Genomic DNA, 56362 nt, shown 5'->3' on the forward strand with positions numbered 1-56362 from the left:
GGTTCGGCGCGGCCGGCCTGGCGCTCGGCGCGGTGGCCGCCGGCGCGGTGGCGGTGCTGGTGCTGCGGCGCCAGCGCCGGCGCAGGCAGCCCTGACGGCCCGGGCCCGTTCCTCAGGCGCGGGCCCGCTCCTCGCGTTCGGCCCGCTCCTCCTCGTCGGCCGCCGCGACCGCCTCCCGGGCCCGCTCCCGGGCCCGGTCGCGGGCGGCCGGGCCGTCGGCGGTGGCCGTCCAGGAGACGCAGTACATCAGCAGCCGGCAGACGAAGTTGATCCACAGCAGCAGGGCGACCGGCACGCCGAACGCCCCGTACAGGCTCTTGCCCGCCACCGAGCCGAGGTAGGAGGCCAGCAGGATCTTCAGCAGCTCGAAGCCGACCGCGCCGATCAGCGCGCCCTGCACCAGGACCCGCCGCCGCTGGTGCCCGATCCGAGGGAACGGCGCCAGCAGGTAGCCGAAGAGCAGCATGTCGGAGGCGACCGCGACGGCCAGCCCGACCAGCGTCAGCAGGTAGCCGCCGGGCCCGTCGGAGGCGAGGCCGATCCACTCGGCGAGCTGCCCGGCCAGGGTGGTCCCGGCCGCGGAGGCGCCCAGGGAGAGCAGCGCGACCAGGCCGAGCCCGAGCAGCACCACGCAGTCCCAGGCCTTGCGGACCACCGGGTTGCCCTCCTCCTCGGGCAGCTGCCAGACGTCCCGGATCGAGCCGCGCATGGTGTCCACCCAGCCGAGGCCGGAGAGCAGCAGCAGGACGCCGCTGATCAGCCCGACGGTGCCGGCGTTGGCGACCAGGGACGGCAGGTTCAGCGAGTCGGACAGGCCCGGCAGCTGGTCGGAGATGCGTTCCTGCAGGTCGTCGATCCGGCTGTCGCTCAGGGCCGCGACGGCGATCGCCAGGGCCACGGTGAGCAGCGGGAACAGCGCCAGGAAGCCGAAGAAGGTGACGGCGCCGGCCAGCCTGTTGCCCCGGGCCGCGGTGAAGTGCAGGTAGACGCGGTACGGGCGGCTGCGCAGCACCCTCGCCGCGAGCGGGCCGATCACCGGGAGGCGGGTCAGGAAGTCCACCGTCCGGTTATACCGGCGGGCCCGGCGAAAGCCGGTGAGGCGTACCGGGTCCGCGGGCGGCGGGGACCGTACTCGGCGGCCCCCGGGGGCCCCGGGAGCCGCCGGGTAGGATCGAGGCGCACGTACGCACCGGTTTCACAGTGCGGCCTGACCCCTGCGGGCGGCCACGCTCCCCTCCCGAGAAAGGCCGCGTAGCCGATGGCTCCCCGCCTCTCCATCGTCGTCCCGATCTACAACGTCGAGCGCTACCTGATCGAGTGCCTAGACTCGATCGCCGCCCAGACCTTCGCGGACTTCGAGTGCGTCATGGTCGACGACGGGTCCAAGGACAGCAGCGCCGCGCTGGCCGAGGAGTACGCGGCCAAGGACTCCCGCTTCCGGCTGGTGCGCCAGGTGAACAAGGGCCTGGGGGCGGCCCGCAACACCGGCATCCGGCACATCGACCCGGACGGCGAGTTCCTCTGCTTCGTCGACAGTGACGACTCGATGCCGCCCAGCGCGTACGAGCTCATGATCAACACGCTGGACGAGACCGGCTCGGACTTCGCCACCGGCAACGTGCTGCGCTTCCGGGCGGTCGGGTACTACCAGTCCGGCGGGCACGTGAAGCCGTTCAAGGAGACCCGCCTCAAGACCCACATCACCGAGATCCCGGCGCTGGTCACCGACCGCACCGCGTGGAACAAGGTGTACCGCCGCTCGTTCTTCGACGCGGCCGGGCTGCTGTACCCCGAGGGCATCCTGTACGAGGACGCCCCGGTCAGCGTGCCGCACCACTACCTCGCCACCAGCGTGGACGTGCTCGCCGAGCCGATCTACCACTGGCGCGAGCGCGAGGTCGGCGAGATGTCGATCACCCAGATGCGCACCAACCCGAAGGGCCTGGTCGACCGGGTCGCCTCGGTGGAGCTGGTCCGCGGCTGGCTGCGGAAGCAGACCGAGCCGCGCTTCGCGGAGTACCTGCGCTCCTACGACGAGAACACCCTCGTCGAGGAGATCCCGATGTTCTTCTGGTCCGTCGTGGACGGCGACCAGGAATACCGGGCCGCCTACCAGCAGCACGTCAGCCGGCTTCTCCGGTCGATCGGCCCGGAGCAGGTCCGCAAGCTGCGCGCGCCGCTGCGGCTGAAGTACCACCTGACCCTCTCGGGCCGGATCGACGAGCTGGTCGAGCAGATCAAGTTCGAGGGCGAGAGCAACGGCGGCGCCCCGGCCCGCGGTCTGCTGCGCCCGTACGCGGACTACCCGTTCCTGCGCGGCGGCCGCAAGAGCGTGCCCAGCAGCGTGCTGCGCCTGGAGAACTCGCTGGTCATGCGGAGCCGGCTGTACGAGACCGGCTGGGTGGGCGGCCGCCTGCAGCTGACCGGGCACGCGTACCCGGAGCAGCTGGGCGCCGAGAACCGGCACGACATGGTCAAGGTGCTGGTGCTGCGCGAGGCCAAGGGCCGCCGGGTGCTGGCCGTCCAGACCAAGGCGCAGTACAGCCCCGAGGCCACCGCGAGCTGCAACCACGACCTGTACAACTGCGACTGGGCCGGGTTCACCGCCTCCATCGACCCCAAGCGCCTCAAGCACCGCGGGCAGTGGAAGGACGGCCACTGGCGGGTGCTGGTGGCCGGCGTCGGCAAGGGCGGCGTCTACAAGGGGCGCATCTCGGCCGGCTGGAGCGACACCGCCGCGCACATCCCGCCGCACTGGGTGGACCAGGACGTCCGGATCGTGCCGTGGGTGCGCGACGGGCACGTCTACCTGAAGGTCGAGACCGTGCGCGCCCGGGTGACCGGGCTGGCCGCGGCGGCCGGCCGGGTGGAGATCACCGGCGCCGTCCGCTCCGGCCCGGACCTCGCCGGGGCCCGGCTGCAGCTGACCCACCTGGAGTCCGACCGCGAGCTGCTGCTGCCGCTGGAGCTGGGCACCCCGGCCGGCCTGAGCCAGCCGTTCGCCGCCTCCGTCGGGGTCGCCGAGCTGACCGCCGTCCGGGAGGCGTGGGCCGAGCTCGACCCGGTCGCCGAGGAGCGCACCCGGGACAGCTGGGAGGCCGCGCTGCTGCTGGCCGACGGCACCCTGGTGCCGGTGGCCTTCGACGAGCGCCGGCCGCCGGAGCGGCTGCACGTCGCGCTGAACCCGCAGGCCCCCGCCGCCGAGCGGCGGGCGCTGTACTCCAAGGCGTCCTCGGACGGCTACCTGGAGCTGTGCGACCAGCTGCTCCAGCCGGTGGTCGAGGGGCTCACCGCGCGCGGCGCCGACGGCTTCCTGCTCGACGGCTCCTTCCCGCTGCCGGGCACCCACCGCTACGAGCTGGTGGTCCGCCACCAGTGGCGCGAGGAGGAGCACGTCTACCCGGTGGAGATCGCCGACGGCCGCTTCCGGGCCTCGCTGCCCACCGTGCCGACCGCCTCCTTCGCGGGCTCGGTGCCGCTCACCAAGGGCACCTGGGAGGTCGTGTTCCGCCCGGTCGGCGGGGCGGCCGACGCGCCGTGGCCGCACGCGCTGATCGCGCCCTCCTGCCACCCGGCGCTGCCGCTGGAGGTGGAGTCCCGGGGCAAGCGGATCGCGCTGGAGCGCCGCTACGACGACGGGCTCTCCCTGGAGTCGCACTCGGCTCTGCTGCCCGAGGAGCGCAGCGGCTTCCGCCAGCGCCAGCTGCGCTCGGTGGACTACCCGGCCGCCCGGCGCCACCCGGTGCGCGACGCCGTGCTCTACAACGGCGCGCTCGGCGGCCACTACGCGGACTCGGCGCGGGCGATCCACGAGGAGCTGGTGCGCCGCGGCCTGCCGCTGGAGCACCTGTGGGGCAGCGACGACCTGCAGGCCGACCTGCCGCAGACCGCGACCGGGATCCGGCTCTGGAGCCCGGAGTGGTTCGAGGCGCTGGCCACCGCCAAGTACATCGTCACCGGCACCCACCTGCCCGACTTCTTCGTCCGCCGGCCGGGCCAGGTGGTCGTGCAGACCTGGCACGGCACCCCGCTGAAGCAGGTCGGGTACGACTTCGAGAAGGTCTGGTTCACCGACTCGAACTACCTGAAGGGCCTCGCCGTCGAGGTCCCGAACTGGAGCCTGCTGGTCTCCGGCAACCGCTTCTCCACCCCGGTGCTGCGCCGCGCGTTCGACTTCAAGGGCGAGATCGTGGAGTCCGGCGCGCCGCGCAACGACCTGCTGTTCGCGGCCGACCGGGAGAAGACCGCCGAGCAGGTCCGGGAGCGGCTCGGCCTGCCCGAGGGCAAGAAGGTCGTCCTGTACGCGCCGACCTTCCGCGAGGACCGCCGGCGCCCGCAGGGCGGCTACCAGATGGACCTGCGGCTCGACCTGGCGGCCATGCGGGCCTCGCTGGGCGACGACCAGGTGCTGCTGGTACGCCGGCACGCGGTGATGTGCGGCCAGGTGCCCGGGGCCGGCAACGGCTACGTGTGGGACGTCGGCAGCTACCCCGACATCGCGGAGCTGCTGCTGGTCGCGGACGTGCTGGTGACGGACTACTCGTCGACCGTGTTCGACTTCGCGGCCACCGGCAAGCCGGTGCTGTTTTACACGTACGACCTGGAGCACTACCGCGACAACCTGCGCGGCTTCAGCCTCGACTTCGAGGCCGAGGTGCCCGGCCCGCTGCTGGCCACCTCGGAGGAGCTGATCGGCGCGCTCGGCCGGGTGGACGAGGTGGCGGCCGAGTACGCCGACCGGTACTCCGCCTTCCGCCAGGCGTACTGCGACCTGGACGACGGCGGGGCGGCCGGCCGCGTGGTCGACGCGATGCTGCGCCAGTAGCGGCACCCGGCATTCCGGCGATCGAACGGAATTCATTTCGGAGAACTCCCGATCGAATTCGCCGGAATATCGAGAATTGACGGCGGGTCGCCCTTCCCGGTGGAATTGAAATTCCCCCTGGGAAAGGCGACCCGCCATGCACGTCCGTACCCGGCCCGTCCCTGCGCGCACCACGGCCGGTACCGCCCCCCGCCCCGCCGACGACACCGCGTTCGGCCTGCTGCGCAGCCGCTGGACCCCCCGCGGCCTGGAACTCACCGGCTACGCCCGCCCCGACCGCGAGGACACCGGCAGCCCCGGCTCCGCCTGGACCCGGCTCACCCTGTACCGCCACGACGGCGAGCCGCCGGTCCGGCTGCGCTCCCGCCCCCGCCGCCTGCCCGAGATCACCGACGACAGCGCCCAGGCCCGGTACGCCCACGACTGGTCCGGCTTCACCGCCCTGCTCGAACCGCACCGGCTGCACCGCGCCGGGCGGTGGCTGCTCGGCGACTGGCGGATCGAGGCCGCGCTGCTCACCCGCCCCCGCCCCACCCGGCTGCGCCGCCGGTACGGCGCCCTCGCCCCGCACTGGTGCGGCTCCGGCGAGTACCCGCTCGCCCGCTGGGTCGACCGCGCCGTCCGGCTCCAGCCGTACTTCGCCGACGACGGGCTGCGGCTGCGGCTGGAGCGCCCCGCCGTACGGATCACCGCCGCCGTGCCCGGCCCCGACGGCCTCGTCCTGCACGGCGCCGCCGACCACTGCCCGCCCGGCAGCCTGCTGCGGCTGCACCACCGCGAGAGCGGTGCCGCCCTGCTGCGGCCGGTCGGCGTGCGCGGCGACGGCCTCACCGCCGCGCTGCCGTACCCGCCGTTCACCGCGGACGGGCGCGGGGCGGGCGACCTGGAGCACTGGGACGTCGAACTGCTGCGCCCCGACGGCTCCACCGAACCGCTCACCCTCGACGAGCGCGCCCGCCCGGTCGCCGGCCAGCACCCGCTGCCCGACGCACCCGACCGCGTCCTGCACCTCAAGCACCTCGCCGACGGCCGGCTCCAGCTCTGCGTGCGGCCCGCCGCGGCCTGGATCGAGCGGATCGCCGTCCGCGCCGACGGCTTCGAGCTGACCGGCAGCTGCCCCCGACCGGGTACCGGACCGCTCGACCTGGTGCTGCGCCACGGCGGCAGCGCCGGGGAGCTGCGCCGGCCGGTCGCCCTCGGCGCCGGCGGCCGGTTCCGGGTCACCCTGCCGATCACCAGGACCGGCTCCGACGGCACCGCGCTGCCGCTGCGCAAGGGCATCTGGGAGGCCGCCCTGCACCCGGCCGGCGGCGGGGCGGGCCCGGCCCGCCCGCTGCTCGCCGGATCGGCCGTGCTCCCCGCCGTGCCCGCCGCCGCCGAGGCCGGCGGCAAGCGGGTGCTGCTGCAGCGCCGCTGGTACGACACGCTGCTGGTGGACTCCACCCCGGTGCTCGGCCCCGCCGAGCGCAGCGCGTACGCCCAGCGGCGGCTGCGCACCGCCGGGTACCCGGCCGCCCGGCGCCGGCCGCTGCGCCCGGCGGTGCTGTACGACGTCTTCGGCGGGCGCGGCTACGCCGACTCACCGCGCGCGGTGCACGCCGAACTCGCCCGGCGCGGCGAGCCGTTGGAGCACCTGTGGACGGTCGACGACGCCCAGGCGGCGCTGCCGGCCGGGGTGCGGGCGGTACGGGTCTGGAGCCCCGAGTGGTACGAGGCACTGGCCACCTGCCGCTACCTGGTCGGCAACACGCACTTCCCGGAGTTCCTGTGCCGGCGCCCCGGGCAGGTGGTGCTGCAGACCTGGCACGGCGCGCTGCTCAAGCGGATCGCGTTCGACGTCGAGAACCCCTGGCTCGCCGACCACGGCTACCTGGACCTACTGGCCCGCGAGGTGCCGCACTGGAGCGTGCTGCTCTCCCCCAGTCCGTTCGCCACCCCGATCCTGCGCCGCGCCTTCCGCTACGGCGGCGAGGTCCTGGAGTCCGGCTACCCGCGCAACGACGTGCTCGCCCGGCAGGACCCGGCCCGGGCCGCCGCGGTGCGGAGCCGGCTGGGCGTGCCCGCGGACCGGCGGGTGGTGCTGTACGCGCCGACCTGGCGCGAGGACCGCCGGCGCGGCGACGGCGAGGGCTTCCGGCTGGACCTGCGGATCGACCCCGCGGCGGCCCGGCGGGCGCTCGGCGCCGACCACGTCCTGCTGGTCCGCCCGCACGCGCACGTCCGCGAGCCGCTGCCGGGCGCCGGGGACGGCTTCCTGTACGACGTCGCCGACTACCCCGACGTCCAGGACCTGCTGCTGGCGGCCGACGTGCTGGTGACCGACTACTCCTCGATCATGTTCGACTTCGCCATCACCGGCCGGCCGGTGCTCTTCTTCACCTACGACCTGGAGCACTACCGGGACACCCTGCGCGGCTTCTGCTTCGACTTCGAGGCGCAGGCCCCCGGCCCGCTGGTGCCGACCCAGGCGGCGCTGCTGGCGGCGCTGCGCGCACTGGCCGACACCGGCCGGCTGCCCGGTGCCGACGCCGAGCGCTACCGGCGGTTCCGCGCGACGCATTGCGCGCTGGACGACGGCGGCGCCGCGGCCCGGGTGGTGGACCGGCTGCTCGCGCTCGGCCGCGGCTGACCGGCGGTCAGCCGAAGTCGTACGCCCGCCAGGGCCGCCAGACCTCGTCGGCGTCGAACCGGGACAGGCTGAACCCCGGCACGGTGAACGAGCCCTGGAAGGTGCGCGCCTTCTCGTACGCCTCGTCGAGGACGTCCTCCGGCAGGCCGTGCGCGACCGTCACGTGCGGGTGGTACGGGAAGGCCAGCTCCCGGGCCAGCGGGCCGGAGCGGACGTCCGCCTCCAGCAGCCGGCACTCGTGCGCGCCCTCCTCGACCCGGACGTAGACCACCGGGGAGACCGGCCGGAAGGTGCCGCCGCCCTGCAGCAGCATCCGGAACGGCCGGTGGGCGCGCGCCACTTCGGCCAGGTGCCGCTCCACCAGCGGCAACTGCTCCGAGGGCAGCCCGGTGGGCGGCAGCAGCGTCACGTGGGTGGGTATCGACCGGGCCAGCGGGTCGCCGTGCCCCGCCCGCGCGTCCTGGATCTCCGTGGCGTACGGCTCCGGGACGCTCACCGACACGCCGATGGTGACGACCTCGGGGAGGTCGCCACCACCGGGCAGGCTCGTCAGTGGGGTCACCGCTTGGCGGCCGGGAGGAAGCCGATCCGGTCGTACACGGTGGCGAGCGTCTCGGAGGCCACCGCGCGGGCCTTCTCGGCGCCGATCGCCAGCACCCGGTCCAGCTCGGCCGGGTCGTCCAGGAAGCCGCGGGTGCGCTCCTGGAAGGGCGTCACCCACTCGCTGAACAGCTCGGCCAGCTCGGTCTTCAGGGCGCCGTACATCCGGCCCTCGAAGTGGGCGACCAGCTCGTCGACCGACCGGCCGCTCAGCGCGGAGTGGATGCGCAGCAGGTTGGAGACGCCTGCCTTCTCCTCCTCGTCGTAGGAGACGACGGTGCCGGTGTCGGTGACGGCGCTCTTGAACTTCTTGGCGCTCGCCTTGGGCTCGTCGAGCAGGTTCACCAGGCCCTTGGCGGAGGACGCGGACTTGCTCATCTTGGCGCCCGGGTCCTGGAGGTCCAGGATCTTGGCCGTCTCCTTGAGGATGTACGGCTTGGGCACGGTGAAGGTCGGGCTGTAGCGGGTGTTGAAGCGCTCCGCGAGGTCGCGGGTGAGCTCCAGGTGCTGGCGCTGGTCCTCGCCGACCGGCACGGCGTCCGCCTGGTAGAGCAGGATGTCGGCGATCTGCAGGATCGGGTACGTGAACAGGCCGACCGAGGTGCCCGCGGAGCCCTGCTTGGCGGACTTGTCCTTGAACTGGGTCATCCGGGACGCCTCGCCGAAGCCGGTGAGGCAGTTCATCACCCAGCCGAGCTGCGCGTGCTCGGGCACGTGCGACTGGACGAACAGGGTGCAGCGCTCCGGGTCGAGGCCGGCACCGAGCAGCTGGGCGGCGGAGATCCGGGTGTTCTCGCGCAGCGCCACCGGATCCTGCTCGACGGTGATCGCGTGCAGGTCGACGACCATGTAGAAGGCGTCGTTGGCCTCCTGGAGGTCGACCCACTGGCGCACCGCGCCGAGGTAGTTGCCGAGGTGGAACGAGCCGGAGGTGGGCTGGATGCCGGAGAGCACCCGGGGACGGCCCTGGGCCGGACCGGTGACCGCTGCGTTGACCATGGCGCCATTGTTCCAGTTCCACCGTCCGGTCAGGAAACCTCTGCGGCTGGAGGTTCCGACAGTGTGACGGCACTCACCCGGATGCGGGAGATCCGCCGGCCCTCCGTCGCCGCGACGGTCAGCAGCACCCGGTCGTCGATCCGGACCTGGTCGCCCTTCTCGGGCAGCCGCCCGAGCCCCGCGACCAGGCAGCCCGCCACCGTCTCGTACGGGCCCTCGGGCAGGGTGACGCCGGTCTCCTCGGTGAAGTCGGCGAGGTTGAGCAGCCCGTCCAGCTCCATCCCGCCGCCGGCCAACCGGCGGGCGGTGGGCGGGCGGTGGGCGTCGTACTCGTCGCGGATCTCGCCGATCACCTCCTCGACGAGGTCCTCCAGGGTGACGATGCCGGCCGTGCCGCCGTACTCGTCGACGACGATGGCCAGGTGGTGGCCCTCGCGGCGCATCTCGCCCATCGCCTCCAGCACCCGCTTGGTGCCGGGCAGCAGCTTGACCGGGCGGGCCAGGTCGCGGACCCGCACGGCCTGCTCGCCGCGGGCCCCGTACAGGTCACGGACGTGCACGAAGCCGGTGACGGCGTCGTAGCTGCCCTCGACCACCGGGTAGCGGGAGTGCGGGGAGGAGGCGGCCTGCTCGCGGACCTCGTCGAGCGGGCGGTCGGCGTCCAGGAAGGTGACCTCGGTGCGCGGGACCATCACCTCGCGCAGCTGGCGCTCGCCGGCCGCGAACACGTCGGCGATCAGCGCCCGTTCGTCGCTGCCGAGTTCGGTGTTGGCGGCGACCAGGCCGCGCAGCTCCTCTGAGCTCATCGAGTCGCGCCCGGCCGACGGGTCGCCGCCGCCGAGCAGGCGGACCGCCAGGTCGGCGGAGCGGGCGACCAGCCGGGCCACCGGGCGCAGCACGGTCGAGGTGAGCAGTCCGCCCAGGGCGACGAGGGCGAGGGCGACGGCCGCGTCACCGAGGGTTTCGTTCACAGCGGGCCAGTGTAGGGCGACGGCCCGCCGCCTCCCGGAAGGGAAGCGGCGGGCCGTGCGGTGCTGCGGGTGCGGGCCGGGCTCAGATCAGGCCGAGCGCCTGGACCGCGTCGCGCTCCTCGGCCAGCTCGTTGACCGAGGCGTCGATGCGGCCGCGGGAGAACTCGGAGATCTCCAGGCCCTGGACGATCTCGAACTCGCCGCCCTTGGTGGTGACCGGGAAGGAGGAGATCAGGCCGGCCGGGACGCCGTAGGAGCCGTCGGAGACGATGCCCATGGAGGTCCAGTCGCCCTCGGCGGTGCCGTTGACCCAGGTGTGCACGTGGTCGATGGCGGCGTTGGCGGCCGAGGCGGCCGAGGAGGCGCCGCGGGCGTCGATGATGGCCGCGCCGCGCTTGGCGACGGTCGGGATGAAGTCGCCCTCCAGCCACGCCTGGTCGTTGCCGATGGCGTCGAAGCCGGCCTTGCCGGCGACCTCGGCGTGGAAGATGTCCGGGTACTGGGTCGCCGAGTGGTTGCCCCAGATGGTGAGGCGCTTGATCTCGGAGACGGCGGCGCCGGTCTTCTTGGCGAGCTGGGCGACCGCGCGGTTGTGGTCCAGGCGGGTCATCGCGGTGAAGCGCTCGGCCGGGACGTCCGGGGCGTTGCGCTGGGCGATCAGGGCGTTGGTGTTGGCCGGGTTGCCGACGACCAGGACCTTGATGTCGTCCGCGGCGTGGTCGTTGATGGCCTTGCCCTGCGGGCCGAAGATGCCGCCGTTGGCCTGCAGCAGGTCGCCGCGCTCCATGCCGGCGGTGCGCGGGCGGGCGCCGACCAGCAGGGCGACGTTGGCGCCGTCGAAGGCCTCGTTCGGGCTGTCGGTGATCTTGATGTCGCGAAGCAGCGGGAACGCGCAGTCGTCGAGCTCCATCGCGGTGCCCTCGGCGGCCTTGAGGCCCTGCGGGATCTCCAGCAGGCGCAGGTTCACCGGCACGTCGGCGCCGAGCAGGTGGCCCGAGGCGATGCGGAAGAGCAGGGCGTAGCCGATCTGGCCGGCCGCTCCGGTGATGGTGACGTTGACGGGGGTGCGGGTCATTTCTACCTTCTCCAGCAAATCGCCAGGTGCCCCAGGCACGCCGGCGCACTGGAGCCGCGGATGATCTCTCGACATCGAGAGACCGGCGCCAGGTTATCGCAAAGCGAGGCGTATTCCTCGGGTGCGGTCGTGGCTGCTTCGTCACAGACGGCAGCGGCCCCGCCCGGAGGGATCCGGACGGGGCCGCGGCGGCGGGACGGCGGTTCAGTGCCGGGGACGGCCGATGAGCTGCCCGATGTTGGTCAGCGGCACCTCCAGCCACGGATTGGGCTGCGCCACCAGCGTCAGGAAGACGATCGAGGCGCCCAGGAAGGTCAGCACGATCACGTCGGTGAAACGGCTGCGCACCGCCAGCATGCCGACCTCGGGCAGCACCAGCCGCAGCAGGGCGCCGAGCAGCACCCCGCCGCCGAGGATCAGCAGCCCGAACTTGAAGCCCTCCTCGAAGTCGGCGAACCAGGTGACCGCCAGTCCGGCGCCCACCACCAGCAGCACCAGGGTTATCGGCCACTGGCGGACGGGCAGGGCGTGTTCGCGGCCCAACGCGGCCCGCGACCCCTCGGGGGGCAGGGTGCCGGTGGTCCGGACCGGCGTGCGCCGGGACCGCGCCGGCCTTGGCTCGCTCATCGCTCCTCGCCCCTCCGGGGTCAGATGCCGGCGCGGCGCTCGGCCGCCTCGACGATGTTGTTCAGCAGCATGGCGCGGGTCATCGGGCCGACGCCGCCCGGGTTCGGGGAGATCCAGCCCGCGACCTCGGCCACGCCGGGGTGCACGTCGCCGACGATCCGGCCCTCGCTGCGGCTGACGCCGACGTCCAGCACGGCCGCGCCGGGCTTGACGTCCTCCGGCTTGACCAGGTGCGGCACCCCGGCGGCGGCGATCACGATGTCGGCCTTGCGCAGGTGGAAGGCGAGGTCCCGGGTGCCGGTGTGGCAGAGGGTGACCGTCGCGTTCTCACTCCTTCGGGTGAGCAGCAGGCCGATCGAGCGGCCGACCGTGACACCGCGGCCGATCACGACCACCTCGGCGCCGTCGATCGCGACCTCGTGGCGGCGCAGCAGCTCGACGATGCCCAGCGGGGTGCACGGCAGCGGGCCGGTGATGCCCAGCGCCAGGCGGCCCAGCGAGGTGGGGTGCAGGCCGTCGGCGTCCTTGTCCGGGTCCATCAGCTCCAGCACCGGGTTCTGGTCCAGGCCCTTGGGCAGCGGGAGCTGGACGATGTAGCCGGTGCAGGCCGGGTCGGCGTTGAGCTCGCGGACGACGTTCTCGACGTCCTCCTGGGTGGCGGTGGCGGGCAGCTCGCGCTGGATCGACGCGATGCCGACCTCGGCGCAGTCCTTGTGCTTGCCGTTGACGTACCACCGGCTGCCCGGGTCGTCACCGACGAGGACGGTGCCGAGACCGGGGACGACGCCCCGCTCCTTGAGGGCCGCCACGCGGACGGCGAGTTCGGACTTGATCGCGGCAGCCGTGGCCTTGCCATCGAGAATCTGGGCAGTCATGACCCCATTCTCCCGGATCCGGGCGGTACTCCGTGCCGCGGGCGGCACGGTCCCGGGAGCCGGCCCCGGGCCGGAACGCACGCGGTCCGCACCGATACGGAACGTGTGGATCGCATTGCGGTTGCGCCACAGTTGCGTCCGGTTCCCGGGCGCGGCTGGACAGCACGCTGTCGTCGGGTCGACGATATGGGCGCAATCCCTGCCGCGCCCCGCCCCGTGACGGGCCGACGGCGCACGGCGGGGACGTACCCGGGGGAAGAACGAGTGAGCAATCCGTACCAGACTCCGCCGGGCCCCTACGGCGGCCCGGGGGCCCAGCCGCACGCGCCGTACGGGGCTCCGCAGTACCCGCAGCAGCCGCAGGGCTACCCGCAGCAGCCGTACCAGCAGCCGCAGGCGCCGGTCGTCCACCAGCAGCCCGTCCACTACCCGGTCGCCGCCCGGCCCGCCGACAACCAGTACGCGATGGCCGCCGTGGTGCTGGGCTTCGTGGCCGTCGTCACCACCTGCTTCTACGGCGGTTTCCTCGGACTGGTCGGCATCGGCATCTCCATCGCCGGACTCAACCGCTCCAACGCCACCGGCACGGGCCGCGGGATGTCGATCGGCGCCCTCGTGCTCAACGTGCTCGCCGTCCTGATCAGCGCCGCCCTCGTCGTGCTCGTGCTGCGGGGCGAGTACTAGCCGTGGCCACCCTGACGGCGCGTTGGCAGCGCTCGGCCGGCACGCTCAAGGGCGGCCTGCTCCGCGTCCTGCTGCGCGGCCTCGCCGCCGCCACGGCCGCCGCCGGTGTGGCGGCCGTGCACGACGTGCACGACCCGGGGGTGCTCTGCCCGCTGCGCAGGCTGACCGGCGTGCCGTGTCCCGTCTGCGGCAGCACCACCGTCTTCATCGAGGCCGGGCACGGCCGTTGGGACGCCGCGCTGGCGGCGAACCCGGTCACCGTGGCGGCGCTCGCCGCGCTGCTGGTCGCCCCGCTGGGCCCCGGCCGCTGGTGGTGGCAGCAGACGAACGGCCGCCGCAACGCCCTGCTCGGCGGGGCCCTCGCCGCCGCCTGGGTCTGGCAGTTGCACCGGCTCGGGATCTCCCGGCCCTGAAATCCCCCTCGTGCGTGTCGGTGCGCTTCGCTAGTCTGCCCTGCGGTCGGGCACCGTCACTCATCAGTCCGTCCCCAGAAGCTTCCTGAAATCCGTCCCCATGTCCCATCCTGCCCGGAGGCATCGATGAGCTACCCGCCCGACCCGAACAACCCCTACGGCCAGCAGCCCGGCTACGGCCAGCCCCAGCAGCCCGCCTACGGCCAGCAGCCCGGCTACGGCTACCCGCAGCAGGCCGCCCCGGCGCCCGGCTACGGCTACCCGCAGCAGGCCGCCCCGGGCTACGGCATCCCGCACCAGCCCGTGTACGGCGGCCACGCCGGCTACGTGCAGCAGTCCTACGCGGGCTGGGGCTCCCGGGTCGCCGCGTCGCTGGTCGACGGCCTGATCATCGGTGTGCCGGTCATGATCCTGTACATCGTGGGTGCCGCGGTCGGCTGGGAGGACGCCCCGTCCTGCACCCCGACCAAGCTCAACAGCTACTGCGCCGGCGTCAGCAGCACGCCGACCATCAACGGCGCGGGCATCGCCATCATGGGCCTGGCCTACCTGCTCGGCCTCGTCGCCGGCATCTGGCTGCTCTACTCCGAGGGCAAGACCGGCCAGACCCCGGGCAAGAAGCTCGTCAACATCCGCGTGGTGCGCGAGGCCGACGGCCAGCCGCTCGGCTTCGGCATGGCCTTCGTCCGCCGGCTCGCCCACTTCCTGGACTCGCTGGCCTGCGGCATCGGCTACCTGTGGCCGATCTGGGACGCCAAGAAGCAGACCTTCGCCGACAAGGTGATGAACAGCGTCGTCGTGAAGTCCTGACGCGCCGTCCGCACGGGGAAGGCCCCGCAACTCCGCTCGCGCGGGGTTGCGGGGCCTTCCGCCGTTCCGGGGCCGGTGCTCAGTGGAAGAAGTGCCGGGTACCGGTGAAGTACATCGTGACGCCGGCCTCGGCGGCCGCCGCGACCACCTCTTCGTCGCGGATCGAACCGCCCGGCTGCACCACGGCCCGGACCCCGCCGTCGATCAGGATCTTCAGGCCGTCCGCGAACGGGAAGAAGGCGTCCGAGGCCGCGAACGAGCCCTTGGCCCGCTCGCCGGCGCGCTCGACGGCGAGCTTCGCCGAGTCGACCCGGTTGACCTGGCCCATGCCGACGCCGACCGAGGCACCGTCCTTGGCCAGCAGGATCGCGTTGGACTTGACGGCCCGGCAGGCCCGCCAGGCGAAGGCCAGCTCGGCCAGCTCCCCGGCGGAGAGCGCCTCACCGGTCGCCAGCGTCCAGTTCGCCGGGTCGTCGCCGTCGGCGTGGATGCGGTCGGCCTCCTGCAGCAGCACGCCGCCGGAGATCGGGCGGACCTCCTGGCGGTTGGCCGGCGCCTCGGGGGCGCGCAGCACGCGCAGGTTCTTCTTGCGGGCCAGCACCTCGACCGCACCGTCCTCGTACGCCGGGGCGACGACGACCTCGGTGAAGATCGGGGCGATCTGCTCGGCCAGCTCGACGGTGACCGGGCGGTTGACCGCGATCACGCCGCCGTACGCGGAGACCGGGTCGCACTCGTGCGCCTTGCGGTGCGCCTCGGCGACGTCGGCGCCGGTCGCGATGCCGCACGGGTTGGCGTGCTTGATGATCGCGACGGCCGGCTCGGCGTGGTCGTACGCGGCGCGGCGGGCGGCGTCGGTGTCGACGTAGTTGTTGTACGACATCTCCTTGCCGTGCAGCTGCTCGGCGCCGGCCAGTCCACCGCTGCCGTCCGTGTACAGCGCGGCGCCCTGGTGCGGGTTCTCGCCGTAGCGCAGCACGTTCTGGCGCTCGAAGGCGGAGCCCAGGAAGGCCGGGAAGGCCTCCTCGGAGCCGGTGTAGCCGGAGGTCTCGAACCAGTTGGCCACCGCGACGTCGTAGGCCGCGGTGTGCGCGAACGCGGCACCGGCGAGGCGCTTGCGGGTCAGCAGGTCGAAGCCGCCCTCCTGAGCCGCCTTCAGCACGTCGCCGTAGCGGGCCGGGTCGACCACGACGGCCACCGACGGGTGGTTCTTCGCCGCGGCGCGGACCATGCTCGGGCCGCCGATGTCGATCTGCTCGACGCACTCGTCCGGGGTGGCGCCGGAGGCGACCGTCGCCTTGAACGGGTACAGGTTCACCACGACCAGGTCGAAGGGCTCGACGCCCAGCTCGGCCAGCTGCGCGCGGTGCGACTCCAGGCGCAGGTCGGCCAGCACACCGGCGTGCACGCGCGGGTGCAGCGTCTTCACGCGCCCGTCCAGGCACTCCGGGAAGCCGGTCAGCTCGGAGACCTCGGTCACCGGGACGCCGGCCGCGGCGATCCGGCCCGCGGTGGAGCCGGTGGAGACGATGGCGACCCCGGCGGCGTGCAGGCCCTGGGCCAGCTCCTCCAGGCCGGTCTTGTCGTACACGCTGATCAGCGCGCGGCGGAGCGGCCTGATGTCCTCGGAGACAGGGGGGGTGGTGGAGCTGGCACTCATGCCGGGATCCATACCTTTCGGTCCTCGATGCGGTGACCCTCGCGGGCCAGCCGGCCCACGACGTCGACGAGCAGCTTGCGCTCGACAGTCTTGATGCGCTCGTGCAGCGCGTCGCCGCCATCGGCGTGGTCGGCGTCGGTGACCTCCACGACGCCCTGCGCGATGATCGGCCCGGTGTCCACGCCGGCGTCGACCAGGTGGACGGTGCAGCCGGTGACCCGCACCCCGTACGCGAGCGCGTCGGCGACCCCGTGCGCACCGGGGAAGGCGGGCAGCAGCGCGGGGTGGGTGTTGACGATCCGCCCAGCGAACGCCGCGATGAACGCGGGGCCGAGGATCTTCATGAAGCCGGCCGTGACCACGAGGTCCGGCTCGTACGCGGCGACGGAGGCGGTCAGCGCGCGGTCCCAGTCCGCCCGGTCGGCGAAGTCCTTCACCCGGTGGACGAAGACCGGCAGGCCGGCCCGCTCGGCCCGGTCCAGTCCGGCGATGGCGTCGCGGTCCGCTCCGACGGCGAGGATCTCGGCGCCGAAGGCCGGATCGGCGGCGGCGTCGATCAGCGCCTGCAGATTGGTGCCGGAACCGGAGACCAGCACCACCAGGCGGGCCGGACCGGGCGTACGGGGCGGGAAGAGCTGGGCGGGGGCGGCGGCCACTGCGCGATTCTCCGTAGGTCGGGGCGCCGCACGCTGGTACGTCCACCGGCGGTGGGGCCACTACGAACGGCAGGTCGAGCGAAGGGGAACACACGGGAAACCCGCCGCGGTGCGGGCGCCCGGGAACCCTGGCGAGCTGCTGACCGTCACCACGATAACGGCTGGTCGGACGGCTCCCGAAACGGCCCGATGGCGCTACGCGCGTAGTTGAGACGGGGATCTCGCCGCGGGACGGGTGGGGTCCCGCGGACCGCTCCCCCTGCGCCCCCGCGGCCGTCCGGCCGGGCCCGCACCGGGCTCCCCGCCGCCGCCCCGCCGCCGCCTTCCCGGGGGCTCCTCCCGCCTCCGGCACGGGCTGCGGGATCATAGAGGGCGGGCACCCGCCCCACCGACCGACAAGGAATGGCCGAACCATGAGCAGCGGTGACAACACCGGCGAGCGCAACCCCTTCGCGCCGCCGCCGGCGGATGCCCCGGACCGGCCGTGGCAGCCCCGCAACCCCGGTCCGGACCCGGACTCCTCGGACGGCGCGGGCAACGGCACCGGCGGTGGCACGGGCGACGACGACGGCGAGCGCCCGCAGGTCCCGCCGCCGCACCCGTGGAGCCCCGGCTACCAGGGCGGCTGGAGCCACCGGCCCGCCCCGCAGCCCCCGCGCCTCGACCCCAACGACCCGGTGCAGAAGCGCGCCCGCAACGCGGCCCTGGCCGGTATCGCCGCCCTGATCTGCGCCGTCGCCGGCCTCTTCTACGTCGCCCTGTTCGTCGGCGCGCTCGCCGTGCTGTGGGGCGTCACCGCCCTGCGCTCCCCGCGCCCCGGCGCCCGGCAGGCCGACGGCACCCCCGCCCGCCCCGCCGACGCCCCCAACCCGCTCACCACCCCGGCCCTCGGCGGCATCCTGGCCGGCGTGATGACGATCGTCTTCACCGGCAGCGTGATCGGCCTCGGCCTGTACTACAACGACTACCACGCCTGCGTACGCGACTCCCTGACCACCGCGGGCGAAGCGAGCTGCAGCGACCTCGCCCCGAAGTGGTACACCGACCTGGTCGACAAGGCCGAGTAGCCGGGCGCGGCAGTCGGGCGCGCCAGCCGGGCGCGGCAGCCGGGCGCCGGGCCGGACGGGCACGCCGCGGACCCCCGCCGCCGGGCTCACCGCCGGGGTCAGCACCGGGGTCAGCGGCCGCGCGGGCCCGGCAGGGTGCCGAGCCGGACGACCGCGGCGTGGGCCAGCAGGCGCACCCGGTGCGCACGGGCCGTGGCCGCCGCGTGCAGGGCCGCGGCCGCGCCCAGGGCGGTGGCGCGGGTCAGCAGGGCGAGGGGGGCCGCCACCACGGTGAACCAGGCCGCCGCCGCGAGGCCCGTCCGCCAGGGCACCGGTCCGAGTTCGGCCATCCGCCCGCCGGCCAGCGACCCGCCGGAGAGCCAGCCCGCGGTCGCCGCCGCACCGCCGACCAGCAGGGCCGCCGACACCGCGGCGACCGCCGTGGCCACCGGGTGCCAGGGCAGCCGTCCGGTACCGGTGCCCGCCGCGGCGCGGCCGAGCAGCAGGGCCGGCAGCACGGCCGCCAGCGCCGGCAGCAGACAGACCGCCAGCCGCCAGCCCCCTGCGCCGGGTTCCGGCAGCAGACCGAGCAGCGGGAACTCGGGGACCGGCCCGAGCACCGTGCCGGACGGCGCCACGGTCGTCCCCGTCCCCACCGAGAAGCCCGGGCCCAGCGCGTACGCGGCGCCCCAGAGCACGGCGTTGGGGAGCAGCAGCAGGGTGAGCAGCAGCAGTCCGGTGACCGCTCCCGGGCCGCCGGCCAGCGACCTCGCGGTGAGCCCGGCGCCGTCCACCGCGTCCAGGACCGCCGCCGTCGCCACCACCAGGGCACCGGCCGCCAGCAGTCCGCCGAGCCCCGCCAGCACGGCCGCACGGACGGCGGGACCGCCGCCGACGGGCCGGGCCTGCTCGGGCAGCCACCGGACGAACTGCGCACCCGCGGACCGCAGCGGCCCCGCGCCGGTCGGCACCGGCGCCCCGGCCCGGGCGGGCAACCCGGCCGAACGGGCACCCGCGGCGGTCGCCGCGCCGGCCAGCGCGACCAGGACCAGCAGGTCGGGCAGGATCCGGGCGCGCAGGGCCCCGGTCGCCGCCCCGGTCACGGCGCACTGGGCGACGACCACGGCGCCCACCGTGCAGTAGCCGGCGCACACGGCGGCCGGCCCGCTCCACCGGGCCCGCAGGCCGGGGCGGGCCCCGGCGCGGGCACCCGCCCGGTAGAGGCGGTTGACGGCGAACAGACCCAGCAGCAGCGGAGTGACCGTCACCGGCGCGGCGAGCTCGGCGCGCAGCATCGGCGCGCCGTGGCCGAGCAGCCAGAGGGCTCCCGCCAGCCGGGCGGCGCCGGCGGCGTCGGCCTCCGCGTGCGGGGTCACCACCCAGAGCCCGAGCACCGGCACCAGCACCACGGCGAGCCCGAGCAGGGCGGTTCGTACGCCGGCGAACAGGTCGGCCCGGACCGGTCGGCTGCCCAGCTCGCGCGGCAGTTCCAGGATCGGACGGCCCATCAGCTGCGTCATGCGCCTCATGGTGCCAAGGCGACTCGCCCTGTTCGGTGAAGAGGCAAACCGTCGCCGTGTCCCAGATTATTGGCTTATGCGCATTTTCAGACCCGGCCAGCCAGCTGTCGCCGCCGATCCGGCCCGGAGCCTCTGATGACCACCCCGCCGACCGCCGAACGCCCCACCGGCACTCCCGCCGCCGATCCGCCGTCCGGGCGGAAGCCGGCCAAGCCGTCGAAGCCCCCGCAGCCCGCCAAGCCGTCCCGGCGGCGGGCCGCCACCGCCGAGAAGTCCGCCGCCGAACGCCGGGCCGGTCCCGCACCCGCCACCGAACGCTCCCCCGCGCGCCGCACCGCGCGCGGGGGCGGGTCCGCCGCAGCGGAGGCGAACACCACCGAGGTGGCTCCGGCCGAGGCGGGCACCGCCAGGACCGGCGTGGCCGGGAGCAGGACGGCCACCACGGGGGCGGCCACCACCCGCGCAGGCAGAACCGGGGCGGGCGGAACCGCGGCCGCCACCGAGGCGGGCCGGGCCCGAACGGGCGCGGTACCCGCCGGCGGCGCGCGGACGGGGAGCCCCGTCGGCGCCGCCCGGCCCGTCGGGCGGCCCTCGCCGCAGGACGCCGCCCGGCTGGTCCGTCTGCTGACCCCGCGTGAGGCCGCGGCGCTGGCCAGGTTCGCCGCCGGCCGGGACGTGCCCCCCGCACCGGCCGCCCTGGCCGCCGGACCGGCCGGCGCCCGGCTGCACCTGCACCGGGCCATGCGCAAGCTCGGGATCCGCAGCCGCGCCGAGGCGGTCGCCTTCGCGGCCCTCCTGGACCCGCTCCGGCCGACCGTCCGACGCACCCTCACCGCCCCGGAGCCCGCGGCGGTCACGGCCCCCGCCCCCGCGGCCGTCCCCGCGCCCGTACTCGCACCCGGCGCGGAGGCCGGTGCGGAGCCCCGCGCCGCCGCCGCGCTCGGCTTCGAGGAGTTCTACGCCACCACCCACACCCGCCTGGTGCAGCAGACCTTCCTGCTGACCAGGTGCCGGCACCGCGCCGTGCACTGCGTGGGCCGGGCGTTCGGCGAAGCGGCCCGCCGGTGGGAGGAGGTCGGCGCGGGCGCCAACCCGGAGGGGTGGGTGCGGGTGCGGGCGTTCGAGGCGGCGCTGTCGCCGTGGCATCGCGGCGGGCCCCGGCGGGCGCACGCCTGGCGGCTGCCGCACCGGCGGATCAAGGTGCGGCCGGCGGACGAGGCGCAGGCGGTGCTGCCGGACCACGACCGCCTGACCGACCGGGACCGTGCGCTGCTCAAGGCACTGCGCCGGCTGTCGCGTCCGCAGCGCCGGGCGCTGGTGCTGCACGACGGCCTGGGCCTGTCGGCGGCGGCGGTCGCGGTGGAGGTGGAGTCCAGCGTGGTGGCGGCCGAGGGCCGGGTCTGGACGGCCCGGGCGGCGCTGGCGCGCTGGGTACCGGACGTGGTCGGGCCGGACCCGGCGGCGGACGGGTTCGCGGACCGCCTCTGCGCGCTGCTGCACCGGGCGGCGGTGCGGGGCTGCCCGGAGCCGCGGCGGCCCGCGCTGCCCGCGCTGCGGGCCCGGTGGGGGCTGCGGAACGCCGCGCTGACGGGCGGCGCGGCGCTGATCACCGCGGCGATGGGGGCTGCGGTGGTGACGACGCTGACGGGCAGCGGCCCGGCCGAGCTGTTCCGGCCGACGGCTCCGCCGCCGCCGGGGATCTGCGCCACGCCGGGGGGCGGCAGCGCGGTGCCGGCGCTGCCGGGTGGTCCGCCGAACGGGGTGCGCAGCCTCTGGTGCAGTCCGACCCCGGGGCTGGCGGCCGAGTTCGTGGCCCCGCCGCCGCCGCACACGCTGCACCCCTGGCAGGCCGCGCCCGGGTCGGGCGTGCTGTCGCCGCCGGGGCCCGCGCCGGTGCTGGGCGGCGCGGTCGCCCCGGGGCCGGGCGGCTGCGGCCGGTGGGCACCGCAGGCGTGCGTCCGGCGGGGCAACTAGGCCGGACAGGGCCGAGGCCCGCCCGGTCGGTCTCGTGCGCCCGGCAGGATCGGCCGGACAGGGCCTGGGACGGCGCGCCCGGGAGCGCGAACGCCTCCGCCCGGACCTCGGGAGGTCCGGGCGGAGGCGTGCTGCCGTTCGGGGCGTCAGCCCGCGATCAGCTCGCGCGCCAGGCGGGCGGTCTCGGACGGCGTCTTGCCGACCTTGACACCGGCGGCCTCCAGGGCCTCCTTCTTCGCCTGGGCGGTGCCGGACGAGCCGGAGACGATGGCGCCGGCGTGGCCCATGGTCTTGCCCTCGGGGGCGGTGAAGCCCGCGACGTAGCCGACGACCGGCTTGGTGACGTGCTCGGCGATGTAGGCCGCGGCACGCTCCTCGGCGTCGCCGCCGATCTCACCGATCATGACGATGAGCTCGGTCTCCGGGTCCTCCTGGAACGCCTTGAGGGCGTCGATGTGGGTGGTGCCGATGACCGGGTCACCGCCGATGCCCACGGCCGAGGTGAAGCCGATGTCGCGCAGCTCGTACATGAGCTGGTAGGTCAGGGTGCCGGACTTCGAGACCAGGCCGATCTTGCCGGCGGTGGTGATGTCGGCCGGGATGATGCCGGCGTTCGACTGTCCGGGGCTGATCAGGCCGGGGCAGTTCGGGCCGATGATCCGGGTCTTGTTGCCCTTCGAGCCCGCGTACGCCCAGAAGGCGGCGGTGTCGTGCACCGGGACGCCCTCGGTGATGACGACGGCCAGGCCGATCTCGGCGTCGATGGCCTCGACGACGGCGTCCTTGGTGAACTTCGGCGGCACGAAGATGACGGTGACGTCGGCACCGGTCTTCTCGATGGCCTCGGCGACGGAGCCGAAGACGGGCACCTCGGTGCCGTCGACGTCCACGGTGGTGCCGGCCTTGCGCGGGTTGACACCGCCGACGATCTGGGTGCCGGAGGCGAGCATGCGGCGGGTGTGCTTCATGCCCTCGGAGCCGGTCATGCCCTGGACGATGACCTTGCTGTCCTTGGTAAGGAAGATAGCCATGGTTGTGTAGTCCCCTTCCTTACTTGTTGGCCAGCTCGGCGGCGCGGTCAGCGGCGCCGTCCATGGTGTCCACACGCTGCACCAGCGGGTGGTTCGCGTCGTCGAGGATCTTGCGACCCAGCTCCGCGTTGTTGCCGTCCAGGCGGACGACCAGCGGCTTGGTGACCGCCTCGCCCTTCGAGGACAGCAGCTCCAGCGCCTGCACGATGCCGTTGGCGACCGCGTCGCACGCGGTGATGCCGCCGAAGACGTTGACGAAGACCGACTTGACGTCGGGGTCGCCCAGGATGATCTCCAGGCCGTTCGCCATCACCTCGGCGGACGCGCCGCCACCGATGTCGAGGAAGTTGGCGGGCTTGACGCCGCCGTGGCTCTCGCCGGCGTAGGCGACGACGTCCAGGGTGCTCATGACGAGACCCGCGCCGTTGCCGATGATGCCGACCTCGCCGTCGAGCTTGACGTAGTTGAGGCCCTTGGCCTTGGCCGCGGCCTCCAGCGGGTTCGCGGCGGCCTTGTCCTCAAGCGCCTCGTGGTCCGGCTGGCGGAACTCGGCGTTCTCGTCCAGGGAGACCTTGCCGTCGAGCGCGATGATCTTGCCGTCACCGGACTTGATCAGCGGGTTGACCTCGACCAGGAGGGCGTCCTCCTTGATGAAGACGACCCAGAGCTTCTGCAGGACGTCGGCGACCTGGTCCGCGATCTCGGCCGGGAACTTCGCGGCGGCGACGATCTCGGCGGCCTTCTCCGGGGTCACACCCTCGTTGGCGTCGACCGGGATCTTCGCGAGCGCCTCGGGGTTCTCCTCCGCGACGACCTCGATCTCCACACCGCCCTCGACGCTGGCCATGGCCAGGAAGGTGCGGTTGGTGCGGTCCAGCAGGAAGGAGACGTAGTACTCCTCCTTGATGTCCGCGGTCTGGGCAAGCATCACCTTGTGAACGGTGTGGCCCTTGATGTCCATGCCGAGGATCGCCTCGGCCTTGGCGACGGCGTCCGCCGGGTCGGCGGCGAGCTTCACGCCACCGGCCTTGCCTCGGCCACCCACCTTCACCTGAGCCTTGACGACGGCGCGGCCCCCGAAGCGCTCCGCGATGGCGGCAGCGTCTGCGGCGGTCTCGATGACATCACCGTCAAGCACGGGCACACCGTGCTTGGCGAAGAGGTCCCTCGCCTGGTACTCGAACAGGTCCACGTGTTTGTCCTTGTTCGTGGTCGCGGATTGTGTCTCTACGAGCGTGCCACGGCAGGATCTTCGCTGCGGGTCGTCGAAGCGGTGCGGGTACGCAGAGGTACGGCCTTGCGGCCCACACAGCCACGGGCGCACACGTCAATCAACACGCGCGTCACGTCCGTCTGGCAGGTTATCCCCGTACGACGGGACGTTTTCGCCCGGGACCGGCCCGTCTTTGGTGAGAACCGTCACAGAGAGCATACGGCGGCGTGCCGGCCGCCGTGCTCACCGGTCGGGCGCACCGGCGGTGAGGAACGAGCCGGTTCCCCCGTTCGAGTGAACCCGGCCGATCCGGCGCGGCCGGGCCGCCGTTCGTCCGGACCGCGGCTCAGCCGAGCTGCCCGGGGACCGGGATCGGGCGCTTCTCGATCGCCGCGGCCATGATCTCCGGGAAGGCGTCCGGAGTGCAGGCGAAGGCCGGGGCGCCCAGCGCGGCCAGGGCGGCCGCGTTCGCGTGGTCGTACGCGGGGGCGCCCTCGTCGGAGAGCGCGAGCAGGGCGACGAACTGCACGCCCGCCGCCTTCATCGCGGCGACCCGCCGGAGCATCTCGTCGCGGACGCCGCCCTCGTACAGGTCGCTGATCAGGACCACGACGGTCTCCGAGGGGCGGGTGATCCGCGACTGGCAGTAGGCCAGCGCCCGGTTGATGTCCGTCCCGCCGCCGAGCCGGGTGGCGAACAGGACGTCCACCGGATCGGAGAGCTGCTCGGTCAGGTCGACCACCGAGGTGTCGAACACGACCAGCCGGGTGTCCAGCGTCCGCATCGAGGCGAGGACGGCACCGAAGACCGCCGAGTGCACCACGGAGGCGGCCATCGAACCGGACTGGTCGATGCAGAGGACGACCTCCTTCCTCACCGCCCGCTGGGCGCGGGCGTAGCCGATCAGGCGCTCCGGGACGACGGTGCCCCGGCCGTCCGGGCCGGCGTCGGGCAGGTAGTTCCCGAGGTTGGCCCGGATGGTGCGGTTCCAGTCGATGTCGCGGTGGCGCGGACGGTTCACCCGGGCGCTGCGGTCGAGCGCGCCGCCCAGCGTGGCCCGGGTGCGGTCGGCGAGCCGGCGCTCCAGCTCGGCGACCACCCGGCCGACCACCGCGCGGGCGGTCTCCCGGGTGGTCTCGGGCAGCGCCCCCTTCAGCGAGAGCAGCGTGCCGACCAGGTGCACGTCCGGCTCGACGGCCTCCAGCATCTCCGGCTCCAGCAGCAGGCGGTCCAGGCCGAGCCTGGTGATCGCGTCCTGCTGCATCAGCTGCACGACGGAGGTGGGGAAGTACGCGCGGATGTCGCCCAGCCAGCGGGCCACCTGCGGGGCGGAGCCGCCGAGGCCGGCCGTCCGCCGGCCGTCCCGGCCGGGCCGCCCCTCCTCCGGGGCACCCCGGTAGAGGGCGGCCAGCGCGCCGTCCATGGCGGCGTCCCGCCCGCGCAGGGCGCAGCCCGTCCCGTCCGCCTCGCCGCCGAGCACCAGCCGCCAGCGGCGCAGCCGTTCGTCGTCGGTGGAGGGGGTGGTCACGGCCATGGGGTGTGCTCCTTCGGGCGGGACGGGCTCACGGGGGCGGGACGGGGACGGCGGGCGGACGGCGGCGGGCTCACGGGGACGGGCGGACGGGGCCGCCGTCAGGTGTCGCGGTCGGCGGCCCGGCGGTCACCGCCGACGGGCCCGGCGGGTGGCGCGGGCAGGCCGAGGATCAGGGCGACCACCGGGACGGCGGCGTCGGCGCGGTCCTCGTCCAGGTCGGCGGCGGGCCCGGCCGGTCCGGCGGCCGGTTCGCCGCCGAGCGGGCCGGCCGCGACCCGGCCGCCGACGGTCCGCCGCACGCCCGCCTCCAGGCCCGCGAAGGTGCGCCGCAGCAGCGGCAGCACGTCGGTGAAGGCGTCGCCGGGCACGGCCGTCAGCCAGTCGTCGAGCAGGCCGAGCAGCCGCGGGTCGTGCAGCAGCAGGGCGCCGCCGCCGGCCAGGAAGCCCTCGACCCAACCGGCCGCGTCGGCCGGGGAGTTGGCCCGGGAGAGCACCAGGCCCATCCGGCGGCCGGCTTCGGCGGAGTCGAGCCGGCCGTCGTCGAGCAGCAGTCGGACGGCGCGGCCGCGCAGCAGGCCGGGCACGCCGGTGGCCGGGCCGGCGACGGGTTCGCGCCGGGCGAGCGACTGCAGGGCGGCGGCCCACCGCTCGGGGAGGTCGTCGGCGAGGTCGGCGAGCAGGCCGATCGCGGCGTGCACCTCGTCGAGGTGGGTGCGCATGGCCGCGGCGCCGTCGGCGTCGAGGCCGGTGCAGGCGGGCGGCAGGCCGATGCAGATGCGGTCGGCCAGGCCCCCGGCGGCCTCGGCGAGCGCGCCGCCGTCGGTGCCGCGGACGTCCCCGTAGCGCAGGGCGCGGACCAGGGCGGGCAGGGCGCCGGCCAGGTGGGAGACGTCGGTGTCCAGGGCGGCGCAGTCGGCGAGCACCCGCATCACCGCGGGCAGCGCGTCGCCCAGGCCGGCCAGCAGGCAGGTCTCCACCAGGCCGGTGAGCTCGGCGAGTTCGCCGGCGGCGCGGGCGGTGCCGACGGCCTTGGCGACCGCGGCCCCGGCCACGGTGGTGCCCCACTGCGCGGCCTCCACCACGCGGACGGCGAACTCCGGCTCCCAGCGCAGCCGCCAGCTCTCCCGGAAGGTGCCGGTGGAGGTGACCGCGGAGCGGGTCGGGACGCCCCAGTCGATGCCGAGCAGCCGCAGCCGGTGCAGCAGCCGGGACCGGGCGGCGTCGGTGTCCTTGCGCAGGTCGAGGTCGAGGTCGCGCGGGTCGGCCTCGGGCTTGAGGCGCAGGCTGCGCTGCAGCCGGACGAGGTCGCGCTGGAGCGGCACCGCCGGGGCGCTGTCGGGGACTTCGCCGAGCGCGTCGCCGACGACCAGCCGGTCGTGGACCAGCGCGAGCGCGACCTCGGATCCGTCGCACAGCACCGAGCGGACGGCGTCCAGGGTCTCGGTGAGCCCGGCGAGCGGCCGGCCCCGCAGCACGGCGAGGGTGCGGGCCAGCCGGACGGCCTCGATGACGTGCGCGGAGGAGACCGGGTGGTCCGCGGCGCGGAGCAGTTCGGCGGCCCGGGCCGTCCAGCCGGGCACCGGGTCCTCGGCCCCGCAGGTGAACAGGTGGTGGTACCAGCCGGGCGAGACGATGCCCGCGCCGTAGCCGGTGTGCTGGGCGAGCCGGCGGTGCGTCCACGGCACCCAGGTGATGTCGGTGCGCACCTTCTTCGGCAGGCCGGCGAGCAGCGCCCGGTCGTGGGCGACGGTGGGCATCGCGGCGAGCGCGGGGACGTGGAAGGCGCCGCAGACGACGGCGATCCGCCGGTGTCCGGCCCGCCGGGCGGCCCTGATCTGCTGCCGCATGTACGCCTCGCGCAGATCGTCGCGACGGGCGGTGGAGCCGGTGGCGCCGGCCTCGCGCAGCGCGGTCATCGCCTCGGCGACGGCGGCGAACGGGGCGAGCGCGTCCCGGCCGGGCGAGCGGTGCTCGACGACGTCCTCCCACCAGCGCTCGGGGTCGTCGTGGCCGGCCGCGGCGGCGAGCACGGCGATCGGGTCGCCGAAGCCCCCGTCGCCGTCCCCGTCCCCGTCCACCGGGCCGGACGCCGCACCCGGGTCCGCCGCGTCCCCGTCCGCCGGGGAAGTGCCCCCCGGCACTCCCCCGGCGGGTCCGGGCCCGTCCTGCGGCCGGTCGGCGAGGCCGTACGCCGCCGGGAGGTCGATGAAGCGGACGGGCAGGCCCAGCTCGACGCCGTACCGGATCGCCACCCACTCCGGGGAGAACCCCGCGTACGGCCAGAACGCCGCACGGGCCGGGTCGTCCACGGCGTGGGCGAGCAGCGCGACCGGCGGGACCATCTCCTTGCGGGCCGCCAGGTCGACGATCCGGTCGGCCTCCGGCGGTCCCTCGACGAGCACCGCGTCCGGCCGCAGCTGCTCCAGGGCGGCGGCCACCGCCCGGGCCGAGCCCGGCCCGTGGTGGCGTACGCCGAGCAGCGTCACCTCTGCGCTCATCGCGCCCTCCCTCCTCGCTTGGTCGTTTCCCGGTGCACCGGCGGGGTCAGCGGTCGTTCTCGCGCGCGGCGCGGTAGAAGTCCTTCCAGCCGTCGCGCTCGCGGACGACGCCCTCGACGTACTCGCGCCAGACCGCCCGGTCGGCGACCGGGTCGCGGACCACCGCGCCCTGGATGCCGGCCGTGACGTCCCCGGCGCGCAGCACGCCGTCCCCGAAGTGGGCGGCCAGCGCCAGGCCGTTGGTGAGCACCGAGATCGCCTCGGCGGTGGAGAGGGTGCCGCTGGGCGTCTTGACCTTGGTGCGGCCGTCCGCGGTGAGGCCGGCCCGCAGCTCCCGGAAGACCGTCACGACCCGCCGGATCTCCTCGGCGCCGTCGGGCAGTTCGGGCAGGTCGAGGGAGCGGCCGAGCTGGTTGACCCGGCGGGTGACGATGTCGACCTCCTCCTCCAGCGAGCCCGGCAGCGGCAGGACGACGGTGTTGAACCGGCGGCGCAGCGCGCTGGAGAGCTCGTTGACGCCGCGGTCGCGGTCGTTGGCGGTGGCGATCAGGTTGAAGCCGCGCACGGCCTGGGTCTCGGAGCCCAGCTCCGGCACCGGCAGGGTCTTCTCGGAGAGGACGGTGATCAGGCTGTCCTGGACGTCGGCGGGGATGCGGGTCAGCTCCTCGACCCGGGCGATCTTCCCGTCGGCCATCGCCCGCATCACCGGCGAGGGCACCAGGGCGTCCCGGCTGGGCCCGTGGGCCAGCAGCTGGGCGTAGTTCCAGCCGTAGCGGACGGCCTCCTCGGGGGTGCCCGCGGTGCCCTGGACCAGCAGGGTGGAGTCGCCGCTGATCGCGGCGGCGAGGTGCTCGGAGACCCAGGTCTTGGCGGTGCCCGGCACCCCGAGCAGCAGCAGGGCGCGGTCGGTGGCCAGCGTGGTGACGGCGACCTCGACGATCCGGCGCGGGCCGACGTACTTGGGCGTGACGACGGTGCCGTCGGGCAGGTCGCCGCCGAGCAGGTAGGTGGCGACGGCCCACGGCGAGAGCTTCCAGCGCTCGGGGCGGGGCCGGTCGTCCTGGGCGGCCAGGGCGGCCAGTTCGTCGGCGAACGCGTCCTCGGCGTGCCGGCGCAGTACCTCGGTCATGGGGCTCCTTCGGGTCGGCCGCCGGGGACCCGGGCGGGCACACGCGTGGCGGGCGGCGGGGTGATCGGTGGGAGCATCGGCGCAGATGTCGGCAGGCCGGCCGGGCGGTCGGGCGCCGCCCCCGGTCGGCCCTGTCCGGCCGGCTGCGGAACCCACCATGCACCGCACCACTGACAGTCCTGACCGCAGATCAGTTCGAGCCGCCGGCGGGCCGGACGGAGGCCGGACGGAGTGTCAGTGGCGCCCCCTACCGTCGTGGGCATGGAGGAACGCTGGAGCACCGAACACGTCCTGTCCCTCGCACCCGACGCCGCCTCGCAGAAGGCGGCGGGCAAGCTCTCCGCCCCCGCACCGTGGTCGGACGCCGGCACCGACGGCACCGCCCTGTGGGGCGCCTGCAAGGGCAGCGGCAGCACCCCCTACCGGACGGTCGTCGAGCTCGCCGACCCGGCGTACTCGTGCACGTGCCCGAGCCGGAAGTTCCCCTGCAAGCACGCCCTGGGCCTGCTGCTGCTCTGGAGCGGCACGCCCGCCGCCGTCCCGGACGGCGCCGAGGCCCCGGACTGGGCGGCCGGCTGGATCGAGCAGCGCAGGGAGCGCGCCGAGCAGACCGCCGACCGGCACACCGCCCGGGCCGCCACCGCGGACCCGGCCGCCGCCCGCCGGCGGGCCGAGAAGCGCTCCGCCCGGGTCGCGGCCGGCGCCGAGGAGCTGCGGCTGCGGCTCGCCGACCGCATCCGCACCGGACTGGCCGACCCGGGCGGTGCGGGCCGCTGGGAGGAGGTCGCCGCCCGCATGGTCGACGCCCAGGCGCCGGGCCTGGCCGCCGGGGTCCGCGCGCTCGACTACGTCCCGCAGCCGGAGCTGCTGGAGGAGTACGCCCTGCTGCACCTGCTCGCCACCGCCGCCACCCGGGTGGACCGGCTGCCGGAGCCGCTCGCCGCGACCGTCCGCACCCGGGTCGGCTACACCACCGAGACCTCCGAGCTGCTGGCCGGCCCGACCGTGCGCGACCGCTGGCAGGTCCTCGGCAGCCGGGACACCTCGGACGACCGGCTGACCACCCGTCGGCTGTGGCTGCGCGGCGCCAAGACCGGCCGCCCGGCCCTGCTGCTCGCCTTCGGCCGCCCCGGGCAGGCGCCCGACCTGGCGCTGCCCACCGGCCAGGTGCTGGAGGCCGAGCTGGCCTTCCACCCGGGCGCCCGCCCGCTGCGGGCCGTGCTCGGCACCCGGCACGGCGCGCCCGCCGCCGGACCCGCCGAGCCGCCCGCCGGCCTGTCCCCGGCCGAGGCCGCCGCCGGGTACGGCGAGGCCGTCGCGGACGACCCGTGGCTGGCGGACTGGCCGACGGTGCTCGCCGAGGTGGTCCCGGTGCTCGGCCCGGACGGCTGGCGGCTCACCGACGGCCGGCACGCCGTACCGGTCCGCCGGGGCACCCCGGAGGCCGCGCTCTGGCGGCTCGCCGCCGTCTCCACCGGCCGTCCGCTGACCGTCTTCGGCGAGTACGGCCACCGCGGCTTCGCGCCGGTCACCGCCTGGGGCGCCGACCACCGCCCGATCGGGCTGAGCGGCTGAGCCCGCCGCCCGCCGACCCCGCCGCCCGTCCACCCGCAGGAGCCACCGTGCAGACCACCACCGCCCAGGCCGACCCGTGGGAGGCCCTCCGGACCACCGCCCTGCTCGGCACCGACCGCAGGCCGCTGCCGGAGCCCGCCGGCTCGCCCGCGCAGCTGGCCGCCGCCGCGGCCGTCGACCGCTCCGACCCGGCCACCGCCCTGCTGGAGCTGGCCGCGCTGGCCACCGTCCGCCGCCGGGCCGGCGCCCGGCCCGACCCGGCCGGCGGACCGCCGGACCCGCCCGCCGCCGAGGACCTCCGGCCGGAGCTCCCGCCCGCCGCCGCCCGCCGGCTCTCCGTGCTGCTCGGCGGCCGGTCCGGGGCCGGCGCCGGCACCCTCGCCAACCTCCCCGAGCTGCTGCCGCAGTGGCTCGCCGCCGCCCGCGGGCACGGCTACCGCCCGCCCGCGGCGCTCGTCCCCGGCCTGCTCGACGGCGCCCGCGCCCGCAGCGAGCTGCGCGCCGACACCGTCGCCCTGGCCGGCCCGCTCGGCCGCTGGCTCGCCGAACGGAACCCGGACTGGCGGTTCGTGCTGCGCACCGCCGACGCCGGGCCCGCGGAGCCCGGCGGGGCGGCCGACGAGGGGGACCGGCTCTGGCACGAGGGCCTGTTCGCCGAGCGGGTCACCCGGCTGACCCGGCTGCGCCGCAGCGATCCGGCCGCCGGGCTCGACCTGCTCCGCTCCACCTGGGCCACCGAGCGCGCCGAGGACCGCCTGCTCTTCCTGGACGCCCTGCAGGACGGCCTCTCCGCCGCGGACGAGCCGTTCCTGGAGGCCGCCTTGGCCGACCGCAGCAAGAACGTCCGCGCCACCGCCGCCGAACTGCTCTCCACCCTGCCCGGCTCCGCGCTCGCCGCCCGGATGGCCGAGCGTGCGCTGGCGGCCGTCCGGCTCTCCGAGCGCGGTACGCACCTGCTGGTCACCCCGCCCCAGGAGTGCGACGCCGCGATGCAGCGCGACGGCATACCCGTCAAGTCGCCCACCGGCCGCGGCGAACGGGCCTGGTGGTTCGGCGAGATCGTGGCCGCGGCCCCGCTGCACACCTGGCGGGAGCGGACCGGGCTGGCCCCCGAGGAGCTGCTGCGGCTGCGGGTCGGCGACTCCGTCGACGAGACCAGCAGCAGTTGGGCGGACGACCTGCGGGAGGCCTGGGCGCGCGCCGCCGTCCGCCAGCACGACGCCGGGTGGGCGCGGGCCCTGCTCGGCCCGGCGCCCCGCCCGGGGCGCGCTCCGCGCGGCGGCCGGGCGCGGGCGGCCGGACCGCCCGCCAAGCTGCTGTCGGTCCTGCCCGCCGAGGAGCGGGCCGCCTGGACGGCGGCGTTCATCGGCGCGTACGGCCTGGGCGAGGCGTTCCAGTTGCTGGGGGCCTGCGCCGCGCCGTGGAACCCGCCGCTGTCGACGGCCGTGGTCGCGGCACTGGAGCGGGCGGCCGCCTCGGGGGCGTACCCGTGGAGCCACAGCGGGGTGCTGGGGATGACCGAGCGGGCGCTCGCCCCCGGTACCGCGCCCGCCGTGGAGGCGCTGGCCGCCGCGACCGCGCCGGAGACCGCCTGGTCGGAGACCTTCGCCCGGCTGGCCGGCACCCTGCGCTTCCGGGAGGCGATGCTCGCCGAACTGGCCGGCTGACCGGACGGGGCCGACCGGGGCGGCTGCCCCGGCCGGCCCCGCCGTGTCGTACGGGAACCCGGCTCAGCTCGCCGCGCGCAGGTTGGCCTCGACCCAGGCCACCACGTCCCGGGTCGGCGTGCCGGGGGTGAAGATGTCCGCGACGCCGAGCGCCTTCAGCTCGGCGATGTCCGCCTCCGGGATGATCCCGCCGCAGAAGACCTTGATGTCCTCCGCGTCGCGCTCCTTCAGCAGCTCGATCACCCGGGCGCAGAGGGTCATGTGGGCGCCGGAGAGGATCGACAGGCCGATGCCGTCCGCGTCCTCCTGGATGGCGGTGTCGACGACCTGCTCGGGCGTCTGGTGCAGGCCGGTGTAGATGACCTCCATGCCCGCGTCGCGCAGGGCGCGGGCGATCACCTTGGCGCCGCGGTCGTGACCGTCCAGCCCCGGCTTGGCGACCACCACGCGGATCGGCCCTGAAACACCCATCACTGCCTCCTGGACCTCGTCGTCCACCACCCCACCGGAGCTCGTCGGCACCGGGCGCGGTTAACCAGCAATAACAACCTGAGGGGAGGGTAGCGCCACCCGGCCGGATCGGCCGTTCCCCCCGTCAAGAGGAGGGGAAAATCACAGCTCCCGCACGGTTCCTACCCTTCCTGCGGCGTGCCGGACCACCCGGACGGGTGCAATCCCGGCCACTGAGCGTCCGTCAGGCCTCTTGACATCCGGACTTTTGTCCGGATGCGGCCAAGGCGGCTACAGTCTCGGCTGTTTTCCCCTCGCCCGACGATGTGCCCGAGGTCCACCGAGGAGGCAGCCCCCCAATGGCTCCCGACGCAGCAGCCGGCCGCCCGACCCGCGCGGAGCTGCGCATCGCCGCCCGCGAGCAGTCGCGCGCCCAGCGGCGGGGCGCGGCCAAGGCCGCCACCCGCACGGCCCTGCTGCGCGTGGCGCTGCCGTCGGTGGCGGCGATGGGCGTGTGCGCCGCCGCCGCGGTGACCGTGCAGGGCGAGGCCGACCAGCGGGCCGCGCAGGCCGCCGCCGCCCGGCTGCCGGAGCAGCCGACCGCCGCCGAGGCGCCGGACGCGGTCGCCCAGGCGTCCGCGCAGCAGGCCGTCCTGCAGGGTGCCGCCGAGCAGGCCTCCCGCAGTGACGCCCGCCCCGCCCTGGCGGGTGCCGAGGCCGCCCCCGAGGAGGCCCCCGCCCCGGCCGCGGAGAGCGCGAAGCCGCCGGAGCGCCCCAAGGCGTCGCTGCCGGTCGCGGAGCGCGGGGTGGGCCAGACGTACGGCGCCCGCGGCACCCACTGGGCGGCCCGCCACACCGGCATCGACTTCCCGGTGGACGGCGGCACCGAGGTGCTCGCGGTCACCGACGGCACCATCCGCACGCAGTGGAACGCGTCGTACGGCTACATGTCGATACTGAAGATGGCGGACGGCACCGAGGCCTGGTACTGCCACCTGCGCTCGTACAAGATCCGCAAGGGCACGGTGAAGGCGGGCGACGTGATCGCCTTCGTCGGCAGCAGCGGCAACAGCACCGGGCCGCACCTGCACTTCGAGATCCGCCCGGGCGACGGCGGCGCGCCGATCGACCCGCTGCCCTGGCTGATCGCCCAGGGCGTCGACCCGCGCTGACCGCGCCCCGCCCCCGCGCGGAGGCCGCACCGGGACCACGACGGCCCGGTACGGCCCCGCGCCGTCAGAGCTTCTCGACCGGCGCGTAGCGCAGCAGCAGCTGCTTGCGCCCCTCCGAACCGAAGTCCACCGTCGCCTGCGCCTTGTCGCCGACGCCGGTGGTGGCGACCACCGTGCCCAGCCCGAAGGTGTCGTGGGTGACCCGGTCGCCGACGGCCAGCCCGACGACCTCCCGCTCGACCGTGCGCCGCGCCGACTGGCCCCAGCCGGCCTTCGGCGAGGCCGTCGCCCCGCCGCGCGAGGCACCCCGGGCGGAGCCGCGCCCGCCCCCGAAGCCCGAACCGCCGAAGCCCGAACCGCCGGAGCCCCCGGAGCCGGACGAGAAGCCGCGCGAGGCCGGCACCGCCGCCGCCCCGGTCCGCTTCCACTCCACCAGCGTCTCCGGGATCTCCTCCAGGAAGCGCGAGGCCGGGTTGTACGACGGCTGGCCCCAAGCGCTGCGCAGCACCGAGCGGGTCAGGTAGAGCCGCTCCCGGGCCCGGGTGAGGCCGACGTACGCGAGTCGGCGCTCCTCCTCCAGCTCCTTGACCTGGTTGAGGGCCCGCATGTGCGGGAAGATGCCGTCCTCCATGCCGGTCAGGAAGACCACCGGGAACTCCAGGCCCTTGGCGGTGTGCAGGGTCATCATGGTGATGACGCCCTGCCCCTCCTCGTCCTCGTCCGGGATCTGGTCCGAGTCGGCGACCAGGGCCACCCGCTCCAGGAAGTCGGCGAGCGAGCCGACCGGCGGTGCGCCCTCCTCCCCGGCGTCGGGGCGCTCGCCCGGGTCCTGCTCGTACTCCAGGGCGACCGAGGCGAGCTCCTGGAGGTTCTCCACCCGGGTCTCGTCCTGCGGGTCGGTGGAGGACTGCAGCTCGGCGAGGTACCCGGTCTCCTCCAGCACCGCCTCCAGCACCGCCGCCGGCCCGGCGCCGGACTCGACGACCTGGCGCAGCCCGGCCAGCAGCGCGTTGAACTTCTTCACCGCGTTCGCCGAGCGGGCCGCCATCCCGTACGCCTCGTCGACCCGCTGCAGCGCCTGGGCGAAGGAGATCCGCTCGCGCGAGGCCAGCGCGTCGATCATCGCCTCGGCGCGCTCGCCGATGCCGCGCTTGGGCACGTTGAGGATCCGGCGCAGCGGGACGGTGTCCTCCGGGTTGGAGAGCACCCGCAGGTACGCCAGGACGTCCTTGACCTCCTTGCGCTCGTAGAAGCGCACCCCGCCGACCACCTTGTAGGGCAGACCGACGCGGATGAACACCTCCTCGAAGACGCGGGACTGGGCGTTGGTGCGGTAGAAGATCGCCACGTCGCCGGGCTTGGCGGAGCCGGCGTCGGTGAGCCGGTCGATCTCGTCGGCGATGAACTGGGCCTCGCCGTGCTCGTCGTCCGCGACGTAGCCGACGACCTTCTCGCCGTGGTCGCCGGCCGTCCAGAGCTTCTTGTCGCGCCGGTTGGCGTTGCGCTCGATGACGGCGTTGGCGGCGCTCAGGATGGTCTGGGTGGAGCGGTAGTTCTGCTCCAGCAGGATGGTGCGCGCGTTCGGGTAGTCCTCCTCGAACTGGAGGATGTTGCGGATGGTCGCGCCGCGGAAGGCGTAGATCGACTGGTCCGCGTCACCGACGACGCACAGCTCGGCGGGCGGGATCTCGGCGAGCCGGCCGGCCGCGGGGTCGACCGGGTCGCCGTCGACGGTGCGCCGGGGGGCGGCGGCGACGGAGCCGCCGCTGAGCTCGCGGACCAGCATGTACTGGGCGTGGTTGGTGTCCTGGTACTCGTCGACCAGGATGTGCCGGAAGCGGCGGCGGTAGTGCTCGGCGACGTCCGGGAAGGCCTGCAGCAGGTTGACCGTCGTCATGATGATGTCGTCGAAGTCGAGGGCGTTGGCCTCGCGCAGCCGCCGCTGGTAGAGGAAGTACGCCTCGGCGAGCTTCTTCTCCATCGGGTTGGCGGCCTGGTCGGCGTAGGTCTCCTCGTCGATCAGTTCGTTCTTGAGGTTGCTGACCTTCGCGGTGAAGGACTTCGGCGGGAACTGCTTGGGGTCCAGGTCGAGGTCCCGGCAGACCAGGGACATCAGCCGCTGGGAGTCCGCCGAGTCGTAGATCGAGAAGCTGGACGTGAAGCCGAGCAGCTTGGACTCGCGGCGCAGGATCCGCACGCAGGCGCTGTGGAAGGTGGAGACCCACATCGCCCGGGCGCGCGGCCCGACCAGCTGCTCGACGCGCTCGCGCATCTCGCCGGCCGCCTTGTTGGTGAAGGTGATCGCCAGGATCTCGCCGGACTGCACGCCGCGGGCGCCGAGCAGGTGGGCGATCCGGTGGGTGAGCACCCGGGTCTTGCCGGAGCCGGCGCCGGCCACGATCAGCAGCGGCGAGCCGGCGTGCAGCACGGCCTCGCGCTGCGGGTCGTTCATGCCCTCCAGCAGCTGGGCCGGGTCCACCACCGTGCGGGCGGCGCCGTTGCGGTACCAGGCGTCGCGCTCGGCCTCGGCGGCGTGGTCGGTCGCGAAGAGGCCGTCGGGGATCGCCTCCTCGTACGCGTCGTACGGGACGTCGCCCTCGAACGGCGGCGGCTCCTCGTCGATCGGCGCGGCTGCGGGCTGCTGCTTCGACCCGGCGGCGGGCGCCTCGAAACCGGGGAGCGGGAGGTCGTCAAAGAGGCTACTCATGGCACATCGAGTCTATGGCCAGGCACCGACAAGCCCGCCCGGACCGACGAAAACCGGACCGGGCGGGCCGACGGGGCGCGGTGCGCCCGGGCGGGCGTCAGACCAGGCGGCGGGCGGTGGCCCAGCGGGTGAGTTCGTGCCGGTTGCTGAGCTGGAGCTTGCGCAGCACGGCCGAGACGTGGCTCTCCACCGTCTTCACCGAGATGAACAGCTGCTTGGCGATCTCCTTGTACGCGTAGCCGCGCGCGATCAGCCGCAGCACCTCGCGCTCGCGCTGGGTGAGGCGGTCGAGGTCCTCGTCTACCGGCGGGGTGTCGGTGGCGGCGAAGGCGTCCAGCACGAAGCCGGCCAGCCGCGGCGAGAACACCGCGTCGCCGTCGGCGATCCGGAAGACCGCGTCGACCAGGTCGGTGCCGGTGATGGTCTTGGTGACGTAGCCGCGCGCGCCGCCCCGGATGACGCCGATGACGTCCTCGGCGGCGTCCGAGACGGACAGCGCGAGGAAGCGCACGCCGCCGGGGTCGCCCATCAGCCCGGCCGAGCGGCGCAGCACCTCGACCCCGCCGCCGCCGGGCAGGTGGACGTCGAGCAGCACCACGTCGGGCCTGGTCTCGGCGACCACCCGGACCGCGGAGTCGACGTCGTCCGCCTCGCCCACCACGTCGATGCCGGTCGCCTCGGTGCGCCCGATCTCGGCCCGTACCCCCGTGCGGAACATCCGGTGGTCGTCCACCAGCACGACCCGCGCGGTCCTCTGCGGGGCTGCGTCAGTCATCCGATCTCTCCATCTCCAGCTCGACCTCGGTGCCGCTGCCCGGCGCGGGCCGCACCCGTGCGGTGCCGCCGTTGCGCTTCATCCGGCCGATGATCGACTCGCGGACACCCATCCGGTCCTCGGGCACCGTGTCGGGGTCGAAGCCGGGGCCGTGGTCGCGGACGAACACCGACACCGTCCTCCCCTCGACCTCGGCGTAGACCTGGACCGGTCCCCCGCCACCGTACTTGGCCGCGTTGACCATCGCCTCCCTCGCGGCCTGCATCTGGGCCGCGATCCGCTCGTCCATCGGGCAGTCGCCGACGACGACCAGTTCGACGGGCACCCCGTGGCGGTCCTCGACCTCGGCGACGACCTCGCGCAGGCGCTCCGCCATGGTGTCCGGGGCGGCCTCGGCGGCGGCCTCCGGGCGGTAGAGCCAGAGCCGCAGTTCGCGCTCCTGGGCGCGGGCGAGGCGCAGCACCTCCTTGGGGTCCTCGGCCCGCCGCTGGATGAGGGTGAGGGTGTGCAGCACCGAGTCGTGGACGTGCGCGGCGATCTCGGCCCGCTCCTGGGCGCGGATGCGGGCGGTGCGCTCGGCGCCGAGGTCCTGCCACATGCGCAGCGCGTACGGGCCGACCAGGACGAGGACGCCGGCCAGCACCGCGAGCGAGGCCTCGATGACGGAGGTGATGGTGGAGCCGTTGCCCTGCATGGCGAGGAAGGCGATGGTGCCGGCGACGACCAGCAGCACGCCGGCGCCGACCCGGGTGTAGGCGCCGCGCCGCTTCTCGCCCTCCTCCAGGCCGAACCAGCGCTGCCAGCGGGAGTCGTCGGCCTGCCGCCAGACCAGCGCGACGCCGACGCCGACGGCGAGCAGCGGCCAGGTGTACGGGCTGGCGCTCTGCACGCCGAGCGCGCTGAGCAGCGCGATCAGGCCGATCACCAGCACGACCAGGGCCGCGAGTTGGCCCAGGCCCCCGGGGGCGCCGGCCTCGGCGCGGGCGGGTCCGTCCTTCTCCCCGGCCGCCGCCCCGGCGTGGGCCGGCTCGCCCTGGAAGGTCTGCTGGAGCAGTTCGCGCAGCCGTCCGAGCCGGCCGCGCCGGGCCTTGCTCAGTTGGGCCCCGGCGTCGGCGGCCTGCCAGGAACCGGCCGGGACGAAGGCGCCGTTGACGTAGACCCAGTGCGCGCCGCCGCGCTGCGCGGGCTCGCCGATGCCGATCGGCACCACGAACCAGAACGCGGCGTAGAGCAGCACGCCGATGCCGTTGGCGAAGAAGAGCACGACGAAGGCGATCCGCACCCAGGCGACCGACAGTCCGAGGTGCACCGCGAGGCCGTGGGCGACACCGCCGAGCATCCGGCCCTGCGGGCTGCGGTAGAGCCGGCGGTAGGGCGGTCGGCCGTCGGCGGGCGCCGTCGGGTCGCTGCCCGCCGCCGACGGGGTGTCGGGGGCGAGGGGACGGGGATCGGTACCGGGGGCTGCCACGCCACCGATGGTTCCACGCGGGCGGGGGCGGGCGCATCAGGGTGGGGCCCTGAGCGCTCTCAGGGACAAGTCAGGGTCCGGGCAGGGCCGCTGCCGGTTGGGTGGAGGGTCGGCAGCCACCAGGATGGGGGCATGACCGAAGACCACCGTGTGGAGGAGGCCGGGCCCGCGGCCCCGCCGGAGCCGGAACGCCCGCCGCTGACCCGGACCGAGCGCCACCGCGTGGTGGCCGGGGTCTGCGGCGGTCTGGGCCGGCACCTGGACATCGACCCGGTCGTCTTCCGGGTGGTGACGGCCGTGCTCTGCCTCTCCGGCGGTCTGGGCCTGTTCCTGTACGGGCTGGCCTGGCTGATCGTCCCGACCGATCCGGCCGCGGAGGGCCGGGGCGCGGGGGGCCGCACCGAGCTCCAGCGGGTGCTGACCGGCCGGGTCGACGGCCAGTCCGTCGGCGCGGTGCTGCTGACGGTCATCGGCACCGGCGTCTTCTTCTCCTCGATGGGCAACGGCGGCCAGCTGTTCCCGGTGCTGCTGCTCGGCGCGCTGGTCTTCCACGCGGTGCGGCACGACCCGGAGCGCCGGCGCCGGCGGATCCACGGCCGGCAGTGGCGCCGGCGCGGCGGTCCGTACGACCGCTGGTTCCCGGAGCCGGAGCAGGGCCCGTACCCGCCGCCGGACGCGCCGGGCGGTCACCCGGCGGACTGGGCCGGCGGGGAGGCGGAGCGCGAGCGGCACGCCCGGGAGCGGGCGGCCGGCACCGTCCCGGCGGACACCCCGCACGCGGGCCCGACCGGCTACCTCTGGGACCCGCGGCACCCGGAGCGCAACCCGTACGCTCCGGCGGGCGGCGCGACGCCGCCCCCGGGGAGCCCCGGGAGCGCGGCGCAGCCGTGGTGGCAGCGCAGCGACCTGCCGGAGGGCGATCCGCTGCGCAAGAGCGAGCCGGCCGGGCCGCGGCGGGCGCCGGCCCCGGTGAGGGTCCACCGGCACCGGCACTCCTTCCTCGGCGTGCTGGGCCTGGCGCTGGCGGTCGGCGCGGCCTGCCTGGTCTGGTCGCTGTCCTCCCGTCAGCCGACCGAGCCGGTGGTGACCACGGTGCTGGCGACGGCGCTGCTGGGCGTCGGGCTGACCGTGCTGGTCGGTGCGCGCTTCGGCCGGGCCCGCGGGCTGACGGTGGTCGCGCTGCTGCTGACGGTCTCGCTGGTGGTGGTCGGCAATTCGCCGGGGTCGGTGCAGAACGCCTTCGGCGAGCGGAGCTGGACGGTGACCTCGGCGCAGTCGCTGGAGGGCAAGTACACGCTCGGCCTCGGCGAGGGCACCCTCGACCTGACCGGCCTGGACCCGGCCGGCGGGACGCTGCACAGCGAGGCGGAGGTCGGGGTCGGCGAGCTGAACGTCCTGCTGCCCTCCGACGTCACGGTCGAACTGACCGTCCGCAACCTGCTGGGGGACGTCAAGGTGGAGGGGCAGGACGCCAACAGCGGGCACGTGAGCCGCACCTTCCGGCTCGACCCGCTGAACGGTCAGGCATCCAAGGGCACGCTCGACCTCAGGCTGACGGTCGGGCTCGGGGAGATCAAGGTGGTCCAGCAGTGAGGAAGCACCGGCTCGATCCGTTCTCGTTGATCACGGGAGCGCTGTTCACCGTCATCGCGGTGCTGTACCTGGTGGCCGCGCAGAACGACCTGTCGGTCAACGGCCGCATCGTGCTGCCGGTGACCTTCATCGTGCTGGGCGTCGCCGGCCTCGCCGGGGCGGTCGCCGCGGTGGCCCGCCGGGGCCGCCCGGAGGGGCGCGAGTAGGCCGCGGGGGCCCCGGGGAGGGTCCGGGCCCGGTCCGGCGGTGCCGGGCCGGGCTCAGGTCTGCAGCGGGCCGAGGTTCAGCCGGTCGCCGTCCTTGGTCACGGTGTACCTGGGCAGCGGTTTGGTGGCCGGGCCGGTGATCACCGCGCCGGTGGCGGCGTCGAACCGGGAGCCGTGGCAGGGGCAGTAGAGCTGCCCGTTCTTCGGGGCGTCCACCGCGCAGCCGGAGTGGGTGCAGACCGCGGAGAAGGCGCAGTACTCACCGGCCCTGGGCTGGACGACGTGGACGGCGTCGCCGCTGACCGGGTCCTTGACCTGGGCGGAGCCGCCGACCGGGACCTGCGCGGCGGGCACCGAGACGGCCGGGGTCTGCGAGTCGGGGGCGGCGGCCGGGCGGGCGGCGGGCCTGTCGCGGCCGAAGGTGGCCGTGAGCGAACCGGTGAGCAGGCCGGCGCCGCCGATCGCGACGGCCGCGATGCCGCCGTCCACCAGCGCCCGGCGCTCGACCTGGTGCCCGCCGAGGCCGCGGGCGCGGTCCCGCCGGGCCCGGCGGGCGAGGTAGCCGTCCAGCGAGAGGTACGGCGTGCCGGCCAGGATCAGCGGGGTCCAGGTCATCAGGTACGCGAGGTCGTTGCCGAGGTAGTACGGCTCGACGGTCCAGCTGACGGTCAGCCAGAGGCTGAGGCTGATCAGCGCGCCGCCGAGGGCCGCGACCCGGCCCCAGAGGCCGGCCAGGGTGCCCAGGCCGACCGCCAGCTCGCCGAAGGCGATGGCCAGGGCGAACGGGGTGGGGTGGTCCAGGGCGAAGCCGAGCAGGAAGGAGATCGGGCTGTTCGCCTCGGCCGCCTCGGTCTGCGAGACGAAGGAGGCGGCGTCGCCCGCGCCGGCCAGGTAGTGCGAGTCGGAGAGCTTGTCCAGGGACGCGTAGACGAAGGTGACGCCGAGGAAGATCCGCAGCGGCAGCAGTGCGAAGCGCGAGGCGGTCGCCTTGCGCCGGGCGGCCCGGGCGGACCGGTCGGTGGTGCCCGGGCCCGTGCCCGGTCCGGCCGCGTCCCTGCTGGCGTCCGACATGCCCCACACCTTCCCCTCGGCGGCCCGTCGCACTCTGACGGGTCCGGCACGCATTCTGCACGTTCGTGAGCGCTTTCGGTGGGAGGTCCCACCCGGCGGGCACCCCGCCACCGCGAACGGCCGCGCCGCCGTCCCCTCGTGCGGGGAACGACGGCGCGGCCGTTCAGTGCCGGTGTCGGCGCGGGATCACTCCCACTCGATGGTGCCCGGCGGCTTGCTGGTGACGTCCAGCACGACGCGGTTCACGTCGCGGACCTCGTTGGTGATCCGGGTGGAGATCTTCGCCAGCACCTCGTAGGGCAGGCGCGACCAGTCGGCGGTCATGGCGTCCTCGGAGGAGACCGGGCGCAGCACGATCGGGTGGCCGTAGGTGCGGCCGTCGCCCTGGACGCCGACGCTGCAGACGTCGGCGAGCAGCACGACCGGGCACTGCCAGATCTCGCGGTCGAGGCCGGCCAGGGTCAGCTCCTCGCGGGCGATGGCGTCGGCCTCGCGCAGCAGGTCCAGGCGCTCCTTGGTGACCTCGCCGACGATCCGGATGCCCAGGCCGGGGCCGGGGAACGGCTGGCGCTGGACGATCTCCTCCGGCAGGCCGAGCTCCTGGCCGACCATCCGGACCTCGTCCTTGAACAGCTTGCGCAGCGGCTCGACCAGCTGGAACTGCAGGTCCTCGGGCAGGCCGCCGACGTTGTGGTGGGACTTGATGTTGGCGGTGCCGGTGCCGCCGCCGGACTCCACCACGTCCGGGTACAGGGTGCCCTGGACCAGGAACTCCACGGACTCGCCGTGCTCGCCGGCCTCGGCCACGATCTCGGCCTGGGCCTGCTCGAAGACCCGGATGAACTCCCGGCCGATGATCTTGCGCTTCTCCTCCGGGTCGGAGACCCCGGCCAGCGCGTCCAGGAAGCGCTCCTGGGCGTCGACGACCTTCAGCTGCACGCCGGTGGCCGCGACGAAGTCCTTCTCGACCTGCTCGGTCTCGCCCTTGCGCATCAGGCCGTGGTCGACGTAGACGCAGGTGAGGCGCTCGCCGATGGCCTTGTTGACCAGGGCCGCCGCCACCGCGGAGTCCACGCCGCCGGAGAGGCCGCAGATGGCGCGCTTGTCGCCGACCTGGGCGCGGATCAGGGCGACCTGCTCGTCGACCACGTTGCCGGTGGTCCAGGTCGGGGCGATGCCGGCGCCGCGGTAGAGGAAGTGCTCCAGGATCTGCTGGCCGTGGTCCGAGTGCAGCACCTCGGGGTGGTACTGGACGCCGTAGAGGCGGGCCTCGTCGTTCTCGAAGGCGGCGACCGGCACGACCTCGGTGGAGGCAGTGACGGTGAAGCCCTCGGGAGCGGCGGAGCAGGCGTCGCCGTGCGACATCCACACCGAGTGCCGGGCCGGGACGCCCTCGAAGAGCGTGGAGCCGGTGCGGACCACGTTCAGCGGCGTGCGGCCGTACTCGCGGGCACCGGAGTTGTCGACGGTGCCGCCGAGGACCTTGGCCATCAGCTGGAAGCCGTAGCACATGCCGAAGACCGGGACCCCGGCCTCGAACAGCGCACGGTCGAGCTGCGGAGCGCCCTCCTCGTAGACCGACGAGGGACCGCCGGAGAGGATGATCGCCTTCGGGTTCTTGGCGAGCATCTCGGCGACCGGCATGGAGCTCGGCACGATCTCGCTGTAGACCCGCGCCTCACGCACCCGTCGGGCGATGAGCTGGGCGTACTGGGCACCGAAGTCGACCACCAGGACGGTGTCGGTCTCCGGTACGGACTGGACGGGAATAGCAGAGGACACGGACGGCCTTCCGGCAGCGGTGTGGGGAGGTGTCTGGTGACCGAGTCTACCGGGCTGTCCGGTTTCACTCGTCTGCCCGTCTCCGCCCCCGTGACCGCCCCGGCCGCCGGTTCGTTGCACCGGACGACCGTACGGCCGCGCCGCACCCTCCAGGTGCGACGGCTCCGCCCCGGCAGGGGCCCTTGCCGTACGGCGTGCAGGACCACGCGTGGAGCTCATCCCAGTCCACCGGCGCGCGTGGCGCCGCCGCGGTCCCGGCTCGGCCGGGCGCGGTGCGCCGTGGGACCGTGCGCGGGTGCTGCGGCCGGACAGCAGGGGACAGCGACCCCGGCCGCGACTGGACCAAGGAGGTGGGGCGGTCGGCGCCCGGGGACGCCCGGGGGCCGACCGCCGCACCCCGGCGCACACCCCTCACCGTCCCGCGCCGCTACGCGCGTCCCCGTGCGCACCGGCAGATCCACTACTCACCGTGATCATCACCCGGGGCCGCCCGCTGCTCCGGTACGGGCTCCCGGCAGCCGTCCGCGGGGGCGGGCACGCGGGCCGGTCCGAAAATGGACTGTGCCGAACTATGCCGAATCGGTTGCAGGGCACGGCCATCGTCCAGCACGATGCTGGGAGAGGGGGTTCCCCCGGCGGCCGTCGGCCACCGGCGGGAGCATGCTCCGCTGCCGCCGCGACCCATCGGTGGCAACGATTATCACCTCACGCTCCGTGAGCGTAGGCCCGGCGCCGCCTGCGCGCCGACCGCCGCCACCGCGTGCCCGCGCGCCGCACCACCGGCCACCCATGCCGGAGCCGCGCGCCCCACGAACCGACCGACGCGACGGCGCTCCTCCCCCGGCGCCGTCAACCCAGCACCGGCGCAGCCCTGACGCCGATGCTGAGCGACAAAGGGCCCCGTTCCCCCGCGGGGCCCTTTGCCCTGTCCGCCTCCGCCTGTCCGCCCGCCGTGCCGTGCCCGGCGGGCGCCGGTGTCAGGGCTGCTTGCGCCAGACGCTCGGGTCGACCGGGCCCTCACCGCCCGGCTCCCCCGACCCGCCCCCGGCGGGCCGGTCGGCGCTCCCGGGCGCCGCGGCCGACGGCTCCTCGTGCGAACCCAGCACCTCGCCCGCCACCGGGGCGGGCGGCACGGCGGCCGGCTCCGGCGGGGCGCCCGGCGCCGGGGGTGCGGGAGGGGCGTACGGCGCGACCGGAGCGCCGGGGGCGTACCCCGCGACCTCGGCCGGACCGGCCGGGTACCCCTCGGTGCCGGAGCCGCCCGGCCCGCCCTGCGCCGGGACGGCGCCCTGCGGCAGCGCCGCCCACTCCGGTGCCGGGGCCGGACCGCGCAGCGACACCAGCACCGCGGGCACCGCCAGCGCGCCGACCGCCGCCCAGATCAGGTTCGCCAGCAGCTGGGTGCCGAACACCAGCCCCACCTCGCCCGCCTCGGTCCGCAGGCCCAGCCCCCGGTACTCCGGGATCTCGGCCGTCACCGCCGCGCCGGCCAGCGCCATCAGCAGGGTCAGCCCGAGCGCGTACACCGCCGCGAGCCGCAGCCGGTCGGCCGCGTCCAGCCGGCGCCGGTAGGCCGTCCACCCGAGGAACAGCGCCGCGGCCACGGCCAGCAGGCCCGCCCAGCGCCAGTCGCCCGAGGCGCCCTGGAGGTCGAAGAACGACGCCTCCATCCAGTCGTCCTGCTCCTTCAGCCGACTGCCGCCGCTCTGCGCGCGGACGGTCGCGCCCGCGCCGAAGCCGAGCAGCAGCAGGCCGAGGTTGGGCAGGAAGGCGAGCGAGGTGCCGGTGGCGTAGCCCTCGTCCTGCACCGCGACCACCACGAACGCCGCCGTCGCCGCGACGCCGACCGACACCGCGATCGCCCGGCCGGCCACCAGCGCGGCCACCGCCCAGCCGCGGACGGCCCGGCTGCGCCAGGCGGCCCAGCGCAGTGCGTCGGTGCCGTACACCAGGAAGGCGAGCAGTCCGGCGAGCAGCAGGGTCCAGCCGACCGCCTGCGCCCAGCCGGCCCCGACCTCGATCCCGTAGTCGCGGGAGCCGTAGCCGTAGTCGTCGGCGTAGTCCCAGCCGCTCGGGGTCCGCCCGCGGCGGCGCGGCTCCGGGCGCCAGGTGGTGCCGCCGACCAGGCCGAGCACCAGCGTCACGGCCGCTGCGACCAGCGCGACCCGGGCCGCCTCGGCGAAGGCCTGGACCCGGGTCAGCTGGGCCCCGGTGCGCTGCTGGAGCCGGCGCACCCCGCTGCGCAGCCCCAGCCAGAGCGCCACCAGCCAGCACGCGGTGACGGTCAGCGGCAGCACCCTTGCGACGTAGCCGAGCTCCTCCTGGCCGCGGGAGCCGGAGAGCATGCCGATGGACGCCTCGAACGGCGCACCCAGCGCGGTCAGGGCCGCCGCCAGGCCGGCCCCCAGCCGGTCGCCGTACGACGGGCCCTCCTGGCCGCCGCCCGGGAAGTCGTAGCCGTCCGGGATCGCGGCGAGCATCGCGGCGATCAGCAGCACCGCGGTCGGGGCGATCAGCGCGGTCAGCGCCGGCCGCCAGTCGCCGGAGAGCCAGCGGACCACCGCCGGCTGCGCGGCCGCCGGGTGGTACGGCGTTCCGCTCCCCCAACTGCCCACCGTCGGAGCGGCGGTGGGCGGCGGCGCGGACGGCGGGGCGTACGGCGGCGGGGTCGCGCCGGGGGCCGCCGCGGGCGGGGGCGGGACCGCGCCCGGGGCCGCCGCAGGTGGGGGCGGGGTCTGCGGCCGGCCGCAGGAGGCGCAGTAGGCCGCCCCCTCCGCCGAAGCCGCCCCGCACGTCGTACACATGGCCATCTGCTGCGTTCCCCCCGTCGGAGCGAGCCCTGGTCCCCCCAGGGAGCCCCTTTCTCCCACCGGCCGCCACGGCTGTCAACCGAGGTGGACGCCGTGCGCGCCGGGGGAGTTGGGTCGGGCCGCGCCCGACGGCTCCCGGGGGTGGGCGGTCAGCCGGTCGTCCGCCGCTTCGGCACCTCGGGGACGGCCAGCAACGGCAGCCGCAGCGCGCCGAAGGCGTCGGCGGGCACCGCGGGCGCCTTGGGCGCGACCGGGGCGACCCGGCGGTAGGCCTCGCCGGGGGCCGGACGGCCGTCCTCCTCGCCCTTGTTGGGCCACATCGACATCGCCCGCTCGGCCTGCGCGGTGATCGTCAGGGACGGGTTGACCCCCAGGTTGGCGGAGATCGCCGAACCGTCGACGACGCTGATCCCCGGGTGCCCGTAGAGCCGGTGGTACGGGTCGACCACGCCGTGCTCCGGGGAGTCGCCGATCGGGCAGCCGCCGAGGAAGTGGGCCGTCATCGGGATGTCGAAGATCTCGCCGACGGTGCTGCCGGCGAAGCCGTTGATCTCCGCGGCCAGCGCCCGGGCACCCTCCTCGGCGGCCGGGATCCAGGTCGGGTTGGGCGCGCCGTGGCCCTGGCGGGAGGTCAGCTTGCCCTTGCCGGGGCCCTTCTTCTTCAGCGAGACGGTGATGGAGTTGTCCAGCGACTGCATCACCAGCCCGATGATGGTCTTCTCCGACCAGCGGTGCTGGTTCATCGACCGGGCGAAGGTCACCGGGTGGAGCGCCGCGGTGCCCAGGAAGCGCAGCCAGCGCGGGCCCCGGCCGCCGCCCTTCACCTGCATGATCGACAGCGCCCCCATGGCGTTGGAGCCCTTGCCGTACCGGACCGGCTCGATGTGGGTGTTGGCGTCGGGGTGGATCGAGGAGGTGATCGCCACCCCCTTGGTGAAGTCGACCCGGGAGCCGTAGCGCCGGTCGGTGGTCTGCGCCCCCACCAGCGCCTCCGAGTTGGTGCGGGTCAGCTCGCCGAGCCGGCCGGAGATCCGGGGCAGGTGGCCGCCGTCGCGCATCCGGTGCAGCAGGCTCTGGGTGCCGTAGGTGCCGGCCGCGACGACCACCCGGGCGGCGGTGATCGTCCGCGCCCCGGCCTTCACCCGGTCGGTGGTGGAGCGCGCGTTCGTGCGCCGGACGTCCACCGCGTAGCCGCCGCCCCACTCGCGGATCCGGGCGACGGTGGTCAGCGGGTGGATCTCGGCTCCGCCGCGCTCGGCCAGGTGCAGGTAGTTCTCGGTGAGCATGTTCTTGGCGCCGTGTCGGCAGCCGGTCATGCACTCCCCGCACTCGGTGCAGGCCCGCCGGCTCGGCCCCGCACCGCCGAAGTACGGGTCCGCCTGCTCGGCGCCGGGCTCGGCCCGGGCCGTCCCCCCGGCGTCCTCGCCGTCGCCGAAGAACACCCCGACCGGGGCCATGTGGAAGGCGTCGCCGACGCCCATCTGCTCGGCGGCGGCCTTGAGGTGGACGTCGGAGGGGGTGACGGTCGGGTTCAGCCGGACCCCGAGCATCCGCTGCGCCTGGTCGTAGAAGGGCGCCAACTCCTCCTGCCAGTCGGTGATGTGCTGCCACTGGCGGTCCTCGAAGAACGCCTTCGGCGGCACGTACAGGGTGTTGGCGTAGTTGAGCGAGCCGCCGCCCACCCCGGCGCCGGCCAGGATCAGCACATTGGCCAGCAGGTGGATCCGCTGGATGCCGTACAGGCCGAGCTGCGGCGCCCACAGGTAGTTCGCCAGGTCCCAGGAGTTCCGGGGCAGTTCGTCCCGCCCGAAGCGCCGGCCGGCCTCCAGGACGGCCACCCGGTAGCCCTTCTCGGTCAGCCGCAGGGCGGAGACCGCACCGCCGAAGCCCGAGCCGACCACGACCACGTCGTAGTCGAAGCCGTCCGACCCGTCGGCCGCCGCGGCGTCGGACGCGGCGGAACGACCGCCGCCGGGAAGGCCGTTGGGGGAACCCGCCATGTGCCACTACTCCTCGGGAACGCGCTTCGGTGGATGGATGGACCCGGGACCACCGCCCCGGGCCGGGCGGTCACTTGAGCCGCAGGGCCTTCAGCGCCCGCAGCCCGCCGGTCATCAGCGCCGCGAACTGCTGGTCGTCCAGCCCGAACGAGGGCGCGATCGGCAGCACCCGCTGGCCGGCCACGGTCTGCGCCTCGGTGAAGCGCAGGATGCCCTCGGCGCCGTGCCGGCGGCCCAGGCCCGAGTCGCCCATGCCGCCCATCGGCGCGGCCACCGAGCCGTAGGCCGCCGCGTACGCCTCGTTGAGGTTCACCGTGCCGGTGCGCAGCCGGGCCGCGACCTCCCGTCCGCGCCGGCCGTCCCTGGTCCAGACGCTGGAGTTCAGGCCGTACGGCGTGGAGTTGGCGGCGCTGACCGCCTCGTCCTCGGTGTCGAAGCGGTAGACCGAGACGACCGGGCCGAAGGTCTCCTCGGTGCAGACCGCCATCTCCGGCGTGACGCCGTCCAGCACGGTCGGCTCGTAGAAGAACGGGCCGAGGTCCGGCCGGGGCCGGCCGCCGGTCAGCACGGTGGCCCCGGCCTTGACGGCCTCGTCGACGTGCCGGGTGACGGTGTCGAGCTGGCGGGTGGAGACCAGCGAGCCCATGTCGGCGCCGTACGCGAGGCCGCCGCCGAGCCGCAGCGCCCCGGCCCGCGCGACGAACTTCGCCAGGAACTCGTCGGCCACCGAGCGGTGCACCAGCAGCCGCTCGATCGAGATGCAGAGCTGCCCGGCCGAGGAGAAGCAGGCCCGGACGGCGCCGGCCGCGGCCTTGTCCAGGTCGGCGTCGGCGAGCACCAGCATGGCGTTCTTGCCGCCGAGTTCCAGCGAGGCGCCGACCAGCCGGGCCGCGGCGCGCTGGGCGATCTCCCGGCCGGTGCGGGTGGAGCCGGTGAACGACACGTAGTCGGCCCGCTCGACCACCTCGGGGCCGACCACCGGGCCGTCGCCGATGACGATCTGCCACAGGTCGGCCGGCAGTCCGGCCTCGATCAGCAGCTCGCGGGCCCAGAGCGCGGTCAGCGCGGTCTGCGTGTCGGGCTTGTTGACCACCGCGTTGCCGGCCGCGAAGGCGGGCAGCGCGTCGCCGACCGACAGCTCCAGCGGGTAGTTCCACGGCGAGATGTGCCCGATCACGCCCTTGGGCCGGCGGGACTCCACCGTCCGGGTCAGCACCGGCAGTGCACCGCCGCGCCGCCGGTCGCGCAGGTACGACTGCGCGGCGCGGCCGTAGTGCCGGGCGGCCATGGCGACCGCCAGCACCTCCTCGAAGGCGTGCAGCCGGGCCTTGCCGGTCTCCGCCTGGATCAGGTCGAGCACCTCCTCCTGCCGCTTGAGCAGCAGGTCGTGGAAGCGCAGCAGGACGGCGGCCCGGCGGCGCACCGGCAGCGCGGCCCAGGCGGGCTGGGCGCGGCGGGCGAGCTGGAAGGCGACCTCGACGTCGGCCGGCGCGGACTGCGGAAGGGCCGCCAGCGGCTCGCCGGTGAGCGGGGCGACGGTCTGCGCCAGGTCCGGTTCGCCGGTGGCGGTGATCCCGGCGGCCAGCCGGGCGACCAGCGACGGCGGGACGGCGGAGGCGATCGTGCGGGCGCCGCCGGGTGCCGACGGGTTGCCGGCTGCGGAGGGAGCGGCGTGCGCGGAGGGCGGGGCGTCTGCCGTGAGGTCCGTCATACGGCGCAGCCTAGGCGCTCGGCCGCCGGTTCGGTACCCGTCGGTAACAAGAATTGCCGCGCACCGCAGGGCGCCCGCGGCCCCCCCGGGGCCCGGGGGTCAGTGGGCCGGCTCCTCCGCGTCGGCCGACCGCCGGGTCGGCGTGAAGTGGTTGACCACGGTGGTGAAGCGCCGCTCGCCCTCCTGCCACTCCTTGCCCTGGTCGAGGCAGGACAGGTAGATGGCGTAGCTGGTGCCGTCCTCGTCGAGGAACTCCACCTCGACGGCGCGCCGGCGCCCGCCCTCCCTGGCCAGGTAGCTGAACTCCCACATCGCCGCGTCGCGCCCGTTGAACCTGGTCGCGACGAGCTTGTGCTGCCGGTACTCCTTCAGGCTCTTGACCAGGCTCGCCTCCATCTGCCGCAGGTGCTCCAGCGGCGGCACCGACTGGCCGACGGTGACGGCGAACTGCAGGTAGTGGGACTTCTTCGAGTCCTGGCTGTAGTAGATCTGGTTCGCCTCCGTGCTGCGCTCCCAGGGCGGCACGCCGTCCGGCAGCGGGAAGCGGAAGCCGGCCGGGTCGTCCACCCAGCGGTAGCCGTTCGGCGGCGGCCCGGCGCTGCCGGAGGCGACCGGGTCCGGGGCCCCGGTGGCGGTCGGCGCGGGGTCGGCGCCCGGCCCGCCGGGGCTCCGCAGCGACGTCACCGCGTACGTCCCGCCGGCCGCCAGGAGTGCGACCACCACGACGACCACCGCGAGCCGGACCAGGCCGCGGCGCCTGCGCGGGCCGCGCGCGGGCGTACGGGGCTGCTCCACCGGCGCGGTCGGGGCCTCGGGCACCGGGGCGTCCCCGGCGGCCTGAGCGCCCGCCTGAGCGGCCGTCACCGCCTCCGGGTCGTTCCGGGGCGCGGGCGGCTCCGGGGTGCGGTCCACCACCGGCACCGACTGCGTCGGGGTGCGCATCGACGGAACGCTCTTGAGGCCCAGCGTGTACCCGGCCGTCACCTCCTCCAGCATCCGGCCCGCCTCGTCGGCGCTCGGCCGCTCGGCCGGGTCCTTGGCCATCAGCGCGGCCAGCACCGGCCCCAGCGGCCCGGCCCGGCGCGGCTCCGGCAGCGGGTCGCCGACCACCGCGGCCAGCGTGGTCAGCGGCGAGGTCCGGCGGAACGGCGACTCGCCCTCCACCGCCGCGTACAGCGTCGCCCCGAGGCCCCACAGGTCCGAGGCGGGGCCGGGGCGCTCGCCCTGGGCGCGTTCGGGCGCCAGGTAGTCCGGGGAGCCGACCAGGTCGCCGGGGCGGGTCAGCTCCGCCGAGCCCTCGTAGGTGGCGATCCCGAAGTCCAGCAGCACCACCCGCCCGGTGCCGCGCTCCAGCAGCACGTTGGCCGGCTTCACGTCCCGGTGCAGCACCCCCAGCTGGTGGCCGCGGTGCAGTGCGGCGAGCACCTGGCGGCCGACCTCGGCGGCGGCCCGCGGCTGCAGGGTGCCGTCCTGGCTGATCACATCGGCCAGCGAGCGGCCGTCGACCAGCTCCATGACGATCCAGGGACGGCCGTCCTGCTCCAGCACGTCGTGGACGGTGATGACGCCGGGGTGCTTGATCCGGGCCGCCGCACTGGCCTCGCGCTTCATCCGCGCGTGCAGGATCTGCGCCTCCTCCTCGGGGAGGTGGCTGACGGTCAGCTCCTTGACGGCGACCTCGCGGTCCAGCATCCGGTCCCGCGCCCGCCAGACGGTTCCCATGCCGCCGCGGCCCAGCCGCTCGCCGAGTTCGTACCGTCCGGCGAGCAGCCGCTCCGCCTCGGCCGCCTCCGGCCGGTCCTGCACGCCCATCAGCGACCGCTCCCCCTCATCCACCTGCCGTCACCGCTGCGGAGGGCCGGTGCAGACCACTGTTCGAACAATCCCACGGCACACATTAAGCGTCCGGCCCCGGCCCGGGTAATCTCCCCCGGCCCCCGCGTGCCGTGCGCGCTCCCCGCCGGGCCCGTCAGCCCGCGAACAGCACCACCCCCGCCACCCCGAGGACCAGCAGCACGAACACCCCGGCCACCAGCAGCGGTCCGAGCAGCGCCGGGGGGATCCGGGGCGGGCGCACCGCCCGCGGAGCCGCGTCCGCGCTCCCCCGTTCGGCCGACCGCCCACCGCGCCGACCGCGCGGCGCCGGCACCACCGGTGCCTCCGGACGCACCGCCGGCAGCCGTCCGGCCGGATCGGCCGCGCCCGGCTCCGGCGCCCCGGCCAGCAGCGCCGCCAGCTCGGCGCGGACGGCCCCCGCCGTCGGCCGCAGCACCGGATCGGGCTGCAACAACCGCTCGGCCAGCGGGGCCAGCGGCCCGCAGACCGTCGAGGGCTCGCGCCGCCCGTCGCGCACCGCCGTGACCAGCACCGGCACGTCCTGCTCCGGGTACGGCGACCGGCCGGTCACCAGCCGCTGCAGCAGCACCCCGAGCGCCCAGCAGTCCCCGGCCGGTCCGCCGTCCAGCGGCCAGCGCTCCGCCACCGGGCCCACCAGCGACGCCCGGACGTCGTACCGGCGCCGCCCGCCGGGCCCGCCCAGCTCCTGCGCGAGGGCCTCCTCGGCGGTCCCCGGCAGCAGCCCGCCGAGCAGCGCGGCGCCGTCCTCGCAGACCAGGACGGACCGGGCGGTGACGTTCCCGTGCACCAGTCCGGCCCCGTGCAGCTCCCGCAGCGCGCCCGCCAGGTCGGCCGCCAACTCGGCGGCCCGGTAGGCGGGTATCGGCCCTTCGGCGAGCAGGTCGGCCAGCGGCACCCCGGCGGGCTGCTCCTCGACCGTCCACAGCACCTCGCCGTCGACGAAGGCGCCGACGCCCTGCAGCAGCCGCGGGTGCACCGGTGCGCCCGCGCCGACCGCGGCCACCCGCTGCACCAGGCGCTCCCCCAGCGCCGGCACCGGGTCCCGGGGGTCGGGGCCGTCCGCGAACAGGTCGTCGGAGACCAGCGCGGGCAGCTCCAGGCCGTGCAGCAGCACGGTGGCGCCGGTCCGTTCGTCCACGGCGTGCGCGCGCAGCGCCTCCGGACGGCCCGTCAGTCGGTAACGCCCCGCCAGCACCGGACCCGGGCCCGCTCGCATGCCTGTTCCTCTCGTCACGCCAAGCGTACGTGCCGTCCGCGGTTAGGCTCGATGGCATGGACTGGACCGAACTCATCGACACCGGCTTCGACCTGGTCGGCAATCACAACAGCGGTTCCCGCGCCGAGGCCGTGCGCACGGTCGAGGCGGGAATCCACCCGGACGAGCGCCCGATCGCCTCCACCGCGGGCCGCCACCCCGACCACTTCCGCAAGGGCGTGCTGGTGCTGACCACCCACCGGCTGCTCTTCCTCAAGGACGGCAAGCCCCCGGTGCCGGTTCCGCTGGCCGCCGTCACCGACGCGACGGTCAGCCGCAGCCGGATCAACGGCGAGGTGCTGCTGGTCGTGGCGCTGAGCGGCTCGCACCGCTTCGAGGACGTGGTGAAGGCCGAGCCCTTCGCCGAGCAGGTCCGGGCCGCCGCCGCGGACGCCCGCACCGCGCGCTCCGCGGCCCCCGCCGCTCCGGCCGCCGCCCCCACCGCCTCCACCGCCTCCACCGGGAACGACCTGCTGGACCAACTGGAGCGTTTGGCCGCCCTGCACGGTGCGGGCGCGCTCACCGACGAGGAGTTCTCCCGGGCCAAGCAGCGCCTGATCGGCTGAGCCCGGAGCCGTCGAGCCCCGGCGCCGTGGAGTCCCGGAGCCGTGGCCCCGGCCGGGGCTACGGCGCGGGGTGGAAGGTGTCGAACGCGGTCTGCCGGGCCTGCGCGTTGGCCGCGCTGCCCCAGTCCGCGTCCGGCATCGTCCAGTAGATCGCGTAGCCGTACTTGCCGGTGACGAAGCCCCGGTTGAGCGAGTGCTGGCGCGCGCCGCTGCCGAAGGTCCACTCCCAGTCCGCGGCGTTGGTCCACTCCCGGTACGCCACCGACTGCAGCGCCACCCGCTGGTAGTTGGTGACCGAGCCGCGCAGCCCGGGTTCGGACTCCTGCCAGTCGGCGAGGGCGCTCTCCCCCGGCTTGGTGGTCCACTCGACGACCAGGGTCACGCCGTTGCCCTTGAAGGTGCGGCGGATGTCGGTCGAGGAGGACGGCTGCAGCCAGTCCGGCAGGGCGATGGAGAAGCCCGACGAGTCCTTGTGCTCCCGGTACCCGGCCGGGAGGGCCGGACCCTGCGGCGGCGCCGCGGGCACCGTCGGCATGGTGGCGATGTCGGTCGGGGCGGCGCTCTGCCCGCCGGTCGGGGAGCCCGCGCCGGTGCCCTGGGTCGCCCCGCCGGTGCCGCCGCTGCCGCCGGCCGTGCCGCCGACGGACGCCGAGGCGCTCGCGGTCGGGCTGCCCGACGCCTCCGCGGACGGGCTCGGGGAGGCGCCGGTGGCGCTCGCGGAGACCGCGCCGGTCGCCCCGGTCGTCCCGCCGCCGCCCGGCGTGCCCGCGGAGCCGCGGAACGCCTGCACCACCGCGACCACCCCGGCGATCAGCAGCAGCACCAGGACCGCCGCGACCACCGCGAGCCGTCGGCGGCCCTTGCGCGGGTCGGCCCCGGCCGCCTGGGTGGCGCCGCGGTTCCACTCGCCGGTGACCGGGCGCAGCGGCCCGGTGTCGTCCGCCGGGGCGTCGGCCTGCTTCGGCTCGGCGCTCGGCTTCGGCTCGCCGGCCGGCTTCGGTTCGACGGCCGGCTTCGGTTCGGCGGTCTGCTCGCCGCCGGCCCGGCTGCCCACCCGGACGGTGCCCAGCAGCCCGGCCACCGGGCGGCGCGCCGCGTCCTCGGGCTCCGCCCGCTCGGCGGGCGTCGGGGCCGGCACCGCCTGCTCGGTGGTCGACTCGGCGCGCGTGGTGGACTCGGCGACGATCCGGCGCAGCATCGAGCGGGTCTGCGAGGCGTCCAGGCGCTTCGCCGGGTCCTTGTCCAGCAGGCCCTCGATCACCGGCGCCAGCGGGCCGGCGTTCGCCGGGGTGGTCAGCTCCTCGGTCATCACGGCCGTCAGGGTGGCCAGCGCCGAACCGCGGTCGTACGGCGGCCGGCCCTCGACCATCGCGTAGAGCGTGCCGCCGAGCGACCACAGGTCGGCGGGCGGGCCGGGCTTCTGGCCCCGCGCCCGCTCGGGCGATATGTACGAGGGCGCGCCGACGAGCATGCCGGTGGAGGTCACCGAGGCGTCGCCCTCGACGCTGGCGATGCCGAAGTCGGTGAGGACGACCCGGCCGTCCTCGCTGATCAGCACGTTGGAGGGCTTCACGTCGCGGTGCAGGATGCCGAGCGCGTGGGCGGCGCCGAGCACGCCGAGCACGTCCAGCGCGATCTCCGCGGCCCGAGCGGGCTCCAGCGGCCCGTCCTCCTTGACCACGTCGGCCAGCGAGCGGGACTCCACCAGCTCCATGACGATCCAGGGCCGGTCGTCCTCCTCGACCACGTCGAAGACGGTGACCGCCGAGCTGTGCCGGATCCGGGCGGTCGCCTTGGCCTCGCGCAGCGTGCGGGTGATCAGGCGGTGCCGCTCGTCCTCCTCGACGCTGGCGTTCATCCGCAGTTCCTTGACCGCGACGGTCCGGCCCAGCATCTCGTCCTCGGCCCGCCAGACGGTGCCCATTCCGCCGCGCCCGATTACCGCTTCCAGCCGGTAGCGTCCGGCCAGGAGGCGGCCGGTGGAGCCCTGCGCCTCGGTCATTCGGAACGTTCCCCCATGTGCTGACTGCGGTCGGGATGACGGCGTGTCGACCCGCCCCCGGGCCCGACCGCCAAGCCCCCATCATCCCCTGCCCCGGGGCCCCACGACCACCCGGCCCCCGCTGCCCGGCCCGACCGCCCGGTCGGGCAACGGCACTCCGTGCCCGACCTGTGATCGAAAACTCTGCCGCCCCGCCCGACACACTGCTAGCGTGCGGCAGCTGATTGTCTTTCCAGGGGGACCGAACCGCATGACCGCACCCGGGACGGGCGCTGACGACCGGTCCGGTCGGCGGCGCTCCAGGGGGTACTACCCGGCGCCGCACTACTCGGTGGCTCCGCCGCAGCCCGAGGCCCCCGAGGGCTATGCCGCCCCCGGGATGCCGGGCGCGCCGGGGGCCGGCCACGCGCCCGCCGCCCCGGCCCGGCACCGGGCCGCCCCCGCCCGCCGACGGACCGGGCTCGCCGTGGCGGCGGCGGTGGCCGCGATGCTGCTCGGCGCGTTCGCCCTGGCCGCCGCACCGGCCCGGACGGCCGGCACGGTGGGCTGGCTGGTGATCGCCCCGGCCGCGGCCGTCGCCTGGCCGCTCGGCCGGTTCGGCGGGCGCAGCGCCGTCCTGCCGCTGCTCGGCGCGGTGCTGGCCGCCGGTTCGCTCTTCCTCGCCCAGCTGCTCGGCCCGGAGCTGCACCCGCAGGACTTCCCGCACGGCGGCGGGCTGGACGGCTGGTGGCTGCAGCGGCGGCGGCTGGACCTCGCGTTCTACGGCATCGCCGCGGTCGGCGGCTTCCTGCTCACCCGGCGGACCCGGCCCGGCCAGTGAGCGGGCGGTGGACCGGCCGGTCGGACGGGCCGGTGAGCCGCCCCCGGCGGCCCCGCCCGCCGGTTCCCGCGCAGACGCCGGGGCCCCCGCCGTACCGGGTACGGCG

General features: G+C 75.3%; 41 protein-coding genes and 1 pseudogene. 14 read left to right on the forward strand and 28 right to left on the reverse strand.

Features of this window, described 5'->3' with window-relative positions:
• Positions 1-112: 112 nt before the first annotated feature.
• Positions 113-1060 (reverse strand): YihY/virulence factor BrkB family protein, encoded by a 948-nt coding sequence (locus tag ACWGB8_RS14275; protein WP_452213487.1) that lies wholly within the window; start codon positions 1058-1060, stop codon positions 113-115.
• A 198-nt stretch (positions 1061-1258) separates the two neighbouring features.
• Here ACWGB8_RS14275 and ACWGB8_RS14280 point away from each other — a divergent pair, with 198 nt between their 5' ends.
• Together ACWGB8_RS14280 and ACWGB8_RS14285 are read left to right on the forward strand one after the other, a co-directional pair.
• Positions 1259-4825, forward strand: a complete 3567-nt coding sequence (locus ACWGB8_RS14280; RefSeq protein WP_452213489.1) for a bifunctional glycosyltransferase/CDP-glycerol:glycerophosphate glycerophosphotransferase — start codon at positions 1259-1261, stop codon at positions 4823-4825.
• 136 nt (positions 4826-4961) lie between these two features.
• Positions 4962-7454 carry a CDP-glycerol glycerophosphotransferase family protein gene (locus tag ACWGB8_RS14285; protein ID WP_452213491.1) on the forward strand — a complete coding sequence of 831 codons (2493 nt, stop codon included), beginning with the start codon at positions 4962-4964 and terminating at the stop codon, positions 7452-7454.
• Positions 7455-7461: 7 nt separating this feature from the next.
• On the opposite strand, the gene ACWGB8_RS14290 is transcribed toward ACWGB8_RS14285, so the two are convergent.
• From ACWGB8_RS14290 to ACWGB8_RS14315, 6 genes are all read right to left on the reverse strand, one after another.
• The gene (locus tag ACWGB8_RS14290) at positions 7462-8016 is read right to left on the reverse strand and encodes a 2'-5' RNA ligase family protein (protein WP_452213493.1); all 555 of its coding nucleotides are present in this window, start codon (positions 8014-8016) and stop codon (positions 7462-7464) included.
• Positions 8013-9053, reverse strand: coding sequence for a tryptophan--tRNA ligase (trpS, locus tag ACWGB8_RS14295; protein WP_452213495.1), 1041 nt, complete (start codon positions 9051-9053; stop codon positions 8013-8015). The genes ACWGB8_RS14290 and trpS overlap by 4 nt, the downstream gene beginning before the upstream one ends.
• 29 nt (positions 9054-9082) lie before the next feature.
• Complete coding sequence (locus tag ACWGB8_RS14300; RefSeq protein ID WP_452213497.1) at positions 9083-10024, reverse strand: hemolysin family protein; 942 nt, start codon at positions 10022-10024, stop codon at positions 9083-9085.
• Positions 10025-10106: 82 nt separating this feature from the next.
• Positions 10107-11099, reverse strand: coding sequence for a malate dehydrogenase (locus tag ACWGB8_RS14305; RefSeq protein ID WP_452213499.1), 993 nt, complete (start codon positions 11097-11099; stop codon positions 10107-10109).
• A 204-nt stretch (positions 11100-11303) separates the two neighbouring features.
• Positions 11304-11726, reverse strand: coding sequence for a DUF3017 domain-containing protein (locus ACWGB8_RS14310; protein ID WP_452213501.1), 423 nt, complete (start codon positions 11724-11726; stop codon positions 11304-11306).
• A 20-nt stretch (positions 11727-11746) separates the two neighbouring features.
• Complete coding sequence (locus tag ACWGB8_RS14315) at positions 11747-12601, reverse strand: bifunctional methylenetetrahydrofolate dehydrogenase/methenyltetrahydrofolate cyclohydrolase (RefSeq protein WP_452213502.1); 855 nt, start codon at positions 12599-12601, stop codon at positions 11747-11749.
• A 264-nt stretch (positions 12602-12865) separates the two neighbouring features.
• Here ACWGB8_RS14315 and ACWGB8_RS14320 point away from each other — a divergent pair, with 264 nt between their 5' ends.
• From ACWGB8_RS14320 to ACWGB8_RS14330, 3 genes are all read left to right on the forward strand, one after another.
• Complete coding sequence (locus ACWGB8_RS14320; RefSeq protein ID WP_452213504.1) at positions 12866-13285, forward strand: hypothetical protein; 420 nt, start codon at positions 12866-12868, stop codon at positions 13283-13285.
• Positions 13286-13287: 2 nt separating this feature from the next.
• Entirely contained in the window at positions 13288-13698 is a 411-nt protein-coding gene (locus ACWGB8_RS14325; RefSeq protein ID WP_452213506.1) for a DUF2752 domain-containing protein, read from the forward strand.
• A gap of 126 nt (positions 13699-13824) precedes the next feature.
• The gene (locus ACWGB8_RS14330) at positions 13825-14508 is read left to right on the forward strand and encodes an RDD family protein (RefSeq protein ID WP_452213507.1); all 684 of its coding nucleotides are present in this window, start codon (positions 13825-13827) and stop codon (positions 14506-14508) included.
• Between the two features lie 79 nt (positions 14509-14587).
• Here the strand turns inward: ACWGB8_RS14330 and purH are convergent, their stop codons facing one another.
• Positions 14588-16168, reverse strand: a complete 1581-nt coding sequence (gene purH / locus ACWGB8_RS14335) for a bifunctional phosphoribosylaminoimidazolecarboxamide formyltransferase/IMP cyclohydrolase (protein ID WP_452213509.1) — start codon at positions 16166-16168, stop codon at positions 14588-14590.
• Positions 16165-16824, reverse strand: a complete 660-nt coding sequence (gene purN, locus ACWGB8_RS14340; protein ID WP_452213511.1) for a phosphoribosylglycinamide formyltransferase — start codon at positions 16822-16824, stop codon at positions 16165-16167. Before purN ends, purH begins: the two co-directional genes overlap by 4 nt.
• Positions 16825-17237: 413 nt before the next feature.
• On the opposite strand from purN, the gene ACWGB8_RS14345 reads away from it, so the two are divergent.
• Complete coding sequence (locus tag ACWGB8_RS14345) at positions 17238-17891, forward strand: hypothetical protein (RefSeq protein ID WP_452213512.1); 654 nt, start codon at positions 17238-17240, stop codon at positions 17889-17891.
• A 110-nt stretch (positions 17892-18001) separates the two neighbouring features.
• Here ACWGB8_RS14345 and ACWGB8_RS14350 read toward each other — a convergent pair whose 3' ends face one another.
• Positions 18002-19390 (reverse strand): cell division protein PerM, encoded by a 1389-nt coding sequence (locus ACWGB8_RS14350; protein WP_452213514.1) that lies wholly within the window; start codon positions 19388-19390, stop codon positions 18002-18004.
• 135 nt (positions 19391-19525) lie between these two features.
• On the opposite strand from ACWGB8_RS14350, the gene ACWGB8_RS14355 reads away from it, so the two are divergent.
• Positions 19526-21364 carry a hypothetical protein gene (locus ACWGB8_RS14355; protein ID WP_452213516.1) on the forward strand — a complete coding sequence of 613 codons (1839 nt, stop codon included), beginning with the start codon at positions 19526-19528 and terminating at the stop codon, positions 21362-21364.
• Between the two features lie 146 nt (positions 21365-21510).
• Here ACWGB8_RS14355 and sucD read toward each other — a convergent pair whose 3' ends face one another.
• The 5 genes from sucD to ACWGB8_RS14380 form a co-directional block, all read right to left on the reverse strand.
• A complete protein-coding gene (sucD, locus tag ACWGB8_RS14360) occupies positions 21511-22395 on the reverse strand; it encodes a succinate--CoA ligase subunit alpha (protein WP_452213518.1) in 885 nt (294 codons plus the stop codon).
• 19 nt (positions 22396-22414) lie between these two features.
• Positions 22415-23587: an ADP-forming succinate--CoA ligase subunit beta gene (gene sucC / locus ACWGB8_RS14365; protein WP_452213520.1), complete on the reverse strand. Its 1173-nt coding sequence runs from the start codon at positions 23585-23587 to the stop codon at positions 22415-22417.
• 367 nt (positions 23588-23954) lie between these two features.
• The gene (locus ACWGB8_RS14370) at positions 23955-25142 is read right to left on the reverse strand and encodes a VWA domain-containing protein (protein ID WP_452213522.1); all 1188 of its coding nucleotides are present in this window, start codon (positions 25140-25142) and stop codon (positions 23955-23957) included.
• Positions 25143-25240: 98 nt separating this feature from the next.
• A complete protein-coding gene (locus tag ACWGB8_RS14375) occupies positions 25241-27640 on the reverse strand; it encodes a DUF5682 family protein (RefSeq protein ID WP_452213524.1) in 2400 nt (799 codons plus the stop codon).
• Between the two features lie 46 nt (positions 27641-27686).
• Positions 27687-28769: an ATP-binding protein gene (locus ACWGB8_RS14380; protein ID WP_452213526.1), complete on the reverse strand. Its 1083-nt coding sequence runs from the start codon at positions 28767-28769 to the stop codon at positions 27687-27689.
• 261 nt (positions 28770-29030) lie between these two features.
• Between ACWGB8_RS14380 and ACWGB8_RS14385 the strand changes: the two genes are divergently transcribed.
• Together ACWGB8_RS14385 and ACWGB8_RS14390 are read left to right on the forward strand one after the other, a co-directional pair.
• Positions 29031-30344, forward strand: a complete 1314-nt coding sequence (locus ACWGB8_RS14385; RefSeq protein WP_452213528.1) for an SWIM zinc finger family protein — start codon at positions 29031-29033, stop codon at positions 30342-30344.
• 47 nt (positions 30345-30391) lie between these two features.
• Complete coding sequence (locus ACWGB8_RS14390) at positions 30392-32011, forward strand: DUF5691 domain-containing protein (RefSeq protein ID WP_452213530.1); 1620 nt, start codon at positions 30392-30394, stop codon at positions 32009-32011.
• A gap of 63 nt (positions 32012-32074) precedes the next feature.
• Here the strand turns inward: ACWGB8_RS14390 and ACWGB8_RS14395 are convergent, their stop codons facing one another.
• On the reverse strand, positions 32075-32482 hold the full coding sequence (locus ACWGB8_RS14395; RefSeq protein WP_452213560.1) for a cobalamin B12-binding domain-containing protein: 408 nt from the start codon (positions 32480-32482) through the stop codon (positions 32075-32077).
• A 338-nt stretch (positions 32483-32820) separates the two neighbouring features.
• Between ACWGB8_RS14395 and ACWGB8_RS14400 the strand changes: the two genes are divergently transcribed.
• Positions 32821-33633, forward strand: a complete 813-nt coding sequence (locus tag ACWGB8_RS14400; protein ID WP_452213532.1) for a M23 family metallopeptidase — start codon at positions 32821-32823, stop codon at positions 33631-33633.
• A 64-nt stretch (positions 33634-33697) separates the two neighbouring features.
• Here the strand turns inward: ACWGB8_RS14400 and pcrA are convergent, their stop codons facing one another.
• The 3 genes from pcrA to ACWGB8_RS14415 form a co-directional block, all read right to left on the reverse strand.
• Positions 33698-36340: a DNA helicase PcrA gene (gene pcrA / locus ACWGB8_RS14405; RefSeq protein ID WP_452213534.1), complete on the reverse strand. Its 2643-nt coding sequence runs from the start codon at positions 36338-36340 to the stop codon at positions 33698-33700.
• Positions 36341-36437: 97 nt separating this feature from the next.
• A complete protein-coding gene (locus tag ACWGB8_RS14410) occupies positions 36438-37115 on the reverse strand; it encodes a LuxR C-terminal-related transcriptional regulator (protein WP_452213536.1) in 678 nt (225 codons plus the stop codon).
• Complete coding sequence (locus ACWGB8_RS14415) at positions 37108-38583, reverse strand: PspC domain-containing protein (protein WP_452213538.1); 1476 nt, start codon at positions 38581-38583, stop codon at positions 37108-37110. Before ACWGB8_RS14415 ends, ACWGB8_RS14410 begins: the two co-directional genes overlap by 8 nt.
• A gap of 132 nt (positions 38584-38715) precedes the next feature.
• Here ACWGB8_RS14415 and ACWGB8_RS14420 point away from each other — a divergent pair, with 132 nt between their 5' ends.
• Together ACWGB8_RS14420 and ACWGB8_RS14425 are read left to right on the forward strand one after the other, a co-directional pair.
• A complete protein-coding gene (locus tag ACWGB8_RS14420) occupies positions 38716-40176 on the forward strand; it encodes a PspC domain-containing protein (protein ID WP_452213540.1) in 1461 nt (486 codons plus the stop codon).
• Entirely contained in the window at positions 40173-40382 is a 210-nt protein-coding gene (locus ACWGB8_RS14425) for a hypothetical protein (RefSeq protein ID WP_452213542.1), read from the forward strand. Before ACWGB8_RS14420 ends, ACWGB8_RS14425 begins: the two co-directional genes overlap by 4 nt.
• A gap of 54 nt (positions 40383-40436) precedes the next feature.
• Here ACWGB8_RS14425 and ACWGB8_RS14430 read toward each other — a convergent pair whose 3' ends face one another.
• The 8 genes and pseudogenes from ACWGB8_RS14430 to ACWGB8_RS14465 form a co-directional block, all read right to left on the reverse strand.
• Positions 40437-40871: a QcrA and Rieske domain-containing protein gene (locus ACWGB8_RS14430; protein ID WP_452213562.1), complete on the reverse strand. Its 435-nt coding sequence runs from the start codon at positions 40869-40871 to the stop codon at positions 40437-40439.
• 48 nt (positions 40872-40919) lie between these two features.
• Positions 40920-41453: pseudogene (locus tag ACWGB8_RS14435) on the reverse strand (DoxX family protein); the annotation flags it as partial.
• Positions 41454-41639: 186 nt separating this feature from the next.
• A complete protein-coding gene (gene guaA, locus ACWGB8_RS14440) occupies positions 41640-43223 on the reverse strand; it encodes a glutamine-hydrolyzing GMP synthase (protein WP_452213564.1) in 1584 nt (527 codons plus the stop codon).
• A gap of 989 nt (positions 43224-44212) precedes the next feature.
• A complete protein-coding gene (locus ACWGB8_RS14445; protein WP_452213544.1) occupies positions 44213-45850 on the reverse strand; it encodes a hypothetical protein in 1638 nt (545 codons plus the stop codon).
• A 344-nt stretch (positions 45851-46194) separates the two neighbouring features.
• Positions 46195-48045: a GMC oxidoreductase gene (locus ACWGB8_RS14450; RefSeq protein ID WP_452213546.1), complete on the reverse strand. Its 1851-nt coding sequence runs from the start codon at positions 48043-48045 to the stop codon at positions 46195-46197.
• 70 nt (positions 48046-48115) lie between these two features.
• Positions 48116-49756: a succinic semialdehyde dehydrogenase gene (locus ACWGB8_RS14455; RefSeq protein WP_452213548.1), complete on the reverse strand. Its 1641-nt coding sequence runs from the start codon at positions 49754-49756 to the stop codon at positions 48116-48118.
• A 99-nt stretch (positions 49757-49855) separates the two neighbouring features.
• The gene (locus tag ACWGB8_RS14460; RefSeq protein ID WP_452213550.1) at positions 49856-51568 is read right to left on the reverse strand and encodes a protein kinase domain-containing protein; all 1713 of its coding nucleotides are present in this window, start codon (positions 51566-51568) and stop codon (positions 49856-49858) included.
• A gap of 157 nt (positions 51569-51725) precedes the next feature.
• Positions 51726-52829 carry a hypothetical protein gene (locus ACWGB8_RS14465; RefSeq protein ID WP_452213552.1) on the reverse strand — a complete coding sequence of 368 codons (1104 nt, stop codon included), beginning with the start codon at positions 52827-52829 and terminating at the stop codon, positions 51726-51728.
• A 56-nt stretch (positions 52830-52885) separates the two neighbouring features.
• Here ACWGB8_RS14465 and ACWGB8_RS14470 point away from each other — a divergent pair, with 56 nt between their 5' ends.
• The gene (locus ACWGB8_RS14470) at positions 52886-53434 is read left to right on the forward strand and encodes an SHOCT domain-containing protein (RefSeq protein WP_452213554.1); all 549 of its coding nucleotides are present in this window, start codon (positions 52886-52888) and stop codon (positions 53432-53434) included.
• A gap of 58 nt (positions 53435-53492) precedes the next feature.
• Here ACWGB8_RS14470 and ACWGB8_RS14475 read toward each other — a convergent pair whose 3' ends face one another.
• Positions 53493-55436, reverse strand: a complete 1944-nt coding sequence (locus ACWGB8_RS14475; protein ID WP_452213556.1) for a protein kinase domain-containing protein — start codon at positions 55434-55436, stop codon at positions 53493-53495.
• 250 nt (positions 55437-55686) lie between these two features.
• On the opposite strand from ACWGB8_RS14475, the gene ACWGB8_RS14480 reads away from it, so the two are divergent.
• Complete coding sequence (locus ACWGB8_RS14480) at positions 55687-56256, forward strand: hypothetical protein (RefSeq protein WP_452213558.1); 570 nt, start codon at positions 55687-55689, stop codon at positions 56254-56256.
• Positions 56257-56362 lie beyond the last annotated feature (106 nt).

The organism is Kitasatospora sp. NPDC054939 (genome assembly GCF_053610105.1).

Coding starts and splice junctions, on each gene's coding strand:
- ACWGB8_RS14280 (WP_452213489.1), top strand. CDS start 1,259: ATGGCTCCCCGCCTCTCCATCGTCGTCCCGATCTACAACGTCGAGCGC.
- ACWGB8_RS14285 (WP_452213491.1), top strand. CDS start 4,962: ATGCACGTCCGTACCCGGCCCGTCCCTGCGCGCACCACGGCCGGTACC.
- trpS (WP_452213495.1), bottom strand. CDS start 9,053: ATGGTCAACGCAGCGGTCACCGGTCCGGCCCAGGGCCGTCCCCGGGTG.
- ACWGB8_RS14305 (WP_452213499.1), bottom strand. CDS start 11,099: ATGACCCGCACCCCCGTCAACGTCACCATCACCGGAGCGGCCGGCCAG.
- ACWGB8_RS14310 (WP_452213501.1), bottom strand. CDS start 11,726: ATGAGCGAGCCAAGGCCGGCGCGGTCCCGGCGCACGCCGGTCCGGACC.
- ACWGB8_RS14315 (WP_452213502.1), bottom strand. CDS start 12,601: ATGACTGCCCAGATTCTCGATGGCAAGGCCACGGCTGCCGCGATCAAG.
- ACWGB8_RS14330 (WP_452213507.1), top strand. CDS start 13,825: ATGAGCTACCCGCCCGACCCGAACAACCCCTACGGCCAGCAGCCCGGC.
- purH (WP_452213509.1), bottom strand. CDS start 16,168: ATGAGTGCCAGCTCCACCACCCCCCCTGTCTCCGAGGACATCAGGCCG.
- ACWGB8_RS14345 (WP_452213512.1), top strand. CDS start 17,238: ATGAGCAGCGGTGACAACACCGGCGAGCGCAACCCCTTCGCGCCGCCG.
- ACWGB8_RS14350 (WP_452213514.1), bottom strand. CDS start 19,390: ATGACGCAGCTGATGGGCCGTCCGATCCTGGAACTGCCGCGCGAGCTG.
- ACWGB8_RS14355 (WP_452213516.1), top strand. CDS start 19,526: ATGACCACCCCGCCGACCGCCGAACGCCCCACCGGCACTCCCGCCGCC.
- sucD (WP_452213518.1), bottom strand. CDS start 22,395: ATGGCTATCTTCCTTACCAAGGACAGCAAGGTCATCGTCCAGGGCATG.
- ACWGB8_RS14370 (WP_452213522.1), bottom strand. CDS start 25,142: ATGGCCGTGACCACCCCCTCCACCGACGACGAACGGCTGCGCCGCTGG.
- ACWGB8_RS14375 (WP_452213524.1), bottom strand. CDS start 27,640: ATGAGCGCAGAGGTGACGCTGCTCGGCGTACGCCACCACGGGCCGGGC.
- ACWGB8_RS14380 (WP_452213526.1), bottom strand. CDS start 28,769: ATGACCGAGGTACTGCGCCGGCACGCCGAGGACGCGTTCGCCGACGAA.
- ACWGB8_RS14385 (WP_452213528.1), top strand. CDS start 29,031: ATGGAGGAACGCTGGAGCACCGAACACGTCCTGTCCCTCGCACCCGAC.
- ACWGB8_RS14395 (WP_452213560.1), bottom strand. CDS start 32,482: ATGGGTGTTTCAGGGCCGATCCGCGTGGTGGTCGCCAAGCCGGGGCTG.
- ACWGB8_RS14400 (WP_452213532.1), top strand. CDS start 32,821: ATGGCTCCCGACGCAGCAGCCGGCCGCCCGACCCGCGCGGAGCTGCGC.
- pcrA (WP_452213534.1), bottom strand. CDS start 36,340: ATGAGTAGCCTCTTTGACGACCTCCCGCTCCCCGGTTTCGAGGCGCCC.
- ACWGB8_RS14410 (WP_452213536.1), bottom strand. CDS start 37,115: ATGACTGACGCAGCCCCGCAGAGGACCGCGCGGGTCGTGCTGGTGGAC.
- ACWGB8_RS14420 (WP_452213540.1), top strand. CDS start 38,716: ATGACCGAAGACCACCGTGTGGAGGAGGCCGGGCCCGCGGCCCCGCCG.
- ACWGB8_RS14450 (WP_452213546.1), bottom strand. CDS start 48,045: ATGGCGGGTTCCCCCAACGGCCTTCCCGGCGGCGGTCGTTCCGCCGCG.
- ACWGB8_RS14455 (WP_452213548.1), bottom strand. CDS start 49,756: ATGACGGACCTCACGGCAGACGCCCCGCCCTCCGCGCACGCCGCTCCC.
- ACWGB8_RS14460 (WP_452213550.1), bottom strand. CDS start 51,568: ATGGGCGTGCAGGACCGGCCGGAGGCGGCCGAGGCGGAGCGGCTGCTC.
- ACWGB8_RS14465 (WP_452213552.1), bottom strand. CDS start 52,829: ATGCGAGCGGGCCCGGGTCCGGTGCTGGCGGGGCGTTACCGACTGACG.
- ACWGB8_RS14470 (WP_452213554.1), top strand. CDS start 52,886: ATGGACTGGACCGAACTCATCGACACCGGCTTCGACCTGGTCGGCAAT.
- ACWGB8_RS14475 (WP_452213556.1), bottom strand. CDS start 55,436: ATGACCGAGGCGCAGGGCTCCACCGGCCGCCTCCTGGCCGGACGCTAC.
- ACWGB8_RS14480 (WP_452213558.1), top strand. CDS start 55,687: ATGACCGCACCCGGGACGGGCGCTGACGACCGGTCCGGTCGGCGGCGC.